Raw genomic sequence first — 56,964 nt, 5'->3', positions numbered from 1 at the left:
GCAGCGTCTGGTCGACGTGGCCCGTGATCGCGGCCATGTGGTGCGCGTGCTTGACCCGCTGCGCTGCTATGTCCGCATCGCGCCCGGCAACATGTCGTTGCGTTACAAGGGCAAGGCCATCAAGGGCATCGACGCGGTGATTCCACGCATCGGTGTCACCAGTACGTTCTATGGCACGGCGGTGCTGCGTCAGCTGGAAATGATGGGTGTGTACACGCCCAACTCCTCCGATGCGGTACTGCGTGCTCGCGACAAGCTGCGTTGTCTGCAGATGCTCGCCGCCAAGGGGCTGGATATGCCTGCGACGGTGTTCGGTGACAATCCGGACGACACCGCTGACGTGCTGGGCATGCTTGGCGATCCGCCGCATGTGATCAAACTCAATGAAGGCAGCCAGGGCACTGGCGTCGTGCTGGCGGAAAAGAAAAGCGCGTCGCAAAGCGTGATTGAAGCGTTTCGCGGCCTCTACGCCAACTTTCTGGTGCAGGAGTTCATCGCCGAAGCCAAGGGCAGCGACCTTCGTTGTTTCGTGGTGGGCAAGAAGGTTGTCGCGGCCATGCAGCGGGATGCCAGCCCGGGCGAATTTCGCGCCAATCTGCATCGCGGTGGCACGGCTCAGGCCGCCACACTCAGCGCCGAGGAGCGCCGTATTGCAGTGCAGGCGGCCTCGGCTCTTGGGCTCGGCGTCGCCGGCGTGGACATGCTGCGCTCCAGGCGCGGTCCGTTGATTCTCGAGGTCAATGCATCGCCGGGCCTTGAGGGTATCGAGGCAGCCACTGGCGTGGATGTGGCGGCGGCCATTATTCGGTTACTGGAAACGGAATCTCGCCAACCCGCAGCGCCGGTGCGTGGCCGCGCGCAGAAGACCAATTAGGCCGTTTGGCATTTTGACCCCGAAACGTCTTGTGCCTAGCATCCGGCGTTCCTGCAAGGTGTATCCCGAGGGGGGATGCAGCAGGTTGGGAGGCAAGGATGAAGAGCAAGCACTGGCTGCCGTTGTTGGCAGCGATGTTGATGGTGTCGCAAGTGGCGACCGTCGTTGCGAAGGAAGCCAAGCCTGACGTCAAGGCTGATACCAAGGACGAATTCGCCGTTGTGGCCGATCACGTTCGCGAGCAGATGGCGCCAGGCGGGCGGTTTGAATCGGTCGATAAGAAACAGCAGGCGACGGTCAATCGCGACTTGAGCACGATGCAGTCGCTCTACGACCGATTCGGTACCGTCGATGCGATGGACCAGACGACGAAGGTTGAGCTCTACAACAACCAGTCCGAAGTCAACGCGATCCTGACCCACAATGATGGTGATCGTGAAGTCTGCGAGCAGGTCAAGCCGATGGGGACCAACATTCCCAAGACCGTGTGCCGCACTCAGCGTCAGATCAACATGGAAGCCGACCAATCCAAGGCATTTCTCGAGAACCACTCGACGAGAGTTCAGGGTGTGGGATCGAAAGAGAAGGGCGGGTAATGAGTTAAGAGGCGGCCACTGCAGTTGATGCGGTGGCCGCCGTTATTCGGTTACTTGAAACGGAATTTCATCAACTGGCACCGCAAGGGTGCCGCCGCGTGCAGAAGGTCGAATAGTCCGAATGGCATTTTGACCGCGAAAATCCTTGAGCCTAGCATCGGGCGCTCCTGCAGGGAGCATCCCGAGGGGGGATGCAGCAGGCTGGGAGGCATAAGGATGAAGTGCAAACGCTGGCTGCCGTTATTGGCAGCGATGTTGATGGTGTCGCAGGTGGCGACCGTCGTTGCAAAGGAAGCCGCGCCTGACGTCAAGGCCGATACCAAAGATCAGTTCACCGCAGTGGCGGATCACGTTCGCCAGCAGATGGTACCGGGTGGGCGGTTTGAATCCGTCGACAAGAATCAGCAGGTAACGGTCAATCGCGACCTGAGCACTATGCAGTCGCTATTCGACAGATTCGGCACCGTCGATGCGATGGACCAGACGACGAAGGTTGAGCTCTACAACAACCAGTCGGAAGTCAACGCGATCCTGACTCACCATGATGGTGATCGTGAAGTCTGCGAGCAGGTCAAGCCGATGGGGTCCAATATTTCCAAGACGATGTGCCGCACTCAGCGTCAAATCAATGCGGAAGAGGACCAAACCAAAGATTACCTCGAGGACCACTCGGTGAGAGTTCAGGGGGTAGGAAAGTCGAAGATTCCCGGCAAGGAATAAGTGACGAGGCGGCCGCCGCTGTTGATGCGGTGGCCGCCATGGTTGGTTGCTTGATGCAGAATCCCATTAGCCGGCGCCGCAAGGGCGCCGTTGCCTGCAGAAGGTCGATGGGTCCGATTGGCATTTTTGACCTCGAAACGGGTTGCGCCTAGGATCGGGCGTTCCTGCAGGGCGCGTCCCGTGGGGGGATGCAGCAGGTTGGGAGGCAAGGGATGAAGTGCAAGCGCTGGCTGCCGTTGTTGGCAGCGATGGCGATGGTGTTGCAGGTGGCTACCGTCGTTGCAAAGGAAGCCAAGCCTGACGTCAAGGCTGATACCAAGGATCAGTTCGCCGCTGTGGCCGATCACGTTCGCCAGCAAATGGCGCCGGGTGGGCGGTTCGATTCCGTGGACAAGAACCAGCAGGCGACGGTCAATCGCGACCTGAGCAATATGCAGTCGCTCTACGACAGGTTTGGCACCGTCGATGCGATGGATCAGGCGACCAAGGTTGAGCTCTACAACAACCAATCCGAAGTCAACGCGATTCTGACTCGCCATGACGCAGACCGTGAAATTTGCGAGCAGGTCAAGCCGATGGGATCCAATATTCCCAAGACGGTATGCCGTACGCAGCGCCAGCTCACCGAAGACAGCGGTCAGGCGCAGGATTTCCTGCGTAGCAAGCAACAGGTTCAGAACGGCAGGGGCCCTGGAAATTGAGAGCTCAGGGATTAACGCCGAAGTGAGTACCGGTTAACCACCGTGTAACCGCGGCGCCCCTATAAAGGCTCCACTGCAATTTGCTTGGCACTTCCCGCAAGGTATGGTGACAGCAGATTTCGGTATCGGGGCAGTAGCTTGGGCCCAGGCAAAGCGACGCTAAGTCGGGCTGCCTGGGCTTTTTTCTTGCCCATCGTGCATCCCGTTCAGCTTTGTGCTCGCCGGGAGCCCCTTTCCCCGGCGCAGCTTGTTAAGCTTGCCGCCACGGCCGGCCCCTATGCCGGCTGCGTATGGAGGACGCATGCGCGTACTGGTGATCGAAGACAACAGCGATATCGCGACCAACATCGGCGATTATCTGGAAGACCGCGGCCATGTGGTCGATTTTGCCGGCGATGGCGTGACCGGCCTGCATCTGGCGGTGGTGCATGACTTCGACGTGATCGTGCTGGACCTGACCCTCCCGGGCATGGATGGCCTGGATGTCGCGCGCAAGCTGCGGCACGAGGCCCACAAGCAGACGCCCATCCTGATGCTGACGGCGCGCGATGCGTTGGAGCAGAAGCTCACGGGCTTTGAGTCGGGCGCGGACGATTACATGACCAAGCCCTTCGCGCTGCAGGAGCTGGCGGCACGCCTGGAAGTGCTGGCCCGACGTGGCAAGGGGCCCCAGAGCCGCGTGCTCAAGGTGGGCGATCTCACCTACAACCTCGACACGCTCACCGTGACCCGCGAAGGTAAGTCGATCCAGCTCAACCCCATCGGCCTGAAACTGTTGCAGGCGCTGATGGAGGCGAGCCCGTCGGTGGTGACGCGACAGGATCTGGAACAGCGCGTGTGGGGCGAAGAGCTGCCGGACAGCGATTCGCTGCGCGTGCACATCCATGGTTTGCGCGCCGCGATCGATAAGCCGTTCGACAAGCCGCTGATCCACACGCGGCACGGCATTGGATATCGGATGGTCGAACCGGATGCAGTCCAGGCGTAAGCTCAGGTATCGCCTGGTCGTCTCCTTCGCGCTGTTCGGTTTCGGCCTCAGCGCGTTGTTTGCATTTGCGGCCCTCAACATCCGCAGCAGAGTGGAAGATCAGCTGGTCAACGCCAGCCTGATGGATGACGCACGCTGGGCCAATCAACAGGCACACGATCACCCCGGTGCGCCGAGCGGATCCCGCTTGCTCACCGGCACCGTGCTGAGCGATCGCACGCTCTACAAGGCACCGTTGTCCTGGCAGAACCTGGACAATGGGGTGCACGACATCTACGAAACCGATCAGGAAGGCCAGCGGCATCACTACAAGCTGGCGGTGTTTCGTGAGAACGGCATCATCAGCTTCCTGCGCTACGACGTGTCGCGCGAAGAACTAGGCAAGCAGCAGCTGCTGATCAGCGTGATCGGCGCGGTGTTCCTGTTCGGGTTGCTGTCCTTGGTGCTGGGCCTGTGGCTTTCGCGCAAGGTGCTCAAGCCGGTAAGCGATCTGGCGCGACGCCTGCGCGATTTCCGCAAGAACGGCAAAGCCGAACCGCTGGCTCCGCATTTTGCCGACGACGAAGTGGGCGAGCTGGCGTTGGCGTTGGATGAGTATTCGCAGCGGCTCACCGCGATGGTGGAGCGTGACCGCGAATTCAACTCCGACGTGAGCCACGAGCTGCGCACGCCGCTGGCCGTGATTTCCAGCACCACCGAATTGCTGCAGGGGTCGCCCGATCTCACTGACAAGTTGCGCGAGCGCCTGAAGCGCATCGAGCGCGCCTCGCGTCAGGCGACGGAGCTGATCGAAGCGCTGCTGTTGCTGTCCCGTGCGGAGCGTCGCGGCCCCACGCGTGGCGAGACCACGGAAGTGGCGAAGGTGGCGTCTGACGTCATCGAGAGCCAGCGTCCCCAGATGCGCGACAAGCCGCTGGGCATCGAACTGCTGGTCAGGCAGCCGGTGAGCGTGAATGCGCCTGCCTCGGTCTTGTCGGTGGCGTTGACCAACCTCATTGGCAACGCCATCAAGTACACGCTCGAAGGCACGGTGACGGTGGAGGTGAGCGACAAGCGCATCGACATCATCGATACCGGGCCGGGCATCAAGCCGGAAGATGCGGAACGTTTGTTCCAGCGTGGCGTGCGTGGCGAGGGTGCGGGTGGCAGCGGCGCCGGCCTGGGTCTGGCCATCGTTCGCCGACTCTGCGAACTCTATGGCTGGGAGGTGTCGATGCGTCCGCGTTCCGATACCAATGGCGCGATCGCCAGCATCGTCTTCGCCTGAAGTGACTTCGTAAAACGGACAGCGGGGCCTGAGCCCCGCTGTCTTTTTGTTTCTGCGCTCAGAGCGGCTCCAGCCAGCCCCACTGGTCGTTGGTCTTGCCGTTGAACAGACCGAAGAACAGTTCCTGCAGGCGGCGCGTGACACGGCCAGCCTTGCCGCTGCCGATCTTCTTGCCGTCAACCGCACGGATTGGCGTGATTTCCGCCGCCGTGCCGCACATCAGCAGCTCATCGCACAGATAGAGGTACTCGCGCGGAATGTCGCGCTCAACCACTTCAATGCCGTCTTCACGGGCCAGCGTCTTGATCGTGTCGCGCGTGATGCCGGTAAGGATGGAAGCGCTGGCCGGCGTCGTGTGCAGCACACCATCGAATACCAGGAACAGGTTCTCGCCTGCGCCCTCGCTGAGCAAACCGCTGGAGGCCATGGCGATGCCCTCGCCAAAACCCAGGCGGCGCGCTTCGCGGGCGATCAGCTGACCGGAAAGATAGTTGCCGCCCGCTTTGGCGCCGGCGGGAATGGTGTTGGGCGCGAAACGCTGCCAGCTCGAAACACACGCTTCGATGCCGTTTTCCAGTGCTTCGGGGCCGAGGTACGGACCCATCGGCCATGCGGCCACGGCGACATCGATCGGGGTTTCCGCGGAAAGGCCGAAGCCACCGAGACCGCGATAAGCCACCGGTCGCAGATAAGCGGCGGTGAGACCATTGCGGCGCACCACTTCGCGGCATGCGGCGGCAAGCTCGTCCTGCGTGTACGGCACGGCCATATCGTAAATTTTGGCAGACTGATACAGACGCTTCAGGTGGTCCGTCAGGCGGAAGATCGCTGCTCCATCAGGAGTGGCGTAGCTGCGAATACCCTCGAAAACCGACGAACCATAGTGCAGCGCATGCGCCATCACGTGGGTCGTTGCTTCCTGCCAGGGCTTGATGGCTCCGTTCTGCCAGATCCAGTCGGGGTACTGCTGCGCCATATCGATTCTCCGGGGACAAAATCGCGTCATGATAACCCGGCAGGCGCTGGACCGGCCTCACCGACTTTCACGGCGTAGCGCGTCGCTCGCCGGGAGGCGAATGGGGTGTCAGCCTGAGTTGCGCAGCCAGAGGCAGCCGGACCGCCGCACGACGTTGAAATGGGTTTCGCGGGCAGCGCCGCTGCCGTCGTCGGCGACGGTTCGTACCACGATGCGCGGGTTGGCGGTGGCGCGGGGCGGTGGGGTTCCTGCGTCGCCCGGGGACGAAGAAGCCGAGGGCGGGTCGCCGGTATCTTCCCCAACGTCCAGCAGGGTCTGTCGCATCAGGGCGCTCATGGAGCGGATATCAGCCACCACCGCGTCATGCCCGTAGCCACCCCAAAGCATCAGGCCCGCGAGCCGATTGGGGTTACGGCTGGCAAAGGCGTCCAACACACTCTGGCGAAGTTCCGCGACGCTCGATGCGCACAACACCGGAGGCGGCTCCGTCACCGTTGGCGTCTGCAGGTTTGGCGACGGTTCGCTGGGGGCGGCTACTGGGGTGGCTTGCAGCGCCGCGCAGGGTTGATCGGTAAACAGCGGATTGCCATCGGGGCCGACGCAACGATGAATACCATCCTGAGCCAGGGCGCTCGCGGAACAGAGAAGCAGTATCAGCAGCAGGGCGAATCGTTGAATCATGAGGCGAGCTTACGCTCGCCCGTGATACTTAACCGTGCAGCCGGTCGAGTATCGCCCGAGTCGCCTTGGCGCGGTTCAACGTATAGAAATGCAGGCCAGGCGCGCCGCCGTCCAGCAATCGGCGGCAAAGCTGCGCCACCACATCAGCACCCAGCTGGCGGATAGCCGCGGCGTCGTCACCATGGGCCTGCATGCGCTTGACGATCCAGCGCGGGATCTCGGCGCCGCACCCATCGGAGAAGCGCTTGAGCTGAGAAAAATTCGAGATCGGCATGATGCCGGGCACGATCGGCACATTCACACCCAGGCGTTGCGCATCGTCTACGAAACGAAAGTACGCATCCGCGTTGAAGAAGTACTGGGTGATGGCGCCATTGGCGCCCGCATCCACCTTGGCCTTGAAATGACGCAGATCGGCCAGAGCGTCGTCGGCTTGCGGATGGGTTTCCGGGTAAGCGGCGACTTCGATATGGAAGTGGTCGCCCGAATGTTCACGGATAAAGCGAACCAGCTCGGCCGCATAGCGGAAGTCGCCGGGCGTTGCCATACCTGAAGGGAGATCACCGCGCAGCGCCACGATGCGCCGATAGCCAGCGGCCCGATAGCTATCCAGCAGCTCGGCCAGCTCGGCCCTCGTGCCGCCCACGCACGACAGGTGGGGCGCCACATTGAGCCCATGCCTGGTATGCAGGTGGTGAACCGTTTCGCCGGTATAGCTGAGCGTGGAACCGCCCGCGCCGAAAGTGACTGACACATATTCGGGCGACAGCGACTTGAGCTGGGTCGCCGCTTGGTCGAGCTGCGCGCGCTGCTCGTCGGTCTTGGGCGGAAAGAACTCGAAGCTGATGGACGGCATCTCAACGGTCCCTGAGTTAGCGATGAGGACAGTATATATCTCTTTTTCGCGATATAGAGATATCTAGACGCCACCCCTGCCCAGGACACCGTCTCAGTCTTGACCTGCGACAAACCGCGCCCGGTTGCCATTGATATAGATCAATCGTGTTTTCCGGAGTGCCCACCAAACTTTTGGCGTTTAGTCATGGCAAGGAGTGGGCCTCATGGTGGGCGTCGAGGGGAGTTACAACGACAAGGTCGTAAGGCAATTCGCCGTTATGACCGTGGTCTGGGGTGTGGTCGGCATGCTGGTCGGCGTTTTCATCGCCGCGCAGCTGTATTGGCCCGCCCTTGGTTTCGATGTGCCGTGGCTCAGCTACGGCCGTCTTCGTCCGCTGCACACCAATGCGGTGATTTTCGCGTTCGGCGGTTCGGCGCTATTTGCCACCAGCCTCTACACGGTTCAGCGCACCTGCCATGTACGGCTGTTGTCGGACAAGCTGGCGTCATTCGTGTTCTGGGGGTGGCAGCTGGTGATCGTCGCGGCGGCCATCACCTTGCCGATGGGATACACGCAGGGCAAGGAGTATGCCGAGCTTGAGTGGCCCATCGATATCCTCATCACTATCGTGTGGGTTGCCTACGCGGTGGTGTTCTTCGGCACCATCGCCAAGCGCAAGGTCAAGCACATCTACGTCGCCAACTGGTTCTATGGCGCGTACATCATCACCATTGCGCTGCTGCATATCGTCAACAACCTCGCCATCCCGGCGGGTGCGTTCAAGTCGTACTCGGTGTACTCGGGTGCGGTCGACGCCATGGTGCAGTGGTGGTACGGGCATAACGCCGTGGGCTTTTTCCTGACCACCGCCTTCCTCGGCATGATGTATTACTTCGTGCCCAAGCAAGCCGGCCGCCCCATTTACTCCTACCGTCTGTCGATCGTGCACTTCTGGGCACTGATCGCGGTGTACATGTGGGCGGGTCCGCATCACCTGCAATACACGGCGCTGCCCGACTGGGCCCAGTCACTGGGCATGGTGTTTTCGCTGGTGCTGCTGGCGCCGTCGTGGGGTGGTGCAATCAACGGCATCCTTACCCTGTCGGGCGTCTGGTACAAGCTGCGCACCGATCCGATTCTGAAGTTCCTCATCGTCTCGCTCTCGTTCTACATGATGAGCACGTTTGAGGGGCCGATGATGTCCATCAAGACGGTCAACTCACTCAGCCACTACACCGACTGGACCATTGGCCACGTACATGCGGGCGCCATCGGCTGGGTCGCGATGATCTCCATCGGCTCCATCTACGCGATGCTGCCGCGCCTGCTTGGCCTGCCGAAGATGTACTCGATCAAGCTGATCGACACGCACTTCTGGCTGCACACGATTGGCGTGGTCGTCTATATCGCGTCCATGTGGATTGCAGGTGTCACCCAGGGCCTGATGTGGCGCGCCACCGATCCCGAAAACGGGACGCTCGTCTACTCGTTCGTCGAGGCGCTCAACGCCACCAAGCCCTACTACCTGTTCCGTCTCGGCGGCGGCCTGATCGTGCTGGCCGGCATGCTTGTGATGGGATGGAACGTGTTCAAGACGTTCCGCTTGGCCGCTGCCAGCACGGCACCTCAACCCGTGCTGCCGCCCAACGCAGCCGACGCCCGTGCCTGAGGGAACAGACATGAGCCAACTACACGCAAAAATCGAAAAGAACATTGGTCTGATGGGCATCCTGGTCGCGGTTGCCGTGTCCTTCGGCGGTCTGGCGGAAATCGTGCCGCTGATGTTCCAGGCTGAAACCATCAAGCCGCTGCCGGGCATCAAGCCGTATCCCGCGCTGGAACTGGCGGGGCGCGACGTCTACATCCGCGAGGGTTGCTACAACTGCCATTCGCAGATGGTTCGCACGCTGAGGTTCGAAACGGAGCGTTACGGGCATTACTCACTGGCCGGCGAGTCGGTTTACGACCACCCGTTCCAGTGGGGAAGCAAGCGCACAGGCCCCGACCTGGCCCGCGTTGGCCTGCGCGGTTACTCGGATGATTGGCATCGCGCGCATCTGCACAACCCGCGTGACGTCGTGCCCGAATCGAACATGCCAGCTTATCCGTGGCTGGCCGAAGCCAAACTGGATGGTGCGGAAGTAGCGCAACACATGCGTGCACTCAAGCGTATCGGTGATCCGTACACCGATGCCGAGATTGCCGAGGCACCCAAAGCCGTTGAAGGCAAGACCGAGCTTGATGCCGTCGTGGCCTATCTGCAGAGCCTTGGCACCCATGTGTCGCAGGCCGACATGCAAGTGGCAGAGGGAGCCGAGTGACATGGTGCCTGGCCTGATTACCGCAGTACTGCTGCTCTTGTTTGTCGGTGGTTGCATCTGGTTATGGCGACCGGGCAACAAGCCCGCGCTGGACGCGGCCGCACAGATGCCTCTGGACGACGATAAGGAGGGAACAGCATGACTTCTGCATGGACGTGGTACGTCGTCGCCCTGACGGCGCTCAATCTGCTCGGCTGCCTGTGGCTATTGCGAGGCAACATCAAGCGCAGCCCCGGCGATCCCAAGCCCGACGAAACCGGGCATGTGTGGGATGAGGACATCACCGAGTACAACAAGCCGCTGCCGAAGTGGTGGATCAACCTGTTCTACATCACCCTCGTGTTCGCGGTGGCTTACCTGGTGTGGTACGGCGTGGGCACCATGAAGGGCTACGGCCACTGGAGCTCGAGGTCAGAGTGGGCGACCGACAAGGCGGCGGAAGACGCGCGCCTTGACGATACGCTCAAGCTCTATGCCGGCAAGCCCATCGATCAGCTCGCCAAGGATCCGGCTGCCGTGTCGATTGGCCGCGCGATCTTCAACAACAACTGCGCGGCCTGCCACGGCTCGACCGGGCATGGTGCGATTGGCTTCCCTGATCTCACCGACGATATCTGGCACTGGGGCGGTACACCGAATCGTATTCTGGAAACGATCCAGGAGGGCCGGCATGCCGTGATGCCTGCGTGGGCGACCACGTTGACAGCTCAGGGTGGTCCGACGGCTGTGGACGACACCATTGCGTACGTGCTCTCGCTGTCCATGCCTGACCAGCCGAAGGACGCCGTCGCGCGCGGCGAAAAGCTGTTCGCTGGGATTTGCTCGGCATGTCACGGCCCGCAGGGCAAGGGCAACCAGGTGATGGGGGCGCCGGATCTCACGGATAGTTACTGGCTGTACGGAAGCAGCAAGGCTTCGCTTCACAAGACGTTGAGCGAAGGTCGCCAGGGTGTCATGCCGGCATGGAAACCGGTGCTGGGCGATACGCGTACGCGCTTGGTGGGTGCTTACGTGTGGACCCTGTCGCCGCACAAGGATGCGCCGCCCGCTGGCGCTGTGGTTGCCGAATAGTGGGCCGGCAAACCGCAAAACCTCCAGAAGAACAGGAGCCGGCGCCTGCCTCGTTGCAGCGCGCCGGTGCCATCCTCTGGCCCAGCTTTTTCGTCGCGGGCGTCATCACCACGGTGTTCTTCGCCTACGTCGATCCCGAAGCCCTGAGGGATATCACGTTCCCCTCACTCAAGGTGAGCCGGATGCTGGGGTACTCCCTGGGCTTCTTTCTGTTCTGGCTGGCGACGTCCTCCTCCAGCCTGTTCACGTGGATCCTGCTGCGTTCGTCCCGGCAGGTCAGGCGCGGATTCTCTTCCGGTAACAAATCATGAGTCGGCGTATTCCCCTGCACGTGGTTGATGACGGCAGCAGCTCCTATTACGTCAGCGAGCGCAAGGTTTATCCGCGTGATGTGGCCGGTCCGCTGAATCGCCTGCGTGTCGCGGCAGTCATCTGGCTGCTGGGCATGTTCTATCTGTTCCCGTGGCTGAGCTGGCAAGGACGTCAGGCGGTATTGCTGGATCTGCCGGCACGCAAGTTCCATGTGTTCGGGTGGATGTTCCTCCCGCAGGATTTCCTCTTTCTCTCCACGCTGCTGATCATCGCGGCGCTCGCGCTGTTCTTCTTCACGGCGCTGGCTGGACGCCTTTTCTGTGGTTACGCCTGCCCGCAGACGGTGTGGACAGAAGTGTCTCTGTGGATCGAGCGCCTGTGCGAGGGCGATCGCAGCAAGCGGATAAAGCTCGATGCCGGCCCCTGGAACCGTGAAAAGATCCTGCGCAAGGGGTCGCGGCACCTGCTTTGGGCGTTGTTCTCGCTGTGGACGGGCTTCACCTTCGTGGGCTTCTTCAGCCCTATCGCCGATCTCGCGCGACGGACGCCATTCGAATGGGGTGGCTGGGAAACGTTCTGGATTCTGTTCTACGGATTTGCCACGTGGGGCAATGCAGGGTTCCTGCGCCAGCAGGTTTGCAAGTACATGTGTCCCTACGCGCGCTTCCAGAGCGCGATGTTCGACCGCAATACGCTCATCATTGCCTACGACCCCATGCGCGGTGAGCCGCGTGGTTCGCGCAAGCGCGGTTTGCAAAGCGTGCTGGCCCGCGCGCGCGGTCTGCTCGACAAGGTGACGGCTTACGACTACGTGTTCCGCGCCAGTCAGCATCCTTCGGCGGCCGACAACCGCGCAGACGCCATCGGCACCATTGCGCTGGCCGAGATGGGTACAACGGCAGAGCCGTTGCCAAAGTTTGCTGTGGAAGAATTGGGTGACTGCATTGACTGCACTATCTGCGTGCAGGTTTGCCCCACTGGCATCGATATTCGCAACGGTCTTCAGTACGAGTGCATTGCCTGTGGCGCCTGTATTGACGCCTGCAACGATGTCATGGGCAAGCTGGGCTACCCCAAAGGGCTGATTCGTTACACCACCCAGAACCAGATCGACAGCAAGCCGGTGCATGTGCTGCGGCCGCGCGTCATCGTGTACGGATGCCTGCTGCTGGCATTGATCGGCGGCTGGTTGTACGGCGTCACTCATCGCAGCCCCTTGATCGCCGAGGTATTGCGCGACCGTAATGCCATGTACAGCCAAGGGCCTCACGGTCGCATCGAGAACAGTTACACGGTGAAGCTGGTCAACAAGGAGCAGCAGATCCGACGTTTCGTGATTGATGTTCGTGCCAGCGACATCCAGGGCGCCGCGCTTCGCGATGGCCCCAAAACCGTCGAGGCGCAGAGTGGTGAAGTGCTTTCGGTGCCGGTGACGGTGACCGCATCGACCGACGTCACAGGCCGTCACGATGTGCAGTTCCAGGTGCATGGCCTCGACAACGACGCCGACACCCTCATCAACAGCAGTTTTTTCGGACCGACGCCATGAATCAGACGCGCAGTACCTGGCGAGAGCCGATGGTGTGGATGCTGGTGGGGCTTCCTCTGGCATCGGTTGCGATTGGCTTTGCGCTGCTTTTCGCCGCCGTCCAGCCCGGAAGGGAAGATATGGAAACCGTTCGCAGTACCGTCAAGGTAGGCAAGCTGCTGGTATCTGCCGAGGCTGCGCCCGTCACCGAAGTGGAGACGAAAGGCCTGGTGCTGCGTACCAAGGGCGACATGATCGAGGCGGTGCCCATGGACGGCGATTTCCCGCGTGGCGGCAAACTAATCCTCAAGCTGACATCACCAGATGTGGCAGCAGGTGAGCGAACCTATCATCTCTCGCCAAGCGAACTTGGTTGGCGTGGGGTCGGGTCGCTGGATGGCGATCGCGAGTGGGCGGTGCAGCTCGCGCCCGATAACGCGGCGTGGCTGCTGCATGGACGCTGGACAGCCCAGGCACGGTCTACCCGCCTGATGCCCTGATCATGGACTGCGCGGTCGACTTCGCGACGGGGTCCGCTGTGCGGACCTGTTACCACTGCGGCGAGATGTTGACGCAGGGCGCCATGTCGCTCGCTATCGATGGCGTGATGCAAGGCTTTTGCTGCCACGGCTGCGCGGCCGCGGCGGAGTGGATTCGGCAGTCCGATCTTGGCGACTACTATCGCCTTCGCAATGTGGCGGGGATGCGCGTTGGTGACGCGCCTGATCTCGCGGGTTGGGATCGTGACGATCTCTTGAGTGAGCATGCCTTTCCGGTCGAAGGCGGGTTGGAAATCACCCTGCTCACGGATGGCATGCGCTGCGCCGCCTGCGCCTGGTTGATCGACCGCGCGCTGCAGCGCGAGCCGGGCGTGTTCGACAGCAGCGCCAATGCGGTCACCGGTCGCATCCGCATCGGGTGGGATCCATCGCGGGTGCGCTTGTCTCAGCTGCTGGAACGCCTGGCCATGCTGGGCTACCGGCCGTATCTGGCCGGTGGTGCCGCACGGGAGCGCGAGCGCGTTGCCGAGCGCCGGCGCTGGTTGCTGCGGCTGGGCATCGCCGGTCTCGGCGCTATGCAAACCATGATGTTGTCCGAAGCGCTGTACCTGGATTTCGGACATCACATGGCACTCTCCACGCGAGATTTTTTCCGCTGGGTGACGTTTCTCGTATGTACGCCCGTGGTGGTCTATTCGGGTTGGCCGTTCCTGTCTGGTTGCTGGCGTGAGTTGCGCCAGCGCCACCTTGGCATGGATACGCTTATTGCCAGCTCCACGCTGCTCGCCTATCTGGCAAGCGCGGTCGAGACCATCCGGGGCGGTGCGTTGGTGTGGTACGACGCGGCAGCGATGTTTGTGTTCCTGCTGCTGGGGGCACGCACGCTCGAGCAGCGCGCGCGCCGCATCGCCAGCTCACAGGTGGATGCGCTGGCGCGTGCAAGACCCACGCTGGCGGTACGCGAGCGAAGCGACGGTACGCGAGAATCCGTGCCGCTGACGGCATTGCAGGTGGGCAATATCGCTTGTGTCGCCGTCGGTGAGGCAGTGCCCGCCGATGGTCGTTTGCTCGATAACGAGGCTTCGTTCGAGGAGGCTTTGCTTACTGGCGAATCCCGGCCGGTCAGCCGGTCGAAGGGCGCGAGCATTTACGCGGGCACCATCTGCCGCGAAACGCCCGCGCGTATTGAGATTACTCAGGTCGGTAGCGCCACGCGTCTGTCGCAGCTGGCGCGTCTGGTGGAACAGGCGCAGGCGCATCGCCCGGCGATCGCGCGCGTGGCCGATCGGGTGGGTAGCTGGTTTGTGGGCGCGTTGCTGGTCATCGCCGTGCTGGTTTATGTCGGCTGGCGACTGCACGATCCCTCGCGTGCGTTCGAGGTGACGCTCGCGTTGCTGGTTATCAGCTGCCCCTGTGCGCTGTCGCTGGCGGTGCCTGCCGCACTCGCCGCAAGCCATGGCGCATTGGCAAAGCTGGGCGTGCTTTCGATCAGGGCGGAAGGGCTGGATAGCTTGGCCAAGGCCACCGATGTGGTGTTCGACAAAACGGGCACCTTGACCCGTGTGCAGTTAGCGGTCGGTGACGTGAAGACCTTTGACGGTTTGTCACCCAAGGCGGCCATGGCGATTGCCGCAGCGCTGGAGCGCGACAGCCATCACCCGATTGCTGCAGCGTTTGCGAGCGTGCAAACGCCTCTGCGGGCATCCGATATGCGCGCCGTTTCTGGACAGGGTCTGGTCGGACGCGTGAATGACGTTACCTGGCGATTGGGGCAGGCATCCTTTGCATGTGGACGTGAAGACGATGGCCAGCTCTGGCTGGGCGATGGTGTGCACCCCGCGGCGCGATTCCGTTTGCAGGAGAGCATGAGGGAGCATGCTCCCGATGCGATACAGGCGCTGCGTGAGCTTGGCCTGCACATCCATCTTGCCAGCGGCGACGGCAAAGAGCCCGTTCAGCACCTGATGAAGACGCTCTCGATAAGCGAAGCTCACGCGCGGCAAACGTCGGAAGACAAGCTGGCGCTGGTTCGCGAGCTGCAGGCCAAGGGACGCGTGGTGGTGATGGTGGGCGATGGCCTCAACGACGCGCCTGTGCTTGCGGGCGCGGATGTTTCCATCGCGATGGGCGAGGGCGCTTCGCTGGCGCAGCGCGCTGCAGACATGGTGCTCACGGCGCCGTCGTTGCTTCGCATCCCTGCGGCCGTGCAGCTGGCACGGCGCACGCAGCGAATCATTCGCCAGAACTTCGCCTGGGCGGTGGGGTACAACTTGCTCGCCTTGCCACTGGCCATCGCGGGTGAAGTCACGCCAGCGGTCGCGGCACTAGGCATGGCAGCTTCGTCGTTGATCGTGACAACGAATGCGCTACGGCTCATGCGCGTGTCAACGCAAGGAAACAAGTCATGATCATTCTGCTTATGCTTATTCCGCTAAGTCTGATGCTGTTGGCTCTGGCCATCGGTTCCTTTGTGTGGGCGGTGCGCAAAGGGCAGTTTGACGATATGGATACCCCGGCGCTGGACATCCTGCATGACGACGCGTCTCCCCCCGTCGCTGCAGGGCGTATCCATGGAGGCCGCGATGCCGATTGACGTACTCGCGCTCTCCGCCGCCTTGCTCACTGGGTTGCTCGGTGGCGTGCATTGCGCAGCCATGTGCGGCGGCATTGCGACGGGATTCTCCGTGTGGTCGCCCCGTAATGGCTGGAGTGGGGCGTTGCAGCTCAATCTAGGACGCGTGTCCGGTTACGTGTTGGCCGGTGCGCTGGTAGGTGGCGTGGGTGATGGTTTGCTGCGTCTGTTTGAGTGGCATGCGCTTGCCGTGACCGCACGCGCGATGATGGGCATGGTGTTGGTGATTGCCGCATTGCGCCTGATGGACAAGCAAGGCCGGTTCAATGTCCTGGGGCGCCCCGGTGCGAAGCTTTGGCGCTACCTGCAACCCTTGCAGCAGCGTTTGTTGCCCGCCCATACCGTGGGGCGCCGTTTAGCGGCAGGCATGTTGTGGGGGTGGCTGCCGTGCGGACTGAGTACGACGATGCTGGCCGCGGCCTGGCTGCAGGCCAGCGCGTTGCATGGTGCATTGATCATGGCGGCTTTCGGTCTGGGGACCTTGCCAGTGATGTTGCCGCTTACCTGGTCAGGTGCTCGTGTTGGACGTTGGCTGCAGCGGCCGGGGCCGAGGCGCGGTGCGGCGCTGTTCATTCTGTTTGCTGGTGTGCTGACGTTGTCGGCGCCGTGGTTGATGCACGTGCCTGCGTTGCACGGTGTCCTTGGCGCGATGGGTTGCGGGCCGGGCATGCGTTGAGGGGAGAGGCGCGGTCGCGCACAGGGTGCTTGTTTATCGCGGTGCACCCTGTGCGCGATGCAGCGTCTGATCGCCAATAAAAAAGGCCGCCCGGGGGCGGCCTTTTCGTTGCATCGGCCTTGAGGCCTTTGCTCAGTAGCGGTAGTGATCCGGCTTGTACGGACCTTCCACCGGCACGCCGATGTAGTCGGCCTGTTCCTGCGTGAGCTTGGTCAGCTTCACGCCGATCTGCTCCAGGTGCAGGCGAGCCACTTCTTCGTCCAGCTTCTTCGGCAGGCGGTACACCGTGTTCTCGTAGAAGTCCTTGTTCGCCCACAGGTCGAGCTGGGCCAGCGTCTGGTTGGAGAAGCTGTTGGACATCACGAAGCTCGGGTGGCCATGCGCGCAACCCAGGTTCACCAGACGGCCTTCGGCCAGCATGTAGATGCTGTGGCCCGACTTCTCGAACGTGTAGCGATCCACCTGCGGCTTGATGGTTTCGCGCGACACGCCCTTGGCGGTGTTCAGGCGATCCATCTGGATCTCGTTGTCGAAGTGGCCGATGTTGCACACGAGGGCGTTGTTCTTCATCGCCGCCATGTGCTCGAGCGTGATGATGTCCTTGTTGCCGGTGGTGGTGACGTAGATGTCGCCGATGCCGAGCGTGTCTTCGATGGTGGTGACCTGGAAGCCTTCCATCGCGGCCTGCAGGGCATTGATCGGGTCGATTTCGGTCACGATCACGCGGGCGCCAAAGCCCTTCAGCGAATGGGCGCAGCCCTTGCCCACGTCACCGTAGCCGCACACCACGGCCACCTTGCCGGCGACCATCAGGTCGGTCGCGCGCTTGATGCCGTCGGCCAGCGATTCGCGGCAGCCGTAGAGGTTGTCGAACTTCGACTTGGTGACCGAGTCGTTGACGTTGATGGCCGGCACCAGCAGCTTGCCGGCTTCGGCGAGCTGGTACAGGCGGTGCACGCCGGTGGTGGTTTCTTCGGAAACGCCCTTCCATTCGGCGGCAATTTTCTTGAACCAACCCGGACGTGCGGCGGCGGTGCGCTTGACCAGATCCTTGATGACCTGCTCTTCGTGATTGCTGCTCGGGGTGTTGACCCAGTCGCTGCCTTCTTCGAGTTCCACGCCCTTATGGATGAACAGGGTGGCATCGCCGCCGTCGTCCACGATCAGCTGCGGGCCAAGCTCACCCGGATGGGTCAGCATGTCGAGCGTGCATTCCCAGTACTCCTCCAGCGTCTCGCCCTTCCAGGCGAACACCGGCATGCCACCGACGGCCAGTGCAGCGGCCACGTCGTCCTGGGTGGAGAAAATGTTGCACGAGGCCCAGCGCACGGAGGCACCCAGCTCGCGCAGGGTCTCGGCCAGCACGGCCGTTTCCTTCGTGCAGTGCAGGGAGCCGGAAAGGCGCACGCCCTTCAGCGGCTTTTCCTTGGCGTAACGGGCGCGGATCTGCATCAGACCCGGCATTTCCTCTTCGGCCATGCGGATACGGCGGCGGCCGAGATCGGCGAGGGAGATATCACGGACCTTGAAGTCCTGATGGGCGGAATCCTTGGTGACTGCGTTCATTTGGCTTAGCTCCGGGTGTTGCGACCAGAAGGCCGCATCGTTAACCGGGCGCCGTTACAGGGAACATCCGCCGAGCCTGGCCGGGTCCGCAGAATCGTGCATGGATTCAACAGGCCAACGGTCGCAGCGCCCCTCGACGGGATCAATGAGTATAGCGTCAGGTGATGAGGGTTTCTCGGGTGCCGGCCTGAGCGGGTTTATGGCCGGGCACATGACTGATGGCCGGGGTCTGCGGCCGGCCAAGGCGCTAAGGTCGCAAATTGTTGCGACACAGGTGATTGCCACTCCATGAATACCTCGCTTCGACGCCTTGCCCTTATTGGTCTCCTGTTTGCCATGCCGCCGCTGGTCCTGGCGGATCAGCCGCCGCCGGCTCAGGTCATCACAGCGCCCACCAATGGTTATCTCGCGCCACCGGCACCCTTGCAGGCCCTGGTGGACGCGCCCCGCCCGCCGCAACTCTCCATCAGTCCGCACCGCGACCTGCTCGCGTTGACCCAGACGCCGGCCTTGCCTGGTATCGACGTGGTGGCGCAGCCGGAACTGAAGCTGGCTGGCATGCGCATCAATCCACGCACCTACGCGCAGAGCCGCTTCGCTTTCGGCAGCGACCTGTGGCTGATGGATGTGGCGACTGGCAAGGAGATTCGCCTGCAGGGCCTGCCGGCGCCGTTGTCCATCGCCAGTTCCAGTTGGTCTCCCGACCAGCGTTATCTGGCTTTCAACCAGGTGGATGCCAAGCAGGGCACGAACGAACTGTGGTTGGTCGATGTAGCCGCGCGTTCCGCGCGCCGCCTGACGACGCTGCCGCTGAACACCGTAGCCGGTCGTGGCTATCGCTGGATGCCGGACAGCCAGCAACTACTGGTGCAACTTCAGGCCGAAGGGCAGGGTGCGGCACCGGTTTCCCATGGCATTCCGGACGGCCCAAACACGCAGCAGACGCAGTTGGGCAGCGGCGTGAAGTCCATTCGCACCTACCAGGACCTGCTGCGCAACGACGATGACGCGCGCCTGTTCGAGCATTACCTGCGCTCGCAGACCGCGCTGGTAGATCTGACTGGCAAGGTCACGTTGTTGGGTGAGCCGGCGCTGACGATGTCGATCAAGGCGTCTCCCGATGGCCGTTATCTGCTGCGCCAGCGCGTGGAGCGCCCGTTCTCGTATCTGGTGCCGGCCGATAGTTTTCCGCGCCGCATTGAAGTGCTCGACAGGGACGGCAAGCTGGTGAAGGAAATCGCCCATCTGCCGCTGATCGAAGGCTTGCCCACCGGCAACGATGCCGTGCCCGTCGGCGTGCGCGACATCGAGTGGCGTGCCGATGCGCCCGCGACACTGGTGTGGGCGGAAGCACAGGATGGCGGTGATCCCGCACGTGCGGCGGACGTGCGCGATATCGTGCAGATGCAGGCAGCGCCCTTCGACCAGGCGCCGGTCACGCTGGCGAAACTCGGCAGCCGTTATACCGGTGCGACCTGGGGCAACGGCGAGTTGGCGCTGATCGATGAGTTCTGGTGGAAGACCCGCCATGTGAAGGAATGGCGCGTGTCACCCGATCACCCGGCACAGGCCCCCGCACTGGTGCACGAAGGGTCTTCGGAAGATCGCTATCACAACCCGGGCACACCGGCGACGATGATCGATGAGCACGGTGAATCGCGTCTGTTGGTCGCGGCCGATGGCGAGAGCATCTACCGCCTCGGCGACGGCGCATCGCCGGAAGGTGATCGCCCCTTCGTCGACAAGGTGAATTTGCGCAGCGGGCAGAGCACGCGCCTGTTCCGCTCGCAGGCGCCGTACTACGAAGCACCGCAGGTATTGCTGGATGCCGAAGGCCATCGTGCGCTGATCTCGCGTGAGTCGCCCACTGAGCCAACCAACTTCTACGTGCGCGATCTCGCCGCCAACGGCAGTCTGCGGACGCTCACCCATTTCCCGCATCCGCTGCCGCAGCTCAAAGGCGTGAAGAAGGAGCAGATCCGCTACAAGCGCAAGGACGGCGTGGAACTCACCGCCACCCTTTATCTGCCGCCGAACTACGACCCGAAGAAGGACGGCCCGCGCCCGATGCTGATGTGGGCCTACCCAGCCGAATTCAAATCGGCCGACGCGGCAGGTCAGGTGACCGATTCGCCCTATCGCTTCAACCGCATCAGCTACTGGGGGCCGCAAGCGTTTCTGACGATGGGCTACACCGTGCTGGACAACTTCTCGGTGCCGATCGTCGGCGAAGGCAACAAGGAACCCAACGACACTTATATCTCCCAGCTCGTCGCGAGCGCGGAAGCCGCCGTGGACGAAGTGGTGCGCCGGGGTGTGGCCGACCGCAACCGCATCGCGGTGGGCGGTCACTCGTATGGTGCGTTCATGACGGCCAACCTGCTGGCCCACACTCGCCTGTTCAAGGCGGGTATTGCGCGCAGCGGCGCCTACAACCGTACGCTTACGCCGTTCGGCTTCCAGTCGGAAGAGCGCAACTACTGGCAGGCGCAGGACGTCTATCAGGCCATGTCGCCGTTCAACTACGCCGATCACATCAAGGACGCGCTGTTGATGATTCATGGCGAGCAGGACAACAACGCCGGCACGTTCCCGATCCAGAGCGAACGCATGTATGCCGCCATCAAAGGTCTGGGCGGTACGGCCCGGCTGGTCATGCTGCCCAATGAGGCTCACGCGTATCGCGCACGTGAGTCGATCATGCAGATGCTGGCGGAGATGAATGGCTGGCTGGAGACGTATGTGAAGCAGGCGAAGCCGGTGGAGGCACGCCCAGCGACGCATTGACGAGTCAGAAGTCCTTCCTGTCTTTGACCGTCATTCCGGCGTAGGCCGGAATCCAGTTGCCGCACAAGTCGATTGTCGCGAACGTGCCCGACTTGTTGATCGCTCATCGCGACAGCCGAACCGGAACGACACTGGATTCCGGCCTGCGCCGGAATGACGAACGTGTCAGGTGAGGCGCCCGAGGGGGCCTCACCCAAAAATAGTGCCGCGCTTTGCGGCGCTGCACAAAACCGCCCCGGTTCGGGTAGTCTTGGACGTCCAGACATCCGCAACGTGGCATCGATGAACCAGCACCGCAGTCCTGAGTTCGCCCCGCACGACGCGCCTTTGCGCGAAGACGTCCGCCGTCTCGGCACCCTGGTCGGCAACATGCTGGCCGAACAGATTTCCCCTGATTTCCTGCGCGAAGTGGAGCGCATCCGCATGGCCGCCATCGAGCGCCGGCAGGAAAACGCGCCACTGGATGTGCTGGCCGGGCTGCTTACCGGGCTCAATACCGATCAGGCAGAAGCGCTGGCGCGCGCGTTCGCTACCTACTTCCAGGCGGTCAACATCGCCGAGCGCATTCACCGTATCCGCCGCCGTCGCGACTATCAGCGCGAAGGCGGTGCGCCGCAGCCCGAGTCCCTGCTGGACGTTCTGCAGCGGCTCAAGGCTCAGGGTGTCGAAGCAGCCGAACTGATCGAATGGCTGGAAAAGTTGCAAGTGGAACCAGTTTTCACGGCGCACCCCACCGAAGCCGTGCGCCGCTCGCTGCTGGAGAAAGAGCAATCCATCGTGCGTGCGCTGGTCGATAACTTCGATCCCACGCGCACGCCGCAGGAACGCAAGGAAGACGACGACCGCATCTTCATGGCGCTCAGTGCGGGCTGGCAGACGGCTGAGGCCTCGACCATCAGCCCCACCGTGCAGGACGAGCATCATCACGTTGGCTTCTATCTTGCCAATCCCATCTATCGCATCGTGCCGGCGCTGTATGAGTCGCTCGCCGATGCACTGCAGACGGTCTACGGGGTGGCCGTGCCGATCCCGCGTCTGCTCAGCTTCGCCACCTGGGTAGGCGGCGATATGGATGGCAATCCCAACGTGGGCGCTGCGACCATTGCCACCAGTCTGGCCACCCAGCGCGCCCATGTGCTGGAGCACTACGTCGAAGACATCGCTGGTCTCGCACGCTTGCTGAGCCAGACTGAGGATCGGGTCGACGTGGATAGCGACCTCGCGCGCCGGCTGTTTGATTACCGCGTGCGATTCCCTGAAGCCGCCGCGCAGGTGCGTCCGCGTCATGCGGACATGCCCTATCGCAGCCTGTTGACCATTATCGGTGCGCGTCTCGAAGCCACCCACGACGATGATCACCCGGAAGGCTATACCTCGGTCGATGAATTGCTGGGCGACCTGCATCTGATTGCTGCCAGCCTGATCGACCATCGTGGCCTGTACGCGGGCGCGTACGCCGTGCGCCGTCTGATCTGGCGTGTGCGCACGTTTGGTTTCCATCTGGCCCGGCTGGATGTACGCCAGGACTCGCGCATGCATGACGACGCGCTGGCCTTGCTACTCGGTGATGGCGATTGGTCGGCGCGTGATACGGGCGGCAAGGCGCAGCGACTGCGTCCGTATGCGGGGGGTGATCAGGCGTTTGCGATCAACGAAGAGGCCGCGGTCGTCGCGTTGCACGATGTGTTCGCTACCTTGCGTGAAGCACGTGGCTGCTACGGCGCCGAGGCGCTGGGCCTTTACATCATTAGCATGGCGCGCTCCGCCGCCGACGTGTTGGCCGTACTCGCGCTTGCTCGTTACGGTGGGCTGGTGGACGAGGGCAGGGTGCCGCTCGATATCGCGCCCTTGTTCGAAACCGTCGACGATCTCGCCAACGCACCGGCCACCTTGCGCGCTCTGCTCGACGACCCCGTCTACCGTGACCACCTTGCCTCGCGCGGCGGCCGGCAGTGGGTGATGCTTGGCTATTCGGACAGCGGCAAGGATGGTGGCACGCTGGCTTCGCGTTGGGGGTTGCAGCGTGCGCAGGTGGAGTTGTTGGAAGTTGCGTCGGCGGCGGGCATCCAGTTGTCGTTCTTCCATGGCCGTGGCGGCTCGGCCAGTCGTGGCGGTGCGCGCATCGCGCCTGCGCTGATGTCGTCGCCGCGCGGCTCGGTGGCGGGTGTGTTGCGCGTCACCGAGCAGGGCGAGGTGATCCATCGCAAATATGGCATCCGTGCCCTGGCGCTGCGCAATCTGGAGCAGACGGTGGGTGCCGTGTTGCGTGCCTCGCTGCGTCCCCGCACGGAGGAGTCGCGCGAAGACGTGTGGCGCGAGCGCATGGCACAGCTTTCGGCACGCAGTCGCCAGCACTATCGGGCGTTCGTGGATCGCGAAGGGTTCGTTGACTACTTTCGTACTGCCACACCTATCGATGTGATCGAACGCATGACCCTGGGTTCACGTCCGTCGCGCCGCCGAAGTATGCGAGGCGTGCAGGATTTGCGCGCGATTCCATGGGTCTTTGCATGGACGCAATGCCGTTCGATCCTGCCCGGCTGGTATGGGCTGGGCACGGCGCTTGAATTCGGTGCGAATGAGTTCGGTGAGGAAGCCATGGCCGAGATGGCTAGTGACTGGCCCTTCTTTGCCAACATGCTCGATGACGTATCGATGGTGCTGGCGAAATGCGACCTCGGCATTGCAGAGGCGTTTTCGAGGCTCGCCGGACCCTTGCATGAGCCGTTCTTCGGCATGATCGAGCAAGAGTTCGAACGTACGCGCCGTTGGCTGCTGCGGTTGAAGCGAAGCGACAGCCTGCTGCAGAACGAGCCGCGGCTGGCGGTGTCGATTGGTTTGCGCAATCCCTATGTGGATCCGATGAGTCTGTTGCAAGTCGATCTGCTCAAGCGCTGGCGCGCAGGTGGCGAGAACGACGAGTCGCTGCTGACCGCGCTGGTGGCCTGCGTAAACGGCGTATCGCAGGGTTTGCAGAACACCGGTTGATCGCTTGCAAAGAGCATTTTTGTGGGAGCGCACCGTGTGCGCTCCCACGGGATATGGACTAGCCGTCCAGTTCCGACCAGCGTGCGTAGGCCGCGTCGAGGTCGCGCTGCAGTGCTGCCAGCGTCTCGTTGGCCTTTACCACGGCAGCGTTGTCCTGACGGAAGAAGTCGGGATCGTTCATCGCATCGGTACGCGCGGCGATGTCTGATTCGAGCGCCTCGATGCGGGCCGGCAGTTGCTCCAGTTCCCGTGCATCCTTGTAGCTCAGCTTGCGCTTCGGTTCCGTAGCGACGACCGGTGCAGGCGCAGGTGCGGCCGACTTTGCCTCAGCCGCCTTGGGAGCGGCAGCGACGGCCGCTGGTCGCTGCCGCAGCCAGTCGCTGTAACCGCCCACGTACTCGCCAATTTGGCCATCGCCTTCGAGCACCAGCGTGCTCGATACGACGTTGTCGAGAAACTCGCGATCGTGCGAAACCAGCAGCAACGTGCCCTGGTATTCGGTCAGCAGTTCTTCGAGCAGCTCCAGCGTCTCCACATCGAGATCGTTGGTGGGCTCGTCCATCACCAGCAGGTTGGACGGCTGGGCGAACAGCTTGGCGAGCAACAGGCGATTGCGTTCACCGCCAGAGAGGCGGGTAATCGGCGAACGGGCGCGTTCCGGCGAGAACAGGAAGTCCTGCAGGTAGCCGATGATGTGCTTGCGCGTTCCATTGAGCTCGATGTATTCGCGGCCTTCGGCCACGTTGTCCAGCGCGTTGAGCGTGTCGTTGAGCTGCACGCGATGCTGGTCGAAGTAGGCGATCTGGATGCCGGTGCCGAGCGTGGCGTGGCCGCGCTCGGGTGTCAGTTCACCCAGCATGATTTTCAGCAAGGTGCTCTTGCCGGCACCGTTGGGCCCGATGATGCCTACGCGATCGCCGCGCATGAGGTTGGTGCTGAGGTTGCCGATCAGTACGCGCCCGCCATAACTCTGGTGCACGTGTTCCAGATCGATGACTTTCTTGCCGGACGCCTGCGCATTGGCCAGCGTCATCTTCACGTTGCCCGACAGTTCGCGGCGCTGGCCGCGTTCGACGCGCAGTGCCTTCAATGCGCGCACGCGGCCTTCGTTGCGGGTGCGGCGTGCCTTGATGCCCTGGCGAATCCACACTTCTTCCTGCGCCAGCTTCTTGTCGAACAACGCATTGGCCTGTGCCTCGGCGTGCAGGCGTTCTTCGCGGCGGCGCAGGTAGTTGTCGTAGTCGCCCGGCCAGTCGGTGAGCTGGCCGCGATCGATCTCCACGATGCGCGTGGCCAACGCACGAAGAAAGCTTCGGTCATGCGTGACAAACACGATGCTGCCTTCGAACTGGCGCAGGAACGATTCCAGCCAGCCGATGGCCTCGATGTCGAGATGGTTGGTGGGCTCGTCCAGCAGCAACACATCGGGCTTGCGTACCAGCGCCTGCGCAAGCAGCACACGGCGCTTCATGCCGCCGGAGAGAGCGGCGAAGTCGGTGTCGCCGGGCAATTCCAGGCGGGTAAGTACGTCGGTGACGCGGCGATCGAGATCCCAGCCATGGCGTGCTTCAATCTGCGCCTGCACATCACCCAACGCGTCGAAGTCGCCCTCGGCCAGCAGATGGTGATAACGCGCGAGCAACTGGCCAAGATCACCGAGCCCTTGCGCCACCACGTCGAACACGCTGCCAGAGGTGTCCTGCGGCACCTCCTGGGCCATGCGCGCCACCACGACGCCGTTCTGCACACGCACTTCGCCATCGTCGGCGTGCAGTTCGCCGGCGATGAGCTTCATGAGGGTGGATTTGCCTTCGCCGTTGCGACCGACGATGCACACGCGCTCGTTCGCCTCAATGGAGAGGTCGACATGTTCGAGCAGGAGAGGGCCGCCGATGCTGAAGTCGACGCGCTGAAGTTGGATCAGGGACATCTCCCTATTCTAGGGGATGCATCGCCTCGATCGCCCGCATTGGCGATGCGCGCCGCATTTCATCACGCATTCCGTGGTGCCGTGCGGCGGTGTCGGAAAGCATGCGCGCGACGCATTGGCAGGGCGGCCAGAGCGCCGGGTCTCGCGCCTCACTTTTCATGGAAAAAATGAGTCATCTGACAGCAAAAAAGCCTTTCGCTGATTACCGTTTGCGGGCAAACTCCATTGAAACGTAGACAGAACTTTCACTGTGAAATTTGCGTTCAGGCGGCGCCAAGGGCGCCGTCACTGCTTTATCGTCCATGGAAACATGGACTTATGTGAGCTAATTCAAGTATTGTCTATGCCATAAGCGATGGCGTCGCAGTTCAGGATCTGCAACGCCGGGTGAAGCGGCTTGCCGGAAGCGAGGAAACGGGGTGGCCATCAAGTCCATAACGCCGGCCAGGGGAGCAACCTGGCGTCAGAGCCTGTGTGCATGGCTGCTTTGTGTCGCTTGCGGTTTCGCTGGTGCGGCCCACGCCGGTTACGCGGCCATCGTGATCAATGAGGCTGATGGTCAGGTGATCACCGCCGTCAACGCCGACGAAGCGAATCATCCGGCCTCGCTCGCCAAGATGATGACGCTGTACCTCACCTTCCAGGCATTGCAAAACGGCACCCTCAAGCTCGACCAGGATCTGCCTGTGTCCTCGTGGGCTGCTGCCAAGGCTCCCACCAAGCTCGACCTGCGCAATGGCCAGACCATTTCGGTCGAAGACTGTGTGTACGGCATGATCACCAAGTCGGCTAACGACGCCGCCACCGTGGTGGCCGAGGGCCTCGGCGGTTCCGAGAGTCACTTCGTCGACATGATGAATGCCCAGGCCCAGTTGCTGGGTATGAGCAATACGCGTTTTGCCAACGCATCGGGCCTGCCCGATCCGGATGACACCACCACGGCCCGCGACATGAGCAAGCTGGCCATGGCGCTGTATCACGACTTTCCGCAGTTCTCGCACTACTTCTCGGCCAAGGATTTCACCTTCCGCGGTCGTCTGGTGCGCGGTCACAACAATCTGATGGACAAGTATCCGGGCATGGACGGTCTGAAGACCGGTTTTACCAACGCCTCGGGCTTCAACCTTGCCTCCACGGCAGTGAAGGATGGCCGCCGCCTGTTCAGCGTGGTCATGGGCGGCCGTACCGCTTCGACGCGCGACCGGTTGATGGCCCGCCTGCTTGATGATGGCTTCGAGAATCAGGAAACGCCTTCGGACGTGGTGGCTCAGGCCGGTGAAGCGCCTGCCACTGGCGTGAAGGGCCGTCGCGGCAAGGCGACAGCGGTTGCCGATGCCGCGCCGGCATCGCGTCGCCATCATCGTCGCAGCAAGGGCGATGCGGTCGCGAGCACCGCTACCTGTTCCAAGAAGAAAAAGGCGGCGACATGCCCGGCCACCTCCACGCGCTCCGCGCAGAAGGTGGCGACCAGCGGCCAGAAGGTCGCCTCGGTGGACGGCTCGCCGGACAAGTGAGCTTGGCTTACCAGCACGATGGATGGAAAACGGGCCGCGCAAGCGGCCCGTTTTCGTTTGGGCAAGAGGCGCGAGGTCGTCCCTCTGGGGGATCGCACCCTGTGCGCGACGCCCCAGTGGAGCGGGCACGACGTGGCCCCGCGGTCGCGCACAGGCTGCGCTCCCACCGACGCATCTGTATCTCGCGCATAAAAAAACGGGCCGCTTTCGCGGCCCGTTTTCGTGTGAAGCAAGCAGGGCTTACTTCAGCTTGGCATCGGCGCGAAGCGCCTCGGCCTTGTCCGTCTTTTCCCACGAGAACGCGGTGTAGGTCTTGCCGTCCGGACCCTTCACTTCGTACGGGGTGCGGCCGAAGTGACCGTAGCTGGCGGTCTGCTGGTACATCGGGTGCACCAGGTCGAGCATCTTGATGATGCCGTACGGGCGCAGGTCGAAGTGCTTGCGGATCAGCTTCTCGATCTTCTCGTCGGCGATCTTGCCGGTGCCGAAGGTGGTGACCGAGATGGAGGTCGGTTCGGCCACGCCGATGGCGTAGCTCACCTGCACTTCGCAGCGGTCGGCGATGCCGGCGGCCACGATGTTCTTAGCCACGTAGCGGGCGGCGTAGGCGGCCGAACGGTCCACCTTCGACGGATCCTTGCCCGAGAACGCGCCACCACCGTGACGGGCCCAGCCGCCGTAGGTGTCGACGATGATCTTGCGGCCGGTCAGGCCGCAGTCGCCCACCGGGCCGCCGATCACGAACTTGCCGGTCGGGTTGATGTGGAACTTGGTGCCCTTGTGCAGCAGCTTGGCCGGCAGCACCGGCTTGAGGATGTGCTCGCGCACGGCCTCGATCAGGTCCTTCTGCTTCACGTTCGGGTCGTGCTGGGTCGACAGCACCACGGCGTCGATGGCGGTGGCGACACCGTCTTCGTAGCGCAGCGTGACCTGGCTCTTGGCGTCCGGGCGCAGCCACGGCAGCGGCGAGTTCTTCTTCTTGCGGACCTTGGCCTGCTGCTCCACCAGACGGTGCGAGTAGTAGATCGCGGCCGGCATGTAGTCCTTGGTTTCGTTGGTCGCGTAGCCGAACATCAGGCCCTGGTCGCCAGCGCCCTGTTCTTCCGGCTTCTTGCGGTCCACGCCCTGGTTGATGTCCGGCGACTGCTTGCCGATCAGGTTCAGCACGCCGCAGGTCTCGCCGTCGAAACCGACCTCCGAGGAGTCATAGCCGATGTCGGTGATGACCTTGCGGGTCAGCGCTTCCAGGTCGATCCAGGCGCTGGTGGTGATTTCGCCGGCCACGATGGCCACGCCCGTCTTCACCATCGTTTCGCAGGCCACGCGCGCACGCGGATCCTGCGCGATGATCGCATCGAGCACGGCATCGGAGATCTGGTCGGCGACTTTGTCCGGATGGCCTTCGGAGACCGACTCGGAGGTGAAGAGGAAGTTGCTCATCGCGGTATATATCCTTCCTTACGGATAGAAAGATGAAAGAGGTGGGGAATGATACACGGGGTGCCCCCGCTTTGCAGCCTCAGCATGGTGACCGGATATGACGATTTCATGCCGATTCAGCCATTTGGACGGCTTTGCGGCTCTCTTTATGGTGGCCAAAAGGCGCCCTTCCAAGCCACCTGAGGGCAGTCAGGCCCGCAAAAGCATAGCGTAGCCGGGTCGCAACGGCCGCCGATTGGCGGCTCTCGCGCCCGGGTGGCCCGGTGTCGCAGCGTCTGCAGAGGTAGGGCGATGGCGCCATAATGCGGCGTGTTGTGGCTGGGCTACCCAGCCATCGTCAAGGGGTGAAGGTGTCACGTTCGCGTGTTCGTCGTCGGTGGGTTGCATGGCTGGCTCTGGCTGCCATGTGGCTGGCTATTGCCGCGCCGGTGATCTCGCAGACCTTGCCGACAGCCTGGGCCATGCCCGACCTCGGCCCCTGGTGCGGCGGTCACGCCTACGACGCCACTTCCCCATCAACGCCGCCGCACGATCATCTGCTGGAAAAGTGCGCGTACTGTGGATTGCTCAGCGAGAGTCCGACGCTGACCAGCACAGCGTGGCTGCCGGCACTGTTGCCCCTGATGACGGCGATGCCCCCGTTCGAGACGGTAGCGCCGCCATGGACGCACTTGTCGCCGCTGGCTGCCGCACCGCGGGGACCACCGGGTTTCGCGCACGTCTGATTCTCGCTCGACGCGCCTATCGCGTCGTTCCGTGCTGCCGATTTCCAAGGAACGTCATGTCTCTGTTTACTTCTCCCGCGCGTTTGTTCGCGCGCTCTGCGCTGCGCCCGGCGCAATCCGCCACGGCAGTGGCCGTGTTGGCTGCTCTGGTGTTCGCGCCCGGCATGGCCAGCGCCTGTTCCGCCTGTGGTTGCGCGCTCAACTCCGACTGGTCCAGCCAGGGCTATGCCACCAGCCTCGGTCTGCACGTGAGCGTGCGCCAGGACTATTTCAACCAGTCGCAACTGATGAGCGGTACGAACACCGTCAGCCATTCATCCTTCCAATTTCCCACGGACCAGGAAGTCCAGCAGACCACCATCAACCGCAACACCTTGCTCGGCGCCGACTACAACTTCTCGCGCTACTGGGGGCTGTCGGTGCAGTTGCCATACACCGATCGCTACCATTCGACTATCGCCGCCGGCGATACCACCACTTCGACTTCCGATGCACGCGGTATCGGTGATCTGCGCGTGGTCGCGCGCTATCAGGGCCTGAGCGACGACGCCAGCATCGGCCTGCAGTTTGGCCTGAAGCTTCCTACTGGCGGGTTCACCCAGAATTTCGACACCGGCCCGCAGGCCGGCACGCGGCTGGACCGCGGGCTTCAGCTGGGCACCGGAACCACCGACGCGCTGCTTGGCATCTACAAGTTTGGTTATCTGAGCCAATCCATCGGCTACTTTGGACAGGCCATGGCACAGATTGCGCTGGACGCGCGCGAGCATTTCCGTCCCGGCAACTCGATTAACGTGAACCTCGGCGTGCGCTATCTCGATGCGGGTCGCTTCGTGCCGCAACTCCAGCTCAATCTTCACAGCGAACAGCGCGAAAGCGGGGCGCAGGCTGATCAGCCCAACAGTGGCTCCACGGTGGCCTACCTCAGTCCTGGCCTGGGCATGACGATCACGCGGCGACTGGAGGCCTTTGCCTTCGTGCAAGTGCCGGTCTATCGCCGCGTGAATGGTTTGCAGCTGGAGCCGCGCGTGTTGTGGTCGCTCGGTGGGCAGTACCGGTTCTGATCAGCAGGTGGCGGCGGTGTGCTGATGGGGCGCGCAAACGCTCCATCAGCGGCGGCGCCGGCCATGGCTTAGTAAACCGTGGCCCGCGCTTGCACGAACGCAAAGAAGAACACCGCGTTGGGATCATTGCGCACGGCCTGAAGCTCCTGCCGCATACCGGAGACGGTCGTCTCGTCCACTTTGCCGGTGGCGACCAGTTGATCGGCCGCAGACAGCAGCAGCTCTTCCCAGAATTCGATCATTTGCTTGCGCTTGCCGGGCTGGCGGTTGTCCAGATGGAAGCTTTTCACTTCGGTCTGCACATTGCTGTAGCCCCCTGCCAGCAACAGGTTGCCAAGCTTCGCGCCGATAAAGGGATCGCCGCCGCTGTCGTACTGGTGATCGTTGAATGCCATCCAATAGCGAAGCAGGTGAGGGGAATAGGGGTCGAGGAAGAACGAAGAGTTGAGCACCTCGGTCACATAGACCACGGCACCGGGAGCCAGAACGCGGCGCAACTCGCTCAGCACGCGGGCCGGTGCGGGCATGTGTTCGAGTACCCAACACAGGTAGGCGGCATCGAAGCTCCGGTCGGCGAAGGGCAGGTCAGTGGCATCCGCCAATTGCAAGGTGTAACGCGCCGTGCACCAGGCGGTCTCGGCGAGGTTCTTTTCCGCTGCGGCCAGTTGCGCGGCTGAGCGGTCCACGCTCGTCACATGCAAGTTTGGAAAGCGGCGCAGCAGGATCTCCGTCTGAGCGCCCACCCCGCTGCCGATTTCGAGCAGACGGGTTGCCTCGCTGTAGTCGATGCGGCTGAACAGCTTGGTCTCGAACATGCGCGCCTGGCGCATCAGCCGTGACTGCTCCTCCGAAGAGAAGCCGTGGATATAGGGAAACTCGCCGGTGACGATGCTGTTCATGGCGGATGCCTGCGTTTGAATCGCAATGGCAGCCACGATACGCCAGCCGGCGTCGACGGAAAGTGGCGGTCAGCGAGAGGCTGCGCTCGACTGAGCCATCGGTTGCGACGCCGGATGTGTTTCGATGAAGTCGAGGATGTCGCCCAGCATCGGCGCATCGTCATGCATGGGGCGAGTTAGCGCGAACAGCAGGATTTCATGGCCCAGGCCCGGATAGAGCTTCAAGGTCACTTCTTCGTGCTGCGCAACCATGGCGCGGTCGAGCGAGATGGCATTGGAAGGCTCCACCTCGTGATCGTCGATGCCCTGCATCAGCAGCATGGGTGGCTCGGCGCCATGCACAAAGGAGACCGGCTCGCCCTTGCGTTGTAGGTCGGGCGTCGCCCCGAAGGCGCCGATCATGTCCTGATCGTCCTCAGGCACCGGCACAAAGTCATAGCAGCCGGCGAGGCCGATAAAGCCGGCGAGATCGTTCGGGTGCATACCATGAGCCCCGAGCCACGATCCATCGGTGGCGAGCAACGCAGCGATCTGGCCGCCTGCCGAATGTCCCATCAAGAACACATCGTCTTTGTTGCCACCTAACTCGTTCGCGTGCGTATGCACCCATGCCACGGCATTCGCCGCATCCTGCATGAAGCCCGACAACGCCACGTGCGGCACCTTGCGGTAATCCGGAATGACCACCATCACGCCGCGCGCGGCCAGTGCCGTGCCGACAAAGCGATACCACTCTCGCTTGCCGCGCGCCCAGTCGCCGCCGTAGAAGAACACCACCACCGGCGCGTGTTCCGCGTGAGTTGGCGTATAGACATCCAGCGCAAGATGGTGATCGGCGTCGAACACGATGCCTCGCCGCTCCGTGATGTCCTTGTTCTGATCGGTGGTGTTGATGCCGGCAAACAGCGTGGCTTCGCAGCCGCAAAGCGACAGCGCCGCACACAACAACAGCCATCGGCTCAGGCGGGCAAAAGCAAAGCATTGGCGAGTAGAGCGAAAGAGCATGGCCGTGGCATGACCGGCGGGCGATGGAACGCCGATGATGCCTCAGGCGACTGCGCAAGGGTTTGCGAGGCGCAGGATTCCCTCACCGTCATCTCCGTTTTCGCGGGGACGACGGTGAGGAAACCATGAACCTAGGCGGGGAGGTTGGACGGGATCTCAGGCAGCCAAACGTGCTTCGTCGGCGAGAGCCGCGAAATACTCGCGAGTCAGCTTTAGCTGTTCGGCGGCAGTTTCCGCACGGTTCACCACATGCCGGAATGCGGCGTTTTCCGGCCGATCCTTGGCATACCAGCCCAGATGCTTGCGCGCGATGCGCACACCCTGCAGCTCGCCGTAGAACGCGTAAAGATGTTCCAGGTGATGCACCAGGATCTCGCCCACTTCTGCGGGCGACAGTTCGGGCAGCGTCTCACCGGTGGCGAGGTAATGCGAAATTTCGCGGAAGATCCACGGCCGCCCCTGAGCACCGCGACCTACCATCACGGCATCGGCGCCGGTGGCGTCCAGCACGCGTTTGGCCTGCTGGGGCGTGAGGACATCACCGTTCGCGAGCACGGGAATACGGATGGCTGCCTTCACGGCGGCAATCGTCTCGTACTCGGCTTCGCCTTCGTACTTGTCGGCACGCGTGCGGCCGTGCACTGCGAGCGCCGCAATGCCGGCATCTTCGGCAATCTTCGCAATGGTCAGTGCGTTCTTGTTCTGGCGATCCCAGCCGGTACGGATCTTTAGCGTCACCGGCACATCCACCGCGCCGACGACGGCTTTCACGATGCGCGCGACCAGCGGCTCATCCTGCAACAGCGCGGAGCCCGACCACACGTTGCAGACCTTCTTGGCCGGGCAGCCCATGTTGATGTCAATGATCTGCGCGCCATTGTCGGCGTTGTAGCGTGCCGCTTCGGCCAACATGGTGGGGTCGTAACCGGCAATCTGCACGCTCACCGGCTCGGGCTCGCCTGCGTGATCCATGCGGCGCAGCGATTTGCGTGTCTGCCACAGGCGCGGATCAGCGGTGGTCATCTCGGACACGGCCAAACCCGCGCCCAGCCGTTTGCACAGCAGGCGAAAAGGTTTGTCGGTGACGCCGGCCATGGGCGCGAGTACCACCGGCGGGTCGATGAGGTAGGGGCCGATCTGCATCCGCCCATTGTAACCGGCCCGCAAATCCCTTGCGGGAGCGCGCCCTGTGCGCGACTGCGGACGGTTAGTGTGCTGTTCCGTGGGGTTGTCGCGCACAGGGGGCGCTCCCACGGAAAAGCTCGCTTAATGGGCCGTTTTGGCCGCCAGCGCCTGCAACGCGGCGGGGTCGTGTTTGTGCTTGAACAGCAGGGCGAACAGGACGGCCACAACCAGCGAGTAGGCCGCAAAGGTCAGCCAGATGCCAGGCCAGTCCTTGCTGCCGTCGGCGTGCGCAAAGAACGACTCGATGATCAGGCCGCTCAGCCAGCTGCCGAGCATCGCGCCGATGCCGTTGGTCATCAGCATGAACAAGCCCTGCGAACTCGCGCGAATCCTGGGGTCGCTCTGGCTCTCCACAAACAGCGAGCCGGAGATATTGAAGAAGTCGAACGCCATGCCGTAGACGATGCACGACAACACGACCATCCACAGGCCCTGGCCCGGGTTGCCAAAGGCGAACAGGCCAAAACGCAGCGTCCACGCCGTCATGCTGATCAGCATCACCGTCTTGATGCCGAAGCGCTTGAGGAAGAACGGAATCGCCAGGATGAACAGCGTTTCCGAGATCTGCGAGATGGACATGATGATTGCCGGATAGCGCACGGCCACCGCGTCCTTGTACTCGTCCATCCCTGCGAAGTCGTGCAGGAAGGTGTCGCCATACATGTTGGTCAGCTGCAGCGAAGCGCCCAGCATCATGGCGAAGATGAAAAACACGGCCATGCGCGAATCGCGGAACAGCGAGAACGAGGTCAGGCCCAGCGTATCAAGCAGCGACTGGTGGGTTCCCTGCACAAAGCGAGGCGGGCAGGCCGGCAGAGTGAACGCATAGATGCCCAGCAGCGCCGCGGCGCCGGCTGCCACATAGAACTGGCCCGAGGTGGTTTCCAGATGCAGCAGGCTCACCGTCCACATCGCGGCGATGAAGCCGATGGTGCCCCAGATGCGAATGGGCGGGAAATCGCGGACGATGTCCATGTTGTTGGTTTTGAGTGCGTTGTAGGCCACCGTGATCGCCAGTGCGATGGTGGGCATGTAGCACATCATGTTCAGCAGCATCACCCAGAACAGCACATGGGGCGATTCCACCATCGGCACGCACGCCAGAATGACCGCGCCGCCAAGGTGCAGCAGGCCGTAGAGCTTCTCGGCGTTGATCCAGCGGTCGGCAATCACGCCCATGATCGAGGGCATGAACAGCGAGGCGATGCCCATCGTCGAGAAGATGGCGCCGAATTGCGCCGGTGACCAATGCTTGGTCTGGAAGCAGTACGTGCCGATGGTGATGAGCCACGCCCCCCACACAAAGAACTGCAGGAAGTTCATCGCAATCAGGCGGAGTCGAAGGCTCATCAGTGGGTTCGTTTGGTTGAAGCGGTTACGGGTCAGAGCAGGAAAGGCGCGCAAATGCCGTCAGGCCGGGCGGTGGCCGGGCCTGCAATGGTCATCCCGCAAACCCCTGCAAAGGCTGGGTATATCCCCAGACCGTGTAAAAATGGAGGCAGCCTAGAGGACCGACCCGGCGGCGACAAGCTGCGCCGCCGCGAAAACTTGCGGTTCCAACCCGGAGAAGACCCTGTGAGCCTGTTTCTGACCATTGCCGTGGTGCACCTGGTGGCGCTGTTGAGTCCGGGCCCGGACTTTTTCTTTGTGTCGCAAACTGCCGTGAGCCGCACCCGCCGCCAGGCCATGTTCGGCGTCGTGGGCATCACCCTGGGCGTGGTGGTGTGGTCGGCCCTCGCGCTGGCGGGCCTGCAACTGGTGCTACAGAGGCTGGCCTGGCTGGAGCGGCTCATTGCGGTCGCCGGTGGTCTCTATCTGGCCTGGATGGGTGTGAAGATGTTGCGCGGCGCGTTGCGTGCGCCCGCCACCACCGACGAGCCGCGGCAAGTGTTGCAGCAGAGCGACTGGGCCACGCTGCGCGCCGGCCTGCTCACCAACCTCTCCAATCCCAAGGTCGTCATCTACTTCGGCAGCGTGTTCTCTGCTTTCCTGGGCAATGGCGTGAGCGCAGCAGCGCGCTGGGGGCTCTGGAGCATGGTCATCGCCGAGACGCTGCTGTGGTTCTCCCTGGTGGCTGGCGTGTTCGCGATGCCGGCCATGCGCCGCGGTTATCTCAAGCTCTCGCGCTGGATCGATGGCCTGGCTGGTGCGGTGTTCGTGGCATTCGGCCTGCATTTGATCTTTGCAGGCCGTAGCCACTGAGCAGCCATTTCACGTTGCGGCGGCAGCGCCAGGTTCGCTCTCTGGCGCCGCGGTGGCCTGCATCAGGCTCTTACGCCGATAGAGGAACCAGACCGCGCCAAGAGGAAACGAGACTCCGAGCATGATCGGACCGTAGATGAGTTGCGACCATCCCGCCCCAAACAACTGCACGTAAAGCAACTGAAGACCAAACGCGCCCGTAGTCCAGTTAAAGTGCAGCGTCACCACGCCCAGCAGAGTGAAAACGGCCCATAGCCATTTGCGCTTCGCGATTGGGGTACGCAGGCAAAGTACGAAGGCGTAAAGGCAAAATAGCGGCAGCAGCACGGTGAGCGTAAGCATCAGCCAGTGCGCAAATCCCTTGCTGCCCAGGGCAAAGGCGTTGGTTTGCTCAAGAGATTGAGTCATCCGCTGCACGTGGATGCCGTCCACTAGCGCGGCGTCGCCCTGTTTGTTCATATGCACATTGCCCAACGCCCAGCCCTTGGAAAACTGGTATTCGTAGGTGAGGTCGTAAGTCGTGTGTCCGTTGATGGAGAAGGTGCGAGCACCAACCAGTTTGACGGAGACAGGCGCTCCTTCTGGAAAGTAGTCAGCGACCTCCGTCAGCTTGGTATCAATATCGGACACCGCCAGAAGGTTTGCGGCCAGGTGGCCCTTGACCGCGTCGAACTGGCGATCGCGAACGGCGTCGAGAACCTGTTTCGCCTGCTCTGCTTCAGGGTGAGGCGTGAATTTGTCAAACAAAGCTTGCTGGCTGCAGCCAGCAACTACCAGACACGCGTACGCGATGACCAGGCGTGCGATACCCTTCATGAATCGTGCTCCCCTGTGGCGTTTAGCCGATGTTTCAGGATACATATATAGCCGAACTGTACTTGGGCGAGCACCAACCAAGGACTACGGCAGCAGCTTGCCCGGATTGAGGATGCCATCAGGGTCAAATGCCGCTTTCACGTTACGCATCAGATGCAACGTGGTGGGCTGCAACGCCAACGGCATGAATTCCCGCTTCACCAGCCCGATGCCGTGCTCGCCGGACAGGGTGCCATCCAGCGCGATCACCAGCGCAAACACATCGGCGAGACAGGCATGGGCGCGTTCGCGCTCTGCTTCATCGCGCGGCAGCAGATTGACGTGAAGGTTGCCGTTGCCGGCATGACCGAAGCTGACGATCAACACGTCGTGCTTCTTCGAAAGCGCCTTGATGCCATCCACCAGCTCGGGCAGGCGGCTGACCGGAACGACGACGTCTTCATTGATCTTGTTGGGTGAAATGGTTCGTTGCGCAGGCGACAGCGCCTTGCGGGCGGACCATAGCGCCTGCGTTTCTTCGGCTGTCTCCGCGATCTTCAGTTCTTCCATGCCTTCGCCACGCGCCGCGCGCGACACGGCTTCCACCGCGCTGGGCAGCGTATCGGGTTCGCCATCCACCTCGATCATCAGCATCGCGCCCGCTACCGGCACGCCGTTGCCGCCGTAGTCGCGGGCGAGCTTGAGTGCCACGTCATCGATGAACTCCAGCGCGCACGGCGTGACGGGTTGCGCCATGATCCTCGCGACAGCGCGTGCCGCTGCGCCGACGTCGCGATAGGTGGCGCGCATGGTGCGCAGCCCCGATGGCTTCGGTGTGAGTTTGAGCGTTGCCTCGGTGATGAGCGCCAGCGTGCCTTCCGAGCCGATCAGCAAGCGCGTGAAGTCGTAACCGGTCGAGCCTTTGCTGGTGTAAGTGCCGCAGCGAAAACCCTCTCCCGTGCCCGCCACCGCGCGCAGCCCCAGCGTGTTCTCGCGCGGGCTGCCGTACTTCACCGTGCGCGGCCCGGCGGAATTGCAGGCAAGGTTGCCACCCACGCTGCACCATGGTGACGAGGTCGGGTCGGGTGGCCAGAAAAAGCCGTGCGGCTTCAACGCTTGCTGCAGGTCGCCGTTGAGCACGCCGGGTTCCACCACGGCGAACCGGTTGTCCGGGTCGATCTTCACGATCCGGTTCATGCGCTCGAAACTGACCACCACGCCGCCCTCCACCGGCACTGTTGCGCCGGTGGTATTGGTGCCACGCCCACGCGCGATCACGGGTACGCGATGCGCGCGACACGCCTGTACCAGTATCTCCACCTGCTCATGCGTGGTCGGAAACGCCACGGCGTCTGGCAGCGCGTTGCGGCGGGAATTGTCGTAAGCGTAGGCAAGGCGCTCCGCCATCTCGACCGACAGAGAGCCGGCCGGGAAATGCTGGCGAAGCGAGGAAAGCAGGGTATCCGGTAGATTCATCGCATCAGTATCCCACTCTGCATGGCTGAACGTCGGCCGGGTGCGTCATGCCTAGTGCACCTGCTGCGCTGTCGCCGTCGGAGTGGCCGGAATGATTTCCTCGATGCGTTCGCGCACGTACGGATAGAACGGATTGGAGCTGATGCGCAGCACGGCGTCGAGGTTGAGGATAAGGGCGCCTCGCTCGCCGCGTGGCGCCTGGGTGCCCAGGCGAACGCCAAAGTCTTCCGACATGTCGGGTTGCGTGCCATAGAGCGGATCGTTGGGCGGAAAGGGCAGGGCGATATGCGACAGCGAGAAAATGTCGTCGGGGTACTCGATGGATAGTGGCGTCACCGTGGCCTGGTCGTGACCGGCCTCGGTGGTGCGCGCCACCATGTGACTATCGTTCGCTGCTGCGTTGGCGATCACCGTGCTGCGAAAGCGTTGTGGCCCCGGCGGCAGCAGATGCTGCAAGGCCTGCAGGGAGCTGGCCCGCAGCAGAGAATCGAAGCGGTGGTTGCGGTTGACATCGAACAGTACGATCTCGCTGCCATTGGCGGGGAGCCTGGCAAACAGCGTGCGCATGACGGCAGGCGCGCTCACGGTGTCATCGATCACCGATTGAAAAGTAAGAATGGGTGGCATGCCCGCCAATTTCTGTTCGCGATCGAGACTCTGCAGCTGGTTCCGGATAGCGTCTGTCAGCAGATAAGTCTGGCGTGCCGCGTTGACCGGGAACGAGTTGTACTTGAACGGGTTGTACTCCGGCAGCAGATCAAGCCAGGCTGCTTTGGCGAACGACGGCAGGATGGCCGGCAGGCCAGCAAGGCCAGCGAAGCGCGCAAAGCGCGTTACGCCAATCATCGGCGACAACAACACCAGTTGCGTCGGTCTGGTCAGTTCGTTCTGGTCGCGGGTGTCCAGCGTGTACTTGAGCGACAGCGCGCCGCCGTTGGAGTAACCCACCATGTGAATGGGTGCCTGCGCGCCGACGCGCCGGCGCGCCTCGCGCATGGCCAGTCGTGTGGCAGCCATCCATGTTGGCCACTGAGCCTCGGTCAGGGCCGCGGGTACCGTGCCGTGACCGGGCACGCGCAAGCCGATGGCCACAAAGCCGTGGTCGCGATACAGCTCGGCGATGTCGCGCAGGCTATAGGGCGAGTCGGTCAGGCCGTGGATCAGGACCACGGCACCCACGGGCTTTCCTTTCGGTTCGAGTACGTACGAGCGATTCCAGTCGTGGGCGAAATGCCCCGGATACATCGGAGCGCCTTCGAAGTAACGATTGGTGGCAACGCGCTCAGATGACGGCAGTTTGTCGCTGACTTGCGTGCGGACTTCGTCGAACAGCCGGTCTTCCGCGGCGAGGTAGCCCTGCCAGTCGGTGGCGTCGATTTCCGCGGCGGTCAGCTCATGGGGCACATAGGTCTGCCAGAGCGCCAGTGGGTCGCCCTGCTGCGAATCCCACGCGCGTATGCCCAACAGCGAAACGAGGAAAACCAGAAGGACGATGGCCGTCCATTTGCCAAGCTTGATCAATGCTCGAAGCATGGTGCCTCCGTGGTCGGGTGCCGCCACCAGGCGACACCTCCGTCAGTCTGCCTGACGATGCATGGAGAGATCGTGGACTTGTCAGTCGCGTGTCGGCCAGAGTATCGCCTGGGCCACGACCACATGGTCGCCATTAAAGGTCGCCGCGGGGGAGCCATACAGCTCATAGCCCAGCTCAAGCGCCTCGGATACGCGGCGGCAAAAGCTGGCGTCGTCCTTGCCGGTCAGCAGTCGGTATCGCGGAAGACCATCGGGCGGTGAGTCAGACATGCGTAAACGTCCTCTGTGTCGATGTCAGCGATGGATAGCCGTAAGGGCCGCCTATGCGGCGTCGAAGGCGTTGCGCCACCAGTTCATGGTGGCATGATCGTTGGGGCCGTCGTAGCAGACCACATCGAAACGACACGCGCGCTGGGCGTGTTGCGGGTGGGCGACCAGCCACAGCTGAGCGGTGCGTGTGAGTTTGGCTTGTTTGGCCGCGTTGACCGAGGCCGCGGCGTCACCCCGGCTGCTGCTCAGGCGGTGACGCACTTCGACGAAGACCACGGTATCGCGATCAAGCATCACCAGATCGAGCTCGCCGTATCGCGTGGTGTAATTTCGCGCCAGCAACTTGAGGCCTGCGCGTTGAAGTTCCGCGCAGGCGCGTTGTTCGAATGCGGCGCCGGCTGCGCGCATCAATGCGTGGTGGGCTCGCCGGTTTGCGGCTGCTGGGTGTTGTCGGCCGGTGGCGCCAAGGCCGGGGCGGTATCCATCTGCAGGCTGCCGTTGAGCGGACGGGCGAGGCCATCCTGGAACTTCGCCCACACCAGCACGCGGCGGATGCGGCCGAACTGGTCGGAGGTCAGCTGGCCGCTGGCGCCGGGTAAATAGCTGCCGGGGTGTGCACGCAGCCAGTCAACGTAGGGCGCGAGATTCCATGCATCCATGCCGAAGGCGAACAGGCGTGCCGACGTGCCGCGCGCGGCGGGCAACTGCGAGGCGATGTCGCCATGATTGGGCAGGCCCGGCTGCACATCGAACAACCACGGCGCGTCGCAGAACTCCACGCCTTCCAGGTCGCGGTTGGCGCTGGCGTCGTCGGCACCGGCGTAGATGTGCGAGGTGCCGATCACCGGCAGACTCACGCGAGCCAGCTTCAGCTGCGGCAACAGCAGGCGTGCCTGCTGCGTGCGCATGCTGATGAAGATACCGGCGTTGTTCGGGGTGGTGGCGTCGCCTGTGGTGGTAGGTATGCCCAGGCCGTTGATGGTCGACGCAAAGTTCACGCTGCTGGCGAGCGTGCCCATGCTGACGACTTTGCCGCCGCGTGCTTCCAGCTCGGCCTTGAAGGACTTGGCCGCGCGTTGCGCAAAGTCATCGTTGCTCACGATGACGTAGGCCGTAAGCATGCCGCCTTCCGCCATATGGTCCGCGGACTGCGTGCCTTCCGTTTCAGGCAGCAGGCCAAACTCGCTCACGCCACTGGCAGGCAGGCTCTTGTCATCAGGGTGGTTCAGCGCAAGCAGGGCCACCGGCAGTTGCGGCAGACCGAACAGCGCGGAGACCTCGCCACGAGTAAGTGGGCCGATGACGAGCTGCGCACCGTCATTCACTGCTTGCTGATAAGCCTTGATGGCGCCGGCAGCCGTGCCGCCGCTGTCGTATACCCGCACCGGAGGGCGTTGCGCGTGATTGCGCGTGGAATCCGCGTAAGCGGCAAAGAAACCTTCACGAACCGCCGTGCCGGCCGCCGCGATGTTGCCGCTGGTGGGCAGCAGCAGCGCCACGTGTGCGGGCATCTTGTAGCCCTCGCGCACGCTGGCGCCTTCACCCGGTATCAGGGTGCCGACTTCCTGCCCGAGTGATGGTGCGGCGTTTGCCACGGCAACACCGAGCTGTGTGAGCGCCTCGTTGACCCAGGGCAGCATGCGGTCACCTGGCTGCATGGCCGCCGCGCGTTGCTTGAGCGGGTCGACGCCAAGCTTGGTGAGCAGGGACACAATCTCCTTGCGGTTTTGCGTCTGGTCGAGGCCCTTCAGTTGGCCGTCCATTTCCACACGGGAACGCGCGGCGCCCCACAGGTCGCCAGTTTGCTCCATGGCCCGCGAGCGCAGCTCAAGCAGGCGCAGTTGCAGCGCGGGTGGCACGCTGACGTTTGGTTGCGTGGTGAGTTGCAGGGCGCGCGCGGCATTGTTCTGCTTCAAGGCCTGTTCGGCCTGGAGCAGATCCAGCCGCGACGGCTCGTCACCGCTCAGGCGCTGGCGGCGAATGGCATTGAGAAAAGGCGACGACCGGTCGAGTTGGCCTTCCTGGCGATAGGCTTCTGCCGCGAGCAACTGATAGTGGTCGCGGTTGCTACCGGTTTGCGCCAGCGTGAGATACGCCTGCGCCGCGTCATCGAACTTGCCTTGCTGCACCAGTGCGTCGGCATGCTGGCTGGCGGCAATCTCGGCGGGCGAACGCTCCACCGTCGGCGGCACGCAAGCGCTGAGTACCAGTGAAAAGAGCAGGGCAATGCCTGCAGCGCGATTCAAGCGCATGGCCAAATCCCTTCGAGCTTTTTTGACGACAAGGTGGGCGGATGGGCGATGATAGCCCATTGGGTTCCCACCCCGAGGCTCAGGAAACAGCAAGATGTCACAGATTCAGCCCGGCCTGCTATGGGTGGTCGCCACGCCGATCGGTCATCGGGATGACTTTTCTGCACGTGCCATTGAAACCTTGCGATCGGTCGCGGTGATCGCAGCGGAGGACACCCGCCACAGTCGCCCTCTGCTGACGCACTACAACATCGGCTCGCCATTGGTGGCACTGCACGAACACAACGAACGGGAAGTGGTGGATGCGATTGTCCGGCGTTTGCTGGGCGGCGAATCGGTAGCGCTGATCTCCGACGCCGGGACGCCACTTATTAGTGATCCCGGTTTTCGCCTGGTGCGCGCCGCCCGTGCGGCAGGTATTCGCTGTGCGCCCGTTCCCGGCGCTTGCGCGGCGATTGCTGCGCTTTCCGTAGCTGGCCTGCCCAGTGATCGTTTTGTATTCGAAGGCTTCCTGCCACCTAAGGCCGCCGCGCGGCGTACGCGTTTGCAGGAACTTGCGGGCGATGCGCGTACGCTGATCTTTTACGAGTCGTCGCATCGCGTGGCAGAGAGTCTGGCCGACATGCGCGATGTCTTCGGCGCAGCGCGTGAAGGCGTGCTTGCGCGCGAGCTCACCAAGCTGTTCGAAACCGTGATCGGTGAGCCGTTGAGCGAACTGGCGACGCGCGTCGCCAATGATCCCGACCAACAGCGCGGCGAGTGCGTCATTCTCGTGGCTGGGCGTGGCGAAGAGGCCGATGCGCGCGAGGCCGAGGGCCGGCGCGTGTTTGCCATCCTGCGCGAGGAGCTGCCGCCGGCGAAGGCGGCCAAACTGGCGGCGGCTATCACGGGCGCGCCGCGCAAGCTGCTATATGAAGGCTAGGAGTGAGTTAAGAGGAGTGAGAAGTGAGAGAAAAGCGGCTCTCTCTCACTTCTCACTCCTCTCTCTTCGCTTTTCGCTTCTCAAGCCCGTTGAGCCCCACATTCCACTAGAATGCACGGCGGAGTCGGCCGGACAGTCGCGTCGCGCGCAAGCGCATCGAGGAAAGTCCGGGCTCCATAGGGCAAGGTGCCAGGTAACGCCTGGGCAGCGCGAGCTGACGGCCAGTGCAACAGAGAGCAGACCGCCGAACGGCACCCTCGGGTGCGCGTGGTAAGGGTGAAAGGGTGCGGTAAGAGCGCACCGCGTGCGGGGCTAACGCCGCATGGCACGGTAAACCCCACCTGGAGCAAGACCGAATAGGGGAACGATAACGCGGCCCGCGTTGTTCCCGGGTAGGTTGCTGGAGCCTGGCGGTGACGCCAGGCCGAGAGGAATGACTGTCGCGCCGCAAGGCGTACAGAACCCGGCTTACAGGCCGACTCCGCCTCCTTCACTACCGGTCGTCGCCGTCATGCCGAAGTGGGCATGGCAGGCGGCGACCGCGTGGTGGTGGTCATGAATGCCGGTTCATTTCGGCAGCCTCCGGAGAGGCTCGCGGGAGCGCAGGAACGCGCGGCGCTGCAGTAAAAAATCCTAGCCTTTCAAACACCTTTGAGTGTTTCCTCAGAAAAGGCTGGAATTACTGCCAGATCACCGCCTTTCTCATTGATTCACAAGAAAAATTTCCTTGACAGTCTCAGGGGGCGAGACTATCGTGGGTTCCTGTGTGAAATCGTGGGAATTAGTGGAGTCTAACGGTCGTGTTCCAGGGCGAAACCGCCATCACTGTTGACGACAAAGGCCGGCTGGCCATTCCAACCGCGTACCGCGAGTTGGTGGCCGACGCCTGCGCCAATCGTCTGGTGATCACCTACAACCCCTTCGAGTCGGGCTGCCTCTGGCTGTTCCCGCACGCGGAGTGGGAAAAGGTGCGCGACCAGGTCAACGCTCTTCCCAAGGTCAAGGCGGCCCATCGCGACATGCAGATGAAGCTGGTGGGTGCCGCGGCCGTGGTCGAGCCCGATTCCGCCGTGCGCATCCTGCTGCCGGCGAGTCAGCGTGCGACCACGGGCATCGAGAAGAAGGCGGTTTTGCTGGGTATGGGCAACAAGTTCGAGCTTTGGAGCGAGCAGGCCCACCTGGCCAAGATCCAACAGACCATCGGCGAAGACGAGATCACCAACGAGATGGCGGAGCTGCAGCTGTAACCGGCAACGGTGACAGCGCGGCGGAGTGAACGGGACGGGAGCGGGAGTGCGAGCGGCATGGCCGAGCGTTTAGTGCACATCCCGGTGATGCTGGGTGAAGCAGTGGAGGGACTCGCCGTGCAGGCAGGCGGGCGTTATCTCGATGGCACCTTTGGACGCGGCGGCCACGCTCGCGCTGTGCTGTCGCGCCTCGGGCCGGAAGGCCGCCTGTTGCTGATGGATCGCGATCCGCAGGCTATCGCCACGGCGCAGGCTGAGTTCGCCGGCGATCCGCGCGTGTCGATTCGTCACGCGAACTTTTCCAGCATGGCTGAGTGGGACGAAACCGCTGGCGGCCTTGACGGCATCCTGCTCGACCTCGGCGTGTCCTCGCCCCAGCTCGATGAAGCCGCTCGCGGCTTCAGTTTTATGGCGGATGCGCCGCTGGACATGCGCATGGACACCACGCAGGGCGAAAGCGCCGCGGATTTTCTCGCCCATGCGTCGGAGAAAGACATCGCCGACGTGCTGTGGATCTACGGTGAGGAGCGCTTCAGCCGAAAGATCGCCCGCGCCATTGTCGAAGATCGTGCTGAAAACCCGATCACCCGCACCGGCCAGCTGGCTGCGCTGATCGAGCGCGTCGTTGGCCGCCGCGAACCGGGCAAGCATCCGGCCACGCGGAGCTTCCAGGCGTTGCGCATCCGCGTGAACGGTGAGCTGGATGCGCTCGCGCAGGGCCTCCAGTCCGCGCTGGAGCTACTCAAGGTAGGCGGCCGCCTGTCCATCATCAGCTTCCATTCGCTGGAGGATCGTGCGGTCAAGCTGTTCATCCGCGACCATTCGGGACGCGTGCAGGGCAGCCGCCGTGGTCCGCCGGTCGCCGCCGCGCCGGCGCGTCTGGCCGCCGTGGGCAAGGCGCAGTTTCCTTCCGAGGCCGAGCTGGCCGTCAATCCGCGCTCCCGCTCCGCGGTGCTGCGCGTGGCGGAGAAGCTCTCATGAAGGTTCTCGGCGGCATCTTCATGCTGATCCTGATCGCGGCGGTGCTGTCCAGCGCCATTGCCGTGGTGTGGACGCGCCATGAGAGCCGCGTGTTGTTCGTCGAGCTGACCCGCCTGCAGAACCAGCGCGACGATCTGAACATCGAATACGGCAAGCTGGAGCTGGAACAGGCTACCTGGGCCGAGCCGCGTCGCGTTGACGACGAATCGCGCCAGCGTCTGGGCATGCTCAATCCCAAGCCGCAAGACATCCAGCTGGTGCGCCGATGACGCCGCGCCCGCGCACGACCTCCCACTCCTCCCGCCGCCGCGACGGCGCACCCAGCACCCGCCGCCGCATGGTGCTGGTGGTGAGCGTGCTCGGCATGGCCTCGCTGGGGCTGGTCGCGCGGGCGTTCGACATGCAGGTGGTGCGCAAGGACTTCTATCAGAACCAGGCGGATGCCCGCATCCTGCGCGAAGTGCCCATTGCGGTATCGCGCGGCACCATCTTCGATCGCAATGGCGAGCCGCTGGCCGTGTCGACGCCGGTGATGTCGATCTGGGCGAACCCGGCCGAAGTGCTGGACAACGAAGACAAGTTGCCGGCGCTGGCCAAGGCCATCGGCATGGATCCGGACGCGCTCAAGCAGTATCTCGCGCAGCGTTCCGAGCGCGAGTTTGTTTATCTCAAGCGTCAGATGTCGCCGGACGCGGCACAGGTCGTGCTCGATCTCGCTGTGCCGGGCGTGAATGGCCAGCGTGAGTTCCGCCGCTTCTATCCGTCGGGCCCGGTGACCGCTCACGTGCTCGGCTTCACCAATATCGACGACCACGGCCAGGAAGGTCTGGAGCTGGCGTTCGACGACTGGCTGGCCGGCAAGGAAGGCCGCAAGCGCGTCATTCGCGATCGCCAGGGTCATGTGGTGGAAGACCTGGACCTCGTGCGCGCGCCGCAGCCGGGTCGCGACATCACGCTCAGCATCGACCGCCGCATCCAGTTCCTTGCCTATAACGAGCTGAAGAACACCATCCAGCAGTCCGATGCGGACTCCGGCTCGATGGTGATCATCGACGTGCCTACGGGCGAAGTGCTGGCCATGGTGAACTGGCCCACCTACAACCCGAACGCCCTGCGTGGCAGCAACCCCTCCAGCCGCCGCAATCGCGCGATGACCGACGTGGTGGAGCCGGGCTCCACCATCAAGCCGTTCGTGATGGCCGCGGCGTTGTCCAGCGGCAAGTACACGCCGACGGGGCCGCTGGTCGATACCGGCAACGGCCACTTTTTCTATATCCGCAAAGACATCCGCGATACGCACTCGAACGGCATGTTGTCGCCCACCGGCATCATCGCCAAGTCCAGCAACATTGGCGCCGCCAAGGTGGCGCTGACGCTGGATACGGGCCTGATGTACGACACGTATCGTGCGTTCGGCTTCGGCGCCAGCACCAATAGCGGCTTCCCCGGAGAAGCCTCCGGCTACCTCAAGCCGGGCAAGGGCTGGGGCATGCTGGAGAAGGCCATTTTGGCCTACGGCTACGGCCTCAACGTGACGCCGCTCCAGCTGGCGAACGGTTACGCCACCATCGCCGACAACGGCGTGATGCACTCGCCGACTTTCGTAAAGGGCTCGGACAACGAGGCCAAGCAGATCATCGATCCCAAGATCGCCAAGGAATTGGTGCAGATGATGGTGGCGGTGACGCAGCCGGGCGGTACAGGCGCGCCGTACACCTGGATTGCCAACTATGGCGTGGCCGGCAAGTCCGGAACGGCGCACAAGGCGACGGCCGGCGGCTATTCCAATAACAATTACAGTTCCGCCTTTGCCGGCGTGGTACCCGCATCGAACCCGCGTCTGGCGGCGGTGGTGATCGTCGACAACCCGAGAAAAGGCAGCTATTACGGCGCGCTGGTATCCGGTCCCGTGTTCTCCAAAGTCCTGGACGGCGCACTGCGGTTGTTGGACGTGCCGCCGGACAACATTGGTCGCTGGTATGTCGGTGGACCTTTGCAGGGACAGGACGGCCTGACAGGAAACAAGCCGCCCGCTGTCGAAACCGTCGATGACGCACCGGTCGACGAGGCCCCCCAATGACCGCGCGCCTCGACCAACTGCTCCAGGACATCGCCGATACCCCAGGTGTCGGCGATATCGTCGTTTCAGGTCTTGCACTCGACTCGCGCCAGGTGCGCCCGGGCGACGCGTTCTTCGCCCTGCGCGGCACGCGCGAGCACGGCATCATGTTTGCTCAAGGTGCCGTCGCACGTGGTGCGCGCGTTGTGCTGGCCGAAGCGCCGGCCAATGACGTGCCGCCGATGGATGTGCCGGTGCTGTGGGTCGATGGCCTGCATGGCAAGGTGGGCGAGATCGCCGCGCGCTTTTTCGATCGTCCCTCCGAGTCGCTGCACGTGATCGGCGTGACCGGCACCAACGGCAAGACCTCGACCGTGCAATTGCTGGCGCAGGCGCTGGAACATCTGGGCCATCGCGCCGCGACCATCGGCACGCTGGGCGCGGGCCTGCACGGCAGCATCAGCGAAGGCGAGCGCACCACGCCCGATGCGATCAACGTGCAGGGTCTGTTGGCCTCGTTCCGCGATGACGGCGCCACTCACGTGGCGATGGAAGTCTCATCGCACGCGTTGGAGCAGGGCCGCGTGGCGGCCGTGGCGTTCGAGGTGGCGGCGTTCACCAACCTCACGCGCGATCATCTCGACTACCACGGCAGCATGGAAGCCTATGGCGAGGCCAAGGCCAAGCTGTTCGCGTGGCCCACGCTGCATGCCGCTGCCATCAATGTGGACGACGCCTTCGGGCGCTCGCTTGCCCAGCGACTGCCGGCGACGGTGCGCGCTCTTCGCCTGAGCGCGGAAGGCGACGCTGGCGCAGACATTCGCGCTGTGAACGTAGCCACCTCCGCCGAAGGCCTCGCTTTCGAACTGCAGACGCCGTGGGGCACGCATGCCATCCGCAGCAGCCTGCTTGGCCGCTTCAACGTGGCCAATCTGCTGGTGGTCGTGGCCTGCCTGGGTGCGATGGGTGAACCGTTCGAGCGCATGGTCGAGGCGGTCGAGGTGTTGCAGCCGATCAATGGCCGCATGAATCGCCTCGGTGGCGTCGCGGGTCTGCCGCTGGTGGTGGTGGATTACGCGCATACGCCGGATGCGCTGGAGCAGGCCCTCGCTGCGCTGCGCGCGCATTGCGATGGGCAGCTGATCTGCGTCTTCGGTTGCGGCGGCGAACGCGATGCGGGCAAGCGTCCGCAGATGGGCGCCATCGCCGAGCGTCTGGCTGACCAGATCATCATCACCGACGACAACCCGCGCGGCGAAGACGGCGACGTCATCGTGGCGCAGATCGTCGCTGGCCTGCGGCAGCCCAAGGCAGCCACGGTGCAGCGTGATCGCGCCGGGGCGATCGATCAGGCCTTGTCGATGGCGCGGGCCGGCGACGTGGTGCTGATTGCCGGCAAGGGTCATGAAACTTATCAGGAAGGCGCTCACGGTAAGCGCCCGTTTGACGACCTGGCTGTAGCACGCCAGGCATTGGAGACACGCGCATGATGCGGTTGAGCGCCATCGCGCTGTGGACCCGGGGGCGCCTGATGGGCGCCGATGTGGATGTGACGGGTGTCGCCATCGACACGCGCAAGCTGCAGGCGGGCGATCTGTTTGTGGCGATCAAGGGTGATCGCGTTGATGGCCATGATTTTCTGGCCGACGCCAAGGCCAATGGCGCCGTCGCGGCGCTGGTGACCCGCAAGATCGATTTCGATCTGCCGCAGGTGCTGGTGGACGACACCGCGCTCGCGCTGGGTGACCTGGCCAGCGCCGTGCGCGCGCAGAACAACGTGCGCGTGATCGGCATTACCGGCTCCAACGGCAAGACCACGGTGAAGACACTGACCGCGTCGATTCTGTCGCGTCACGGCCGCACCCACGTCAACGCCGGCAATTTCAACAACGAGCTGGGCCTGCCGCTGACCTTGCTGGCCATGCCGCAAGACACCGAATTCGCGGTGCTGGAAATGGGCGCGGGCAAGCCGGGCGACATCGCCTATCTCGCTGCCATCGCACGGCCCGATATCGGCCTCGTCAACACCATTGCGCCCGCGCATCTTGAGCGCATGGGCAGCGTGGAAGGCGTGGCCGAGACCAAGGGCGCGCTGTACCAGGCACTACCGGTCGATGGCGTGGCGATCATCAATGCAGACGACGCGTTCGCCAGCTTCTTCGCGGGGCTGGCCGGTACGCGCCGTCAGCTGCGCTTTGCGCTGAACCACAAGGCCGACGTGGGCGCGGACGTTCTCGATCAGCGCGTAGACGGCTCGCACTTCCTGTTGAGCACGCCGGTGGGCGACGCCGAAGTGCAGTTGCCGCTGGCCGGTCGCCACAACATCGCCAACGCACTGGCCGCCGCGTCGATCGCGCTGGCGCTGGAAGTGCCGCTGGACACCATCGTGGAAGGCCTCGAGCAGGTTCCCGGCGTGGCTGGCCGCCTGCAGCTCGAAAGCATGCCGGGTGGCTGGACGTTGATCGACGACAGCTACAACGCCAATCCGGGTTCGGTCGGCGCTGCCATCGACACGCTGGCCCTCGCCGAAGGTGAGCGCTGGCTGGTGCTGGGCGACATGGCGGAGCTGGGCGAGAACACGGTGGCGTTGCACGCCGGTATCGGCGAGCACGCCCGCCAGCGTGGCATCGATCGCCTGTATGCCGTAGGGCCGCTCAGCGCAGCGGCTACCACAGCGTTCGGCGAGCGTGGCGAGCATTTCGCCGACAAGGCGACGCTGGTCGCCGCACTCAAGCAACACCTGCACGGTGGTGTCACCTGCCTGATCAAGGGCTCGCGTTCGTCGGGCATGGATCAGGTGGTCGCCGCACTTCGTAACAACAAGGGTAATGGGGAGGGCGCATCCAATGCTGCTTGAACTCGCAGACTGGATGGCACGGCACTTCACGGCCCTGCATCTGTTTCAGTACATCACGTTCCGCACGATCATGGCCGCGCTTACGGCGCTGGCGATGTCGCTGCTGTTTGGTCCGGCGTTGATCCAGAAACTGGCCGATCTGAAAGCAGGGCAGGTGGTACGCAAGGACGGCCCGCAGACGCACCTCTCCAAGGCCGGCACGCCGACCATGGGCGGCGTGATGATTCTGCTCGCCGTCACGTTCTCCACCATTTTGTGGACCGATCTGCACAATCGCTACGTATGGCTGGTGCTGGCCGTGCTGCTCAGCTTCGGCGTGATCGGCTTCTACGACGACTACAAGAAGCTGGTGCTGAAGGACAGCCGCGGCCTCGCATCGCGCTGGAAGTATTTCTGGCAGTCGGTGTTCGGCCTCGCCGCAGCGCTGTTCCTCTACTACACCGCGCCCCAGACCAACGGCGCGCTGCCGGTGGCTGAAACGGCCCTTTATGTGCCGCTGTTCAAGCAGGTGGTGATCCCGCTCGGAATTCTGTTCGTGGTGGTGGCCTACTTCATGATCGTGGGCTTCTCCAACGCGGTGAATCTCACCGACGGTCTGGATGGCCTCGCCATCATGCCGACCGTGCTGGTGTCGGGTGCGCTGGGTGTATTCGCTTATCTCGCCGGTAACAAGGTGTTTTCCGAATACCTGGGCATTCCTTCGATCCCCGGCGCGGGCGAGCTCGCGATCTTCTGCGGCGCGTTGTCCGGCGCAGGCTTGGGTTTCCTTTGGTTCAACACCTATCCGGCACAGGTTTTCATGGGCGACGTCGGCGCGCTGGCCATTGGCGCAGCGCTGGCGGCCATTGCAGTGATCGTGCGCCAGGAGATCGTGCTGCTGGTGATGGGCGGCGTGTTCGTCATGGAAACCGCGTCGGTGATGATCCAGGTCGCCAGCTTCAAGATGACGGGCAAGCGCGTGTTCCGCATGGCGCCCATCCATCACCACTTCGAGCTCAAGGGCTGGCCTGAGCCGCGCGTGATCGTGCGCTTCTGGATCATCAGTGTCGTGCTGGTGCTGATCGGCCTCGCCACGTTGAAGGTGCGCTGACGATGATCTTCGACACCACCCAGGCCAAACGACGACAGGGACCCCGCGGCAGCTTTGACATGCCGCTGGTGATCGCGCTCGTCGGTCTGGCCAGCATCGGGGTGGTGATGGTGGCGTCCAGTTCCATTGCCGTGGCGGAAAGCCAGCACATCGGTGCGTTCTATTTCCTGAAGCGTCATCTGCTGTTCCTCAGCATCGGTATGGTGCTGGCGGGCATCGCCATGCGTACCGAGCTGAAGCTGCTCGATAAGAACGCTTACCTGTTGCTGGCCGGTGCCGTCGTGTTGCTGCTGATGGTGTTCGTGCCTGGCATCGGCATGCGTATCAACGGCGCGCGACGCTGGCTGAACTTCCTGATCACCAGCTTCCAGCCGGTCGAGGCAGTGAAGTTGATTCTGGTGATCTATACGGCGAGCTATCTGGTGCGCCATCGCGAAAGCGTGGAAACCAGCTTCTGGGGACTGTTCAAGCCGATCATGGTGGCAGGCATGTTCGTGGTGCTGCTGCTGGCGCAGCCGGACTTCGGTTCTGCCACGCTGATGATCGCCGTCACCATCGGCATGATCTGGCTGGGCGGCGCCAAACCGGTCTACCTCGGCGGCATGGGTCTGCCGGTGGTCGCGCTGCTGTGGTTCGTGGCGAAGTTCGAGCCGTACCGCATGCGTCGCCTGACGTCGTTCGTCGATCCGTGGGCCGATCCGTTCAATGATGGTTTCCAGCTGACGCAGTCGCTGATGGCCATCGGCCGTGGCGAATGGACGGGCGTAGGTTTGGGCTCGAGCGTGCTGAAGCTCTCGTATCTGCCCGAAGCGCATACCGACTTCATCTTTGCCGTGATCTCCGAAGAGCTGGGGCTTGCCGGCATCCTGCTGGTCATGGGCCTGTTCTCACTGGCCGTGGGCCGTGGCCTGTACATGGGCATCAAGGGCATGGAGATGGGTCAGCGGTTTGCCGGTTACGTGAGCTTTGGCATCTCGCTGATGCTCGGCCTGCAGGCCATGGTGTCCATTGGTGTGAACCTCGGCGCCTTGCCAACCAAAGGTCTGACGCTGCCGCTGATCAGTTACGGTGGTTCGTCCATCGTGCTGACCTGTGCGATGGCGGGCGTGCTGTTGCGCACCACCTATGAAATCAATCGCGCCATCGACGCGCGCCAGATGGCCGCGCGCATGCCGGCCAGCGCCGTGCCGGACGCCAACACGGCAGCCGTGCCCGCGCGCGAGGCGGTGATCGCATGAGCGCGCAGAAGCCCGTGCTGATCATGGCTGGCGGTACCGGCGGCCACATCTTCCCCGGTCTTGCCGTGGCGGAAGCCCTGCGTGCGCAGGGCGTGCCCGTGGTCTGGCTCGGCGCCGAAGGCGGCATGGAAACCAAGGTCGTGCCGGCCAATGGCATCGAGATGGTGACGGTGCCGGTCGGCGGTCTGCGCGGCAAAGGGATGAAGACGCGCCTGATGGCACCGCTGATGCTGGCGCGCGCGCTGCTTGCGTCGCTCGCCGCCATGCGCCGGATCAAGCCGCGCAGCGTGCTGTCGATGGGCGGCTACGTTGCCGGGCCTGGCGGTGTGGCCGCACGCATGATGCGTCGCCCGTTGTTGGTGCATGAGCAGAACCGCGTGGCCGGCTTCACCAATCGCAAGCTGGCTGGCTATGCGCAACGCGTGCTGGCTGGCTTCAGCGATGCGCTACCCAACGCCGAGTGGGTGGGTAACCCGGTGCGCGGCGCCATCGCATCGCTGTCCGCGCCGCGCGAACGTATGGCGGGCCGCACCGGGCGGCCGCGTCTGCTCGTGCTGGGCGGCAGCCTGGGTGCGCGTGCGCTCAATCTGGCGCTGCCGCAGGCGCTGGCGCTGATGTCGCCGACGCAGCGTCCGGAAGTGCTGCACCAATGCGGCAACCGGGGTATCGACGAAGCCCGCGCGGCGTATGCCAAGGCGGGCGTTGAAGCGCAGATCGTGCCTTTCATAGAGGACATGGCCGGCACTTACGCCTGGGCCGACCTCGCCGTGTGCCGTGCTGGCGCGCTGACATTGGCCGAACTGACGGCAGCCGGTCTCGGCGCCGTGCTCGTGCCGTTCCCTTACGCGGTGGATGACCACCAGACCCGCAATGCGGAGGCGCTGGTCGCCGCGCATGCGGCCGAATTGATGCAGGAGAAAGATCTGGACGTACAGCAGTTGGCGCAGCGCCTCGAAGCGTTGCTGGATAACCGTGAGCGCATGATCGCGATGGCCGAAGCCGCGCGCACGCTCGCCAAGCCGGATGCGGCCGCGGTGATTGCGCGCGCCTGTCTGGAGGTGGCCGCATGACCCCGCGCCGCCTGCTTGCACATGAAGATTTGATGGTCACGTTCCGCCGCGTGCATTTCATCGGCATCGGTGGCGTGGGCATGAGCGGTATCGCCGAAGTCCTGCACAACCTCGGCTATGCGGTTTCCGGTTCCGATCGTTCGAACTCACCGACTGCGCAGCGCCTGGCCGGCCTCGGCATCGTGGTGCATGTGGGTCATGCTGCCGAGCACATCGGCGATGCCGACGTGGTGGTCACCTCGAGCGCCATTCGGGAAGACAATCCGGAACTGCAGGCTGCTCGCGCCGCGCGCATCCCGGTGGTGCCGCGCGCCGAAATGCTCGGTGAACTGATGCGCTTCCGTCGCGGTATCGCCATCGCGGGTACGCATGGCAAGACCACCACGACGAGCCTCGCCGCCAGCGTGCTGGCCGAGGCCAATTACGACCCGACCTTCGTGATCGGTGGCCAGCTCAATGCGGCCGGCGCCAATGCGCGCCTGGGTACGGGCCAGTACATCGTGGCCGAGGCCGACGAGTCGGATGGTTCGTTCCTGATGCTGTCGCCGGTGATCGCAGCCGTCACCAATATCGATGCCGATCACCTGGAGAACTACCAGGGCGACTTCGCGCTGGTGAAGAAGGCCTTCAGCGATTTCCTGCACCGCCTGCCGTTCTACGGCCTGGCTGTGCTTTGCGTGGACGACCCGGAAGTGGCCGAACTGGCCAAGACCACCACGCGTCGCGTCATGACCTACGGCATCGACACGAAAGATGCCGACGTGCGTGCGAGCAATCTCTCGCAGCATGGCTTCGAAATGCATTTCGATCTTTGGTTGCCGGGCCGCAATGAAGCGCTGCACGTCAAGCTGAATCTCCCGGGCCGCCATAACGTCCTCAACGCGCTGGCCGCCGCCACCATAGGTTGGCAGCTGGGCGTGGAGGCCGAAGCCATCGCGCACGCGCTGCAGAACTTCCAGGGCGTGGGCCGCCGCTTCCATCGTCGCGGTGAAATTGCTCTGGACAAGGGTACGGCGCTGCTGGTCGACGACTATGGCCATCACCCGCGTGAGCTTGCTGCCGTATTCGCGGCCGCGCGCGGCGGTTGGCCGGATCGCCGTCTGGTGGTCGGCTTTCAGCCGCATCGCTACAGCCGTACGCGCGATCTGTTGGACGACTTCGCTAACGTGCTCGCCGAAGCCGACGTACTGGTGCTGACGGACGTCTATCCGGCCGGCGAAGCGCCGATTGCCGGTGCGGATGGCCGCGCACTGGCGCGCGCGGTACGTGCGCGCGGAAAGGTCGACCCGGTGCTGATCGAGCATCCGCGCGAACTGAAAGACACGCTGCCCGCGCTGCTGCGCGACGGCGATCTGTTGCTGCTGCTTGGTGCCGGCGATATCGGCGCGGCCGCGGTGGAGCTGGCGCAGGCCGGCCATTTGAGGACGAGCAAGTGACGAAGACGATTACCGATCCCGCACAGTTTGGCCGCGTCGCCGTCGTCATGGGCGGCAGTTCGGCTGAGCGCGAGGTATCGCTGGATTCCGGCCGCAACGTGCTGGCCGCGTTGCAGGCGCGCGGCGTCGATGCCCATGCCATCGACGGCATCCCTGCGTTGCTCGATGCGGCACGCGCCGGCCACTTCGCCCGCGTGTTCAACATCCTGCATGGCGGTGGTGGCGAAAACGGTGAGCTGCAGGGTGCGTTGCAGTCGCTGCGTATTCCGTTCACGGGTTCCGGCGTGCTCGGCTCGGCGCTGTCGCTCGACAAGATTCGCGCCAAGCTGGTGTGGCAAGCGCTTGGTTTGCCGACGCCGCGCTTCAAGGCCCTCCCGCGTGGCGCGGACGTTCACGCCGCTGCGCGCGAAGTCGGTTTCCCGCTGATCGTGAAGCCCGCCTGGGAAGGCTCCAGCGTGGGCGTCACCCGCGTGTTCAAGGAAGAGGACCTCGACGCCGCCGTCGAGCTCGCGCAGAAGTACCCCGGCGACATGCTGATGGAGACGTTGATCGAGGGCGGCGAATACACCGTCGGCATCCTCAATCGCCAGGTGCTTGCCACCATCAACATCGTGCCCAAGGGCGAGTACTACGACTACAACGCCAAGTACATTGCCGAGGACACCCAGTACATCTGTCCGGGCCTGCGCGGCGACGACGAGCGCGAGATGCAGGAACTCGCTCTGCGCGCCTTCGATGCGCTCGCCTGTTGGGGCTGGGGCCGCGTCGACGTCATGCGCGACAAGCAGGGCCGCAACTGGCTGCTGGAAGTGAACACTGCACCGGGCATGACCTCGCATTCGCTGGTGCCCAAGGCCGCCGCCGTCGCGGGCATCGACTACCAGACACTTTGCTGGCGCGTGCTGGAAACGAGCTTCCGGGAGGACGTGTGAGGGGAACCATCCGCCTCGTTGCCTGGGTTTTGGCCATCGCGCTCGTGGCGCTGCCGATCGTCGGCGTGCTGCGCGGATGGTTTGCGGCCAATCGTTGGCCGGTGACCCAGCTGACGGTGCAAGCCGAGTTCAAGCATGTGACCGAGGACGAGCTCCGTTCGGTAGTCATGCCGCGTCTCGGCAAAGGGTTCTTCGCGCTCGATCTGGATGCCGTGCAGAAGGCCGTCGCGGCGCTGCCGTGGGTGGAGTCGGTGGAAGCGCGCAAGCGCTGGCCCGACACGCTGATTCTGCGCATTTACGAACGCCAGCCGTTTGCGCGGTGGAACGAGAAGAAGTTGATCAGCCGCCAGGGTCTGGTATTCGACGTGCCGGATGTGTCGGCAAACACCGATCTGCCGGATCTTCGCGGCCCCGATGCGCGTCTGGCCGAGGTGGTGAGCTTCTACGCGGAAACGCAGAAGGCGTTCGGCAACACCAAACTGAAAATCACCGGCGTCTCGCTCACCGATCGCGGCAGCTGGAGCCTCACCACGAGTAGCGGTGCGCAGATCGTCGTTGGCGATCGCGAACAAGCGGGTCGCCGCCTGCGCCGTTTCCTCGACGTTTACCCGCAGCTGATGGCTAGCCACACCGAGGGCTTTGCCTATGCCGATCTTCGTTACACCAATGGATTTGCCGTTCGATGGCCGCCGCAAGCGAGCACCGTGAACGCTGGAGGCTCACCCCGCACATGAAGACCAAGAACGACAAGCAACTGGTGGTTGGCCTCGATATCGGCACCTCGAAAGTGGTGGCGATCGTGGGCGAATACGAGCCGGGT

52 protein-coding genes, 1 other RNA gene and 1 riboswitch (2 of these 54 running past the window's edge) are annotated in these 56,964 nt (G+C 63.3%); of the genes, 37 read left to right on the top strand and 16 right to left on the bottom strand.

What is annotated here, in order from left to right:
* The 6 genes from rimK to OQE56_RS11875 form a co-directional block, all read left to right on the top strand.
* Nucleotides 1-874, top strand: the 3' portion of a protein-coding gene (gene rimK / locus OQE56_RS11900) for a 30S ribosomal protein S6--L-glutamate ligase (protein ID WP_267224569.1). 44 nt of this gene lie to the left of the window's left edge; only the last 874 of its 918 coding nucleotides appear in the window; its start codon lies beyond the left edge, outside the window; its stop codon occupies nt 872-874.
* A 98-nt stretch (nt 875-972) separates the two neighbouring features.
* On the top strand, nt 973-1,470 hold the full coding sequence (locus OQE56_RS11895; RefSeq protein WP_267224568.1) for a hypothetical protein: 498 nt from the start codon (nt 973-975) through the stop codon (nt 1,468-1,470).
* A 216-nt stretch (nt 1,471-1,686) separates the two neighbouring features.
* Complete coding sequence (locus OQE56_RS11890) at nt 1,687-2,190, top strand: hypothetical protein (RefSeq protein WP_267224567.1); 504 nt, start codon at nt 1,687-1,689, stop codon at nt 2,188-2,190.
* 212 nt (nt 2,191-2,402) lie between these two features.
* Nucleotides 2,403-2,891, top strand: coding sequence for a hypothetical protein (locus tag OQE56_RS11885; protein ID WP_267224566.1), 489 nt, complete (start codon nt 2,403-2,405; stop codon nt 2,889-2,891).
* A gap of 301 nt (nt 2,892-3,192) precedes the next feature.
* The gene (locus OQE56_RS11880) at nt 3,193-3,879 is read left to right on the top strand and encodes a response regulator transcription factor (protein WP_046972192.1); all 687 of its coding nucleotides are present in this window, start codon (nt 3,193-3,195) and stop codon (nt 3,877-3,879) included.
* Nucleotides 3,863-5,146, top strand: coding sequence for a sensor histidine kinase (locus tag OQE56_RS11875; protein WP_267224564.1), 1,284 nt, complete (start codon nt 3,863-3,865; stop codon nt 5,144-5,146). Before OQE56_RS11880 ends, OQE56_RS11875 begins: the two co-directional genes overlap by 17 nt.
* Nucleotides 5,147-5,204: 58 nt before the next feature.
* On the opposite strand, the gene OQE56_RS11870 is transcribed toward OQE56_RS11875, so the two are convergent.
* The 3 genes from OQE56_RS11870 to metF form a co-directional block, all read right to left on the bottom strand.
* Nucleotides 5,205-6,122 carry a branched-chain amino acid transaminase gene (locus OQE56_RS11870; RefSeq protein WP_267224562.1) on the bottom strand — a complete coding sequence of 306 codons (918 nt, stop codon included), beginning with the start codon at nt 6,120-6,122 and terminating at the stop codon, nt 5,205-5,207.
* Nucleotides 6,123-6,230: 108 nt separating this feature from the next.
* Nucleotides 6,231-6,803 (bottom strand): DUF4124 domain-containing protein, encoded by a 573-nt coding sequence (locus OQE56_RS11865; RefSeq protein WP_267224560.1) that lies wholly within the window; start codon nt 6,801-6,803, stop codon nt 6,231-6,233.
* A 28-nt stretch (nt 6,804-6,831) separates the two neighbouring features.
* A complete protein-coding gene (gene metF, locus OQE56_RS11860) occupies nt 6,832-7,659 on the bottom strand; it encodes a methylenetetrahydrofolate reductase [NAD(P)H] (protein ID WP_267224557.1) in 828 nt (275 codons plus the stop codon).
* A gap of 205 nt (nt 7,660-7,864) precedes the next feature.
* Here metF and ccoN point away from each other — a divergent pair, with 205 nt between their 5' ends.
* From ccoN to OQE56_RS11810, 10 genes are read left to right on the top strand one after another with little or no spacing between them, the layout of a single operon-like run.
* Nucleotides 7,865-9,310 (top strand): cytochrome-c oxidase, cbb3-type subunit I, encoded by a 1,446-nt coding sequence (ccoN, locus tag OQE56_RS11855; RefSeq protein ID WP_267224555.1) that lies wholly within the window; start codon nt 7,865-7,867, stop codon nt 9,308-9,310.
* A 10-nt stretch (nt 9,311-9,320) separates the two neighbouring features.
* Nucleotides 9,321-9,962 carry a cytochrome-c oxidase, cbb3-type subunit II gene (ccoO, locus tag OQE56_RS11850; RefSeq protein WP_267224552.1) on the top strand — a complete coding sequence of 214 codons (642 nt, stop codon included), beginning with the start codon at nt 9,321-9,323 and terminating at the stop codon, nt 9,960-9,962.
* Nucleotides 9,883-10,104 (top strand): cbb3-type cytochrome oxidase subunit 3, encoded by a 222-nt coding sequence (locus OQE56_RS20085; RefSeq protein ID WP_323748579.1) that lies wholly within the window; start codon nt 9,883-9,885, stop codon nt 10,102-10,104. Before ccoO ends, OQE56_RS20085 begins: the two co-directional genes overlap by 80 nt.
* Nucleotides 10,101-11,033: a cytochrome-c oxidase, cbb3-type subunit III gene (ccoP, locus tag OQE56_RS11840; protein ID WP_267224549.1), complete on the top strand. Its 933-nt coding sequence runs from the start codon at nt 10,101-10,103 to the stop codon at nt 11,031-11,033. The genes OQE56_RS20085 and ccoP overlap by 4 nt, the downstream gene beginning before the upstream one ends.
* A 53-nt stretch (nt 11,034-11,086) precedes the next feature.
* The gene (locus tag OQE56_RS11835) at nt 11,087-11,344 is read left to right on the top strand and encodes a hypothetical protein (RefSeq protein WP_267224547.1); all 258 of its coding nucleotides are present in this window, start codon (nt 11,087-11,089) and stop codon (nt 11,342-11,344) included.
* Nucleotides 11,341-12,894, top strand: a complete 1,554-nt coding sequence (locus OQE56_RS11830) for a 4Fe-4S dicluster domain-containing protein (protein WP_267224545.1) — start codon at nt 11,341-11,343, stop codon at nt 12,892-12,894. The genes OQE56_RS11835 and OQE56_RS11830 overlap by 4 nt, the downstream gene beginning before the upstream one ends.
* On the top strand, nt 12,891-13,373 hold the full coding sequence (locus OQE56_RS11825) for a hypothetical protein (protein ID WP_267224542.1): 483 nt from the start codon (nt 12,891-12,893) through the stop codon (nt 13,371-13,373). Before OQE56_RS11830 ends, OQE56_RS11825 begins: the two co-directional genes overlap by 4 nt.
* A 2-nt stretch (nt 13,374-13,375) precedes the next feature.
* Entirely contained in the window at nt 13,376-15,781 is a 2,406-nt protein-coding gene (locus OQE56_RS11820) for a heavy metal translocating P-type ATPase (protein WP_267224805.1), read from the top strand.
* Entirely contained in the window at nt 15,778-15,966 is a 189-nt protein-coding gene (gene ccoS / locus OQE56_RS11815) for a cbb3-type cytochrome oxidase assembly protein CcoS (RefSeq protein WP_267224540.1), read from the top strand. Before OQE56_RS11820 ends, ccoS begins: the two co-directional genes overlap by 4 nt.
* A complete protein-coding gene (locus OQE56_RS11810) occupies nt 15,956-16,681 on the top strand; it encodes a sulfite exporter TauE/SafE family protein (RefSeq protein WP_267224538.1) in 726 nt (241 codons plus the stop codon). Before ccoS ends, OQE56_RS11810 begins: the two co-directional genes overlap by 11 nt.
* Before the next feature lie 132 nt (nt 16,682-16,813).
* On the opposite strand, the gene ahcY is transcribed toward OQE56_RS11810, so the two are convergent.
* The gene (gene ahcY / locus OQE56_RS11805; protein WP_267224536.1) at nt 16,814-18,247 is read right to left on the bottom strand and encodes an adenosylhomocysteinase; all 1,434 of its coding nucleotides are present in this window, start codon (nt 18,245-18,247) and stop codon (nt 16,814-16,816) included.
* A gap of 39 nt (nt 18,248-18,286) precedes the next feature.
* Nucleotides 18,287-18,388, bottom strand: a riboswitch (S-adenosyl-L-homocysteine riboswitch).
* A 147-nt stretch (nt 18,389-18,535) separates the two neighbouring features.
* On the opposite strand from ahcY, the gene OQE56_RS11800 reads away from it, so the two are divergent.
* Together OQE56_RS11800 and ppc are read left to right on the top strand one after the other, a co-directional pair.
* A complete protein-coding gene (locus tag OQE56_RS11800; RefSeq protein ID WP_267224534.1) occupies nt 18,536-21,034 on the top strand; it encodes a S9 family peptidase in 2,499 nt (832 codons plus the stop codon).
* 282 nt (nt 21,035-21,316) lie between these two features.
* A complete protein-coding gene (gene ppc / locus OQE56_RS11795; protein WP_267224532.1) occupies nt 21,317-24,022 on the top strand; it encodes a phosphoenolpyruvate carboxylase in 2,706 nt (901 codons plus the stop codon).
* A gap of 58 nt (nt 24,023-24,080) precedes the next feature.
* Here the strand turns inward: ppc and OQE56_RS11790 are convergent, their stop codons facing one another.
* Nucleotides 24,081-25,952, bottom strand: coding sequence for an ATP-binding cassette domain-containing protein (locus tag OQE56_RS11790; protein WP_267224530.1), 1,872 nt, complete (start codon nt 25,950-25,952; stop codon nt 24,081-24,083).
* Nucleotides 25,953-26,371: 419 nt separating this feature from the next.
* On the opposite strand from OQE56_RS11790, the gene OQE56_RS11785 reads away from it, so the two are divergent.
* On the top strand, nt 26,372-27,466 hold the full coding sequence (locus OQE56_RS11785) for a D-alanyl-D-alanine carboxypeptidase family protein (protein ID WP_267224528.1): 1,095 nt from the start codon (nt 26,372-26,374) through the stop codon (nt 27,464-27,466).
* Between the two features lie 240 nt (nt 27,467-27,706).
* Here OQE56_RS11785 and metK read toward each other — a convergent pair whose 3' ends face one another.
* Nucleotides 27,707-28,906 (bottom strand): methionine adenosyltransferase, encoded by a 1,200-nt coding sequence (metK, locus tag OQE56_RS11780; protein ID WP_267224526.1) that lies wholly within the window; start codon nt 28,904-28,906, stop codon nt 27,707-27,709.
* 350 nt (nt 28,907-29,256) lie between these two features.
* Here metK and OQE56_RS11775 point away from each other — a divergent pair, with 350 nt between their 5' ends.
* On the top strand, nt 29,257-29,631 hold the full coding sequence (locus OQE56_RS11775; RefSeq protein WP_267224524.1) for a DUF2946 domain-containing protein: 375 nt from the start codon (nt 29,257-29,259) through the stop codon (nt 29,629-29,631).
* A gap of 56 nt (nt 29,632-29,687) precedes the next feature.
* Nucleotides 29,688-30,695, top strand: coding sequence for a hypothetical protein (locus OQE56_RS11770; protein ID WP_267224522.1), 1,008 nt, complete (start codon nt 29,688-29,690; stop codon nt 30,693-30,695).
* Between the two features lie 68 nt (nt 30,696-30,763).
* Here OQE56_RS11770 and OQE56_RS11765 read toward each other — a convergent pair whose 3' ends face one another.
* The 4 genes from OQE56_RS11765 to OQE56_RS11750 all read right to left on the bottom strand — a co-directional run bounded on the left by OQE56_RS11765 (nt 30,764) and on the right by OQE56_RS11750 (nt 35,134).
* Nucleotides 30,764-31,594: a class I SAM-dependent methyltransferase gene (locus tag OQE56_RS11765; protein WP_267224520.1), complete on the bottom strand. Its 831-nt coding sequence runs from the start codon at nt 31,592-31,594 to the stop codon at nt 30,764-30,766.
* A gap of 69 nt (nt 31,595-31,663) precedes the next feature.
* The gene (locus OQE56_RS11760) at nt 31,664-32,599 is read right to left on the bottom strand and encodes an alpha/beta hydrolase (protein ID WP_267224519.1); all 936 of its coding nucleotides are present in this window, start codon (nt 32,597-32,599) and stop codon (nt 31,664-31,666) included.
* Nucleotides 32,600-32,755: 156 nt separating this feature from the next.
* Entirely contained in the window at nt 32,756-33,742 is a 987-nt protein-coding gene (dusB, locus tag OQE56_RS11755) for a tRNA dihydrouridine synthase DusB (RefSeq protein ID WP_267224517.1), read from the bottom strand.
* 123 nt (nt 33,743-33,865) lie between these two features.
* A complete protein-coding gene (locus tag OQE56_RS11750) occupies nt 33,866-35,134 on the bottom strand; it encodes a nucleoside permease (RefSeq protein ID WP_267224514.1) in 1,269 nt (422 codons plus the stop codon).
* 225 nt (nt 35,135-35,359) lie between these two features.
* Between OQE56_RS11750 and rhtC the strand changes: the two genes are divergently transcribed.
* On the top strand, nt 35,360-35,986 hold the full coding sequence (gene rhtC / locus OQE56_RS11745) for a threonine export protein RhtC (protein ID WP_267224511.1): 627 nt from the start codon (nt 35,360-35,362) through the stop codon (nt 35,984-35,986).
* Between the two features lie 9 nt (nt 35,987-35,995).
* Here rhtC and OQE56_RS11740 read toward each other — a convergent pair whose 3' ends face one another.
* From OQE56_RS11740 to OQE56_RS11715, 6 genes are all read right to left on the bottom strand, one after another.
* Complete coding sequence (locus OQE56_RS11740; protein ID WP_267224509.1) at nt 35,996-36,802, bottom strand: hypothetical protein; 807 nt, start codon at nt 36,800-36,802, stop codon at nt 35,996-35,998.
* Between the two features lie 84 nt (nt 36,803-36,886).
* Nucleotides 36,887-38,257 carry an FAD-binding oxidoreductase gene (locus OQE56_RS11735; RefSeq protein WP_267224507.1) on the bottom strand — a complete coding sequence of 457 codons (1,371 nt, stop codon included), beginning with the start codon at nt 38,255-38,257 and terminating at the stop codon, nt 36,887-36,889.
* Nucleotides 38,258-38,308: 51 nt separating this feature from the next.
* The gene (locus OQE56_RS11730) at nt 38,309-39,790 is read right to left on the bottom strand and encodes an alpha/beta hydrolase (protein ID WP_267224505.1); all 1,482 of its coding nucleotides are present in this window, start codon (nt 39,788-39,790) and stop codon (nt 38,309-38,311) included.
* Between the two features lie 81 nt (nt 39,791-39,871).
* Nucleotides 39,872-40,060, bottom strand: coding sequence for a DUF1737 domain-containing protein (locus tag OQE56_RS11725; RefSeq protein ID WP_267224503.1), 189 nt, complete (start codon nt 40,058-40,060; stop codon nt 39,872-39,874).
* Between the two features lie 51 nt (nt 40,061-40,111).
* Entirely contained in the window at nt 40,112-40,468 is a 357-nt protein-coding gene (locus OQE56_RS11720; RefSeq protein ID WP_267224501.1) for a YraN family protein, read from the bottom strand.
* On the bottom strand, nt 40,468-42,312 hold the full coding sequence (locus tag OQE56_RS11715) for a penicillin-binding protein activator (RefSeq protein ID WP_267224499.1): 1,845 nt from the start codon (nt 42,310-42,312) through the stop codon (nt 40,468-40,470). The genes OQE56_RS11720 and OQE56_RS11715 overlap by 1 nt, the downstream gene beginning before the upstream one ends.
* A 94-nt stretch (nt 42,313-42,406) precedes the next feature.
* Between OQE56_RS11715 and rsmI the strand changes: the two genes are divergently transcribed.
* The 15 genes from rsmI to ftsA form a co-directional block, all read left to right on the top strand.
* Complete coding sequence (gene rsmI / locus OQE56_RS11710) at nt 42,407-43,234, top strand: 16S rRNA (cytidine(1402)-2'-O)-methyltransferase (RefSeq protein ID WP_267224497.1); 828 nt, start codon at nt 42,407-42,409, stop codon at nt 43,232-43,234.
* 120 nt (nt 43,235-43,354) lie between these two features.
* Nucleotides 43,355-43,721: RNase P RNA component class A (gene rnpB, locus OQE56_RS11705), an RNA gene on the top strand.
* 313 nt (nt 43,722-44,034) lie between these two features.
* Entirely contained in the window at nt 44,035-44,481 is a 447-nt protein-coding gene (mraZ, locus tag OQE56_RS11700; protein ID WP_267224494.1) for a division/cell wall cluster transcriptional repressor MraZ, read from the top strand.
* Between the two features lie 57 nt (nt 44,482-44,538).
* On the top strand, nt 44,539-45,462 hold the full coding sequence (rsmH, locus tag OQE56_RS11695) for a 16S rRNA (cytosine(1402)-N(4))-methyltransferase RsmH (RefSeq protein ID WP_267224493.1): 924 nt from the start codon (nt 44,539-44,541) through the stop codon (nt 45,460-45,462).
* Entirely contained in the window at nt 45,459-45,731 is a 273-nt protein-coding gene (gene ftsL, locus OQE56_RS11690; RefSeq protein ID WP_267224492.1) for a cell division protein FtsL, read from the top strand. Before rsmH ends, ftsL begins: the two co-directional genes overlap by 4 nt.
* The gene (locus tag OQE56_RS11685; protein WP_267224491.1) at nt 45,728-47,542 is read left to right on the top strand and encodes a peptidoglycan D,D-transpeptidase FtsI family protein; all 1,815 of its coding nucleotides are present in this window, start codon (nt 45,728-45,730) and stop codon (nt 47,540-47,542) included. Before ftsL ends, OQE56_RS11685 begins: the two co-directional genes overlap by 4 nt.
* Nucleotides 47,539-49,011: a UDP-N-acetylmuramoyl-L-alanyl-D-glutamate--2,6-diaminopimelate ligase gene (locus tag OQE56_RS11680; RefSeq protein WP_267224490.1), complete on the top strand. Its 1,473-nt coding sequence runs from the start codon at nt 47,539-47,541 to the stop codon at nt 49,009-49,011. Before OQE56_RS11685 ends, OQE56_RS11680 begins: the two co-directional genes overlap by 4 nt.
* Nucleotides 49,008-50,378, top strand: coding sequence for a UDP-N-acetylmuramoyl-tripeptide--D-alanyl-D-alanine ligase (locus OQE56_RS11675; protein ID WP_267224489.1), 1,371 nt, complete (start codon nt 49,008-49,010; stop codon nt 50,376-50,378). The genes OQE56_RS11680 and OQE56_RS11675 overlap by 4 nt, the downstream gene beginning before the upstream one ends.
* Nucleotides 50,368-51,468: a phospho-N-acetylmuramoyl-pentapeptide-transferase gene (gene mraY / locus OQE56_RS11670; RefSeq protein WP_267224488.1), complete on the top strand. Its 1,101-nt coding sequence runs from the start codon at nt 50,368-50,370 to the stop codon at nt 51,466-51,468. Before OQE56_RS11675 ends, mraY begins: the two co-directional genes overlap by 11 nt.
* A gap of 2 nt (nt 51,469-51,470) precedes the next feature.
* Nucleotides 51,471-52,706: a putative lipid II flippase FtsW gene (gene ftsW, locus OQE56_RS11665; RefSeq protein WP_267224487.1), complete on the top strand. Its 1,236-nt coding sequence runs from the start codon at nt 51,471-51,473 to the stop codon at nt 52,704-52,706.
* Nucleotides 52,703-53,776 carry an undecaprenyldiphospho-muramoylpentapeptide beta-N-acetylglucosaminyltransferase gene (murG, locus tag OQE56_RS11660; RefSeq protein ID WP_267224486.1) on the top strand — a complete coding sequence of 358 codons (1,074 nt, stop codon included), beginning with the start codon at nt 52,703-52,705 and terminating at the stop codon, nt 53,774-53,776. The genes ftsW and murG overlap by 4 nt, the downstream gene beginning before the upstream one ends.
* Nucleotides 53,773-55,212: a UDP-N-acetylmuramate--L-alanine ligase gene (gene murC / locus OQE56_RS11655; protein WP_267224484.1), complete on the top strand. Its 1,440-nt coding sequence runs from the start codon at nt 53,773-53,775 to the stop codon at nt 55,210-55,212. The genes murG and murC overlap by 4 nt, the downstream gene beginning before the upstream one ends.
* A complete protein-coding gene (locus OQE56_RS11650) occupies nt 55,209-56,144 on the top strand; it encodes a D-alanine--D-alanine ligase (protein WP_267224483.1) in 936 nt (311 codons plus the stop codon). Before murC ends, OQE56_RS11650 begins: the two co-directional genes overlap by 4 nt.
* Nucleotides 56,141-56,878: a cell division protein FtsQ/DivIB gene (locus OQE56_RS11645; RefSeq protein ID WP_267224481.1), complete on the top strand. Its 738-nt coding sequence runs from the start codon at nt 56,141-56,143 to the stop codon at nt 56,876-56,878. The genes OQE56_RS11650 and OQE56_RS11645 overlap by 4 nt, the downstream gene beginning before the upstream one ends.
* Nucleotides 56,875-56,964 carry the 5' end (the start) of a cell division protein FtsA gene (gene ftsA, locus OQE56_RS11640; protein ID WP_267224480.1) on the top strand. It continues 1,143 nt past the right edge of the window, so 90 of the gene's 1,233 nt are visible here — the first part of the coding sequence; the start codon lies at nt 56,875-56,877; its stop codon lies beyond the right edge, outside the window. The genes OQE56_RS11645 and ftsA overlap by 4 nt, the downstream gene beginning before the upstream one ends.

This window comes from Dyella silvae (assembly GCF_026421305.1).
GTDB lineage: Bacteria > Pseudomonadota > Gammaproteobacteria > Xanthomonadales > Rhodanobacteraceae > Dyella > Dyella silvae.
This window is presented reverse-complemented; position numbering and strand designations above follow the sequence as displayed.

Bases quoted from the DNA above. Each gene is read 5' to 3' on its own strand.
- OQE56_RS11735 (WP_267224507.1), bottom strand. From the start codon at position 38,257: ATGAATCTACCGGATACCCTGCTTTCCTCGCTTCGCCAGCATTTCCCG.
- OQE56_RS11685 (WP_267224491.1), top strand. From the start codon at position 45,728: ATGACGCCGCGCCCGCGCACGACCTCCCACTCCTCCCGCCGCCGCGAC.
- mraY (WP_267224488.1), top strand. From the start codon at position 50,368: ATGCTGCTTGAACTCGCAGACTGGATGGCACGGCACTTCACGGCCCTG.
- ppc (WP_267224532.1), top strand. From the start codon at position 21,317: ATGAACCAGCACCGCAGTCCTGAGTTCGCCCCGCACGACGCGCCTTTG.
- dusB (WP_267224517.1), bottom strand. From the start codon at position 33,742: ATGCAGATCGGCCCCTACCTCATCGACCCGCCGGTGGTACTCGCGCCC.
- murC (WP_267224484.1), top strand. From the start codon at position 53,773: ATGACCCCGCGCCGCCTGCTTGCACATGAAGATTTGATGGTCACGTTC.
- ftsL (WP_267224492.1), top strand. From the start codon at position 45,459: ATGAAGGTTCTCGGCGGCATCTTCATGCTGATCCTGATCGCGGCGGTG.
- OQE56_RS11865 (WP_267224560.1), bottom strand. From the start codon at position 6,803: ATGATTCAACGATTCGCCCTGCTGCTGATACTGCTTCTCTGTTCCGCG.
- OQE56_RS11675 (WP_267224489.1), top strand. From the start codon at position 49,008: ATGATGCGGTTGAGCGCCATCGCGCTGTGGACCCGGGGGCGCCTGATG.
- ccoS (WP_267224540.1), top strand. From the start codon at position 15,778: ATGATCATTCTGCTTATGCTTATTCCGCTAAGTCTGATGCTGTTGGCT.
- OQE56_RS11680 (WP_267224490.1), top strand. From the start codon at position 47,539: ATGACCGCGCGCCTCGACCAACTGCTCCAGGACATCGCCGATACCCCA.
- OQE56_RS11880 (WP_046972192.1), top strand. From the start codon at position 3,193: ATGCGCGTACTGGTGATCGAAGACAACAGCGATATCGCGACCAACATC.
- OQE56_RS11715 (WP_267224499.1), bottom strand. From the start codon at position 42,312: ATGCGCTTGAATCGCGCTGCAGGCATTGCCCTGCTCTTTTCACTGGTA.
- OQE56_RS11810 (WP_267224538.1), top strand. From the start codon at position 15,956: ATGCCGATTGACGTACTCGCGCTCTCCGCCGCCTTGCTCACTGGGTTG.
- OQE56_RS11895 (WP_267224568.1), top strand. From the start codon at position 973: ATGAAGAGCAAGCACTGGCTGCCGTTGTTGGCAGCGATGTTGATGGTG.
- OQE56_RS11890 (WP_267224567.1), top strand. From the start codon at position 1,687: ATGAAGTGCAAACGCTGGCTGCCGTTATTGGCAGCGATGTTGATGGTG.
- OQE56_RS11825 (WP_267224542.1), top strand. From the start codon at position 12,891: ATGAATCAGACGCGCAGTACCTGGCGAGAGCCGATGGTGTGGATGCTG.
- OQE56_RS11870 (WP_267224562.1), bottom strand. From the start codon at position 6,122: ATGGCGCAGCAGTACCCCGACTGGATCTGGCAGAACGGAGCCATCAAG.
- ccoN (WP_267224555.1), top strand. From the start codon at position 7,865: ATGGTGGGCGTCGAGGGGAGTTACAACGACAAGGTCGTAAGGCAATTC.
- OQE56_RS11885 (WP_267224566.1), top strand. From the start codon at position 2,403: ATGAAGTGCAAGCGCTGGCTGCCGTTGTTGGCAGCGATGGCGATGGTG.
- murG (WP_267224486.1), top strand. From the start codon at position 52,703: ATGAGCGCGCAGAAGCCCGTGCTGATCATGGCTGGCGGTACCGGCGGC.
- OQE56_RS11820 (WP_267224805.1), top strand. From the start codon at position 13,376: ATGGACTGCGCGGTCGACTTCGCGACGGGGTCCGCTGTGCGGACCTGT.
- OQE56_RS11760 (WP_267224519.1), bottom strand. From the start codon at position 32,599: ATGCTCTTTCGCTCTACTCGCCAATGCTTTGCTTTTGCCCGCCTGAGC.
- OQE56_RS11830 (WP_267224545.1), top strand. From the start codon at position 11,341: ATGAGTCGGCGTATTCCCCTGCACGTGGTTGATGACGGCAGCAGCTCC.
- ftsW (WP_267224487.1), top strand. From the start codon at position 51,471: ATGATCTTCGACACCACCCAGGCCAAACGACGACAGGGACCCCGCGGC.
- ccoP (WP_267224549.1), top strand. From the start codon at position 10,101: ATGACTTCTGCATGGACGTGGTACGTCGTCGCCCTGACGGCGCTCAAT.
- OQE56_RS11800 (WP_267224534.1), top strand. From the start codon at position 18,536: ATGAATACCTCGCTTCGACGCCTTGCCCTTATTGGTCTCCTGTTTGCC.
- OQE56_RS11750 (WP_267224514.1), bottom strand. From the start codon at position 35,134: ATGAGCCTTCGACTCCGCCTGATTGCGATGAACTTCCTGCAGTTCTTT.
- OQE56_RS11720 (WP_267224501.1), bottom strand. From the start codon at position 40,468: ATGCGCGCAGCCGGCGCCGCATTCGAACAACGCGCCTGCGCGGAACTT.
- OQE56_RS11765 (WP_267224520.1), bottom strand. From the start codon at position 31,594: ATGAACAGCATCGTCACCGGCGAGTTTCCCTATATCCACGGCTTCTCT.
- OQE56_RS20085 (WP_323748579.1), top strand. From the start codon at position 9,883: ATGCCGTCGTGGCCTATCTGCAGAGCCTTGGCACCCATGTGTCGCAGG.
- rsmH (WP_267224493.1), top strand. From the start codon at position 44,539: ATGGCCGAGCGTTTAGTGCACATCCCGGTGATGCTGGGTGAAGCAGTG.
- metK (WP_267224526.1), bottom strand. From the start codon at position 28,906: ATGAGCAACTTCCTCTTCACCTCCGAGTCGGTCTCCGAAGGCCATCCG.
- OQE56_RS11790 (WP_267224530.1), bottom strand. From the start codon at position 25,952: ATGTCCCTGATCCAACTTCAGCGCGTCGACTTCAGCATCGGCGGCCCT.
- ahcY (WP_267224536.1), bottom strand. From the start codon at position 18,247: ATGAACGCAGTCACCAAGGATTCCGCCCATCAGGACTTCAAGGTCCGT.
- ccoO (WP_267224552.1), top strand. From the start codon at position 9,321: ATGAGCCAACTACACGCAAAAATCGAAAAGAACATTGGTCTGATGGGC.
- OQE56_RS11770 (WP_267224522.1), top strand. From the start codon at position 29,688: ATGTCTCTGTTTACTTCTCCCGCGCGTTTGTTCGCGCGCTCTGCGCTG.
- OQE56_RS11730 (WP_267224505.1), bottom strand. From the start codon at position 39,790: ATGCTTCGAGCATTGATCAAGCTTGGCAAATGGACGGCCATCGTCCTT.
- rsmI (WP_267224497.1), top strand. From the start codon at position 42,407: ATGTCACAGATTCAGCCCGGCCTGCTATGGGTGGTCGCCACGCCGATC.
- OQE56_RS11740 (WP_267224509.1), bottom strand. From the start codon at position 36,802: ATGAAGGGTATCGCACGCCTGGTCATCGCGTACGCGTGTCTGGTAGTT.
- OQE56_RS11875 (WP_267224564.1), top strand. From the start codon at position 3,863: ATGCAGTCCAGGCGTAAGCTCAGGTATCGCCTGGTCGTCTCCTTCGCG.
- OQE56_RS11725 (WP_267224503.1), bottom strand. From the start codon at position 40,060: ATGTCTGACTCACCGCCCGATGGTCTTCCGCGATACCGACTGCTGACC.
- metF (WP_267224557.1), bottom strand. From the start codon at position 7,659: ATGCCGTCCATCAGCTTCGAGTTCTTTCCGCCCAAGACCGACGAGCAG.